The organism is Arthrobacter sp. U41 (assembly GCF_007679325.1).
Lineage (GTDB): Bacteria > Actinomycetota > Actinomycetes > Actinomycetales > Micrococcaceae > Arthrobacter.
The window spans coordinates 227,672-283,441 of sequence record NZ_VEGI01000002.1; the positions used below are offsets into that span (position 1 = coordinate 227,672).

52 protein-coding genes and 1 pseudogene (2 of these 53 only partly in view) are annotated in these 55,770 nt (G+C 66.6%); 20 read left to right on the forward strand and 33 right to left on the reverse strand.

Translation table 11 applies throughout. The features are described from left to right. From FS787_RS09820 to FS787_RS09845, 6 genes are all read left to right on the forward strand, one after another. Positions 1–100: the 3' portion of a phosphotriesterase gene (locus FS787_RS09820; RefSeq protein ID WP_144672248.1), read on the forward strand. It extends 911 nt beyond the left edge of the window; only the last 100 of its 1,011 coding nucleotides appear in the window; the start codon falls outside the window, past its left edge; the stop codon is at positions 98–100. 50 nt (positions 101–150) lie between these two features. Next, entirely contained in the window at positions 151–1,104 is a 954-nt protein-coding gene (locus FS787_RS09825; protein WP_144672249.1) for a phosphotriesterase, read from the forward strand. An 81-nt stretch (positions 1,105–1,185) separates the two neighbouring features. Further along, complete coding sequence (locus FS787_RS09830; protein ID WP_144672250.1) at positions 1,186–2,328, forward strand: NAD(P)/FAD-dependent oxidoreductase; 1,143 nt, start codon at positions 1,186–1,188, stop codon at positions 2,326–2,328. Between the two features lie 5 nt (positions 2,329–2,333). After that, complete coding sequence (locus FS787_RS09835) at positions 2,334–3,266, forward strand: alpha/beta hydrolase (RefSeq protein ID WP_144672251.1); 933 nt, start codon at positions 2,334–2,336, stop codon at positions 3,264–3,266. Then, on the forward strand, positions 3,263–4,204 hold the full coding sequence (locus FS787_RS09840; protein ID WP_144672252.1) for an MBL fold metallo-hydrolase: 942 nt from the start codon (positions 3,263–3,265) through the stop codon (positions 4,202–4,204). The genes FS787_RS09835 and FS787_RS09840 overlap by 4 nt, the downstream gene beginning before the upstream one ends. Positions 4,205–4,222: 18 nt before the next feature. Next, on the forward strand, positions 4,223–5,962 hold the full coding sequence (locus FS787_RS09845; RefSeq protein ID WP_144672253.1) for a CocE/NonD family hydrolase: 1,740 nt from the start codon (positions 4,223–4,225) through the stop codon (positions 5,960–5,962). Between the two features lie 33 nt (positions 5,963–5,995). Here the strand turns inward: FS787_RS09845 and FS787_RS09850 are convergent, their stop codons facing one another. From FS787_RS09850 to FS787_RS09860, 3 genes are all read right to left on the reverse strand, one after another. After that, entirely contained in the window at positions 5,996–6,583 is a 588-nt protein-coding gene (locus FS787_RS09850) for a TetR/AcrR family transcriptional regulator (protein WP_144672254.1), read from the reverse strand. A 136-nt stretch (positions 6,584–6,719) separates the two neighbouring features. Next, complete coding sequence (locus FS787_RS09855; RefSeq protein ID WP_144672255.1) at positions 6,720–7,523, reverse strand: creatininase; 804 nt, start codon at positions 7,521–7,523, stop codon at positions 6,720–6,722. A gap of 79 nt (positions 7,524–7,602) precedes the next feature. Continuing rightward, on the reverse strand, positions 7,603–9,111 hold the full coding sequence (locus FS787_RS09860; RefSeq protein WP_144672256.1) for a cytosine permease: 1,509 nt from the start codon (positions 9,109–9,111) through the stop codon (positions 7,603–7,605). 106 nt (positions 9,112–9,217) lie between these two features. On the opposite strand from FS787_RS09860, the gene FS787_RS09865 reads away from it, so the two are divergent. Further along, positions 9,218–10,807 carry a PucR family transcriptional regulator gene (locus FS787_RS09865; RefSeq protein WP_144672257.1) on the forward strand — a complete coding sequence of 530 codons (1,590 nt, stop codon included), beginning with the start codon at positions 9,218–9,220 and terminating at the stop codon, positions 10,805–10,807. Between the two features lie 20 nt (positions 10,808–10,827). On the opposite strand, the gene FS787_RS09870 is transcribed toward FS787_RS09865, so the two are convergent. From FS787_RS09870 to FS787_RS09895, 6 genes and pseudogenes are all read right to left on the reverse strand, one after another. After that, on the reverse strand, positions 10,828–11,652 hold the full coding sequence (locus FS787_RS09870) for an IclR family transcriptional regulator (protein ID WP_144672258.1): 825 nt from the start codon (positions 11,650–11,652) through the stop codon (positions 10,828–10,830). An 80-nt stretch (positions 11,653–11,732) separates the two neighbouring features. Next, complete coding sequence (locus FS787_RS09875; RefSeq protein ID WP_144672259.1) at positions 11,733–12,989, reverse strand: aminopeptidase P family protein; 1,257 nt, start codon at positions 12,987–12,989, stop codon at positions 11,733–11,735. 56 nt (positions 12,990–13,045) lie between these two features. Further along, on the reverse strand, positions 13,046–14,446 hold the full coding sequence (locus tag FS787_RS09880) for an MFS transporter (RefSeq protein WP_144672260.1): 1,401 nt from the start codon (positions 14,444–14,446) through the stop codon (positions 13,046–13,048). A gap of 261 nt (positions 14,447–14,707) precedes the next feature. After that, positions 14,708–15,280, reverse strand: coding sequence for a GNAT family N-acetyltransferase (locus tag FS787_RS09885; protein ID WP_144672261.1), 573 nt, complete (start codon positions 15,278–15,280; stop codon positions 14,708–14,710). 56 nt (positions 15,281–15,336) lie between these two features. Next, a pseudogene (locus tag FS787_RS18250) lies at positions 15,337–15,420 on the reverse strand (GntR family transcriptional regulator); the annotation flags it as partial. Between the two features lie 323 nt (positions 15,421–15,743). Next, positions 15,744–16,778: an Lrp/AsnC family transcriptional regulator gene (locus FS787_RS09895; protein ID WP_144672262.1), complete on the reverse strand. Its 1,035-nt coding sequence runs from the start codon at positions 16,776–16,778 to the stop codon at positions 15,744–15,746. 139 nt (positions 16,779–16,917) lie between these two features. On the opposite strand from FS787_RS09895, the gene FS787_RS09900 reads away from it, so the two are divergent. Beyond that, the gene (locus FS787_RS09900; RefSeq protein WP_144672263.1) at positions 16,918–18,156 is read left to right on the forward strand and encodes a M20 family metallopeptidase; all 1,239 of its coding nucleotides are present in this window, start codon (positions 16,918–16,920) and stop codon (positions 18,154–18,156) included. A 22-nt stretch (positions 18,157–18,178) separates the two neighbouring features. Further along, complete coding sequence (locus FS787_RS09905) at positions 18,179–19,465, forward strand: MFS transporter (protein ID WP_144672264.1); 1,287 nt, start codon at positions 18,179–18,181, stop codon at positions 19,463–19,465. 103 nt (positions 19,466–19,568) lie between these two features. On the opposite strand, the gene FS787_RS09910 is transcribed toward FS787_RS09905, so the two are convergent. After that, complete coding sequence (locus tag FS787_RS09910) at positions 19,569–19,805, reverse strand: hypothetical protein (protein ID WP_144672265.1); 237 nt, start codon at positions 19,803–19,805, stop codon at positions 19,569–19,571. A 462-nt stretch (positions 19,806–20,267) separates the two neighbouring features. Between FS787_RS09910 and FS787_RS09915 the strand changes: the two genes are divergently transcribed. The 3 genes from FS787_RS09915 to FS787_RS18140 are packed head-to-tail and all read left to right on the forward strand — an operon-like array spanning position 20,268 to position 22,107. Then, positions 20,268–21,251, forward strand: a complete 984-nt coding sequence (locus FS787_RS09915; RefSeq protein WP_144672266.1) for a helix-turn-helix transcriptional regulator — start codon at positions 20,268–20,270, stop codon at positions 21,249–21,251. Next, complete coding sequence (locus FS787_RS09920; protein WP_260982491.1) at positions 21,244–21,870, forward strand: SDR family NAD(P)-dependent oxidoreductase; 627 nt, start codon at positions 21,244–21,246, stop codon at positions 21,868–21,870. The genes FS787_RS09915 and FS787_RS09920 overlap by 8 nt, the downstream gene beginning before the upstream one ends. Positions 21,871–21,909: 39 nt before the next feature. Further along, complete coding sequence (locus FS787_RS18140) at positions 21,910–22,107, forward strand: hypothetical protein (protein WP_260982492.1); 198 nt, start codon at positions 21,910–21,912, stop codon at positions 22,105–22,107. A gap of 39 nt (positions 22,108–22,146) precedes the next feature. Here FS787_RS18140 and FS787_RS09925 read toward each other — a convergent pair whose 3' ends face one another. Beyond that, the gene (locus tag FS787_RS09925) at positions 22,147–22,782 is read right to left on the reverse strand and encodes a class I SAM-dependent methyltransferase (protein WP_144672267.1); all 636 of its coding nucleotides are present in this window, start codon (positions 22,780–22,782) and stop codon (positions 22,147–22,149) included. Between the two features lie 140 nt (positions 22,783–22,922). Next, entirely contained in the window at positions 22,923–23,969 is a 1,047-nt protein-coding gene (locus tag FS787_RS09930; protein ID WP_260982493.1) for an NAD(P)-dependent alcohol dehydrogenase, read from the reverse strand. Positions 23,970–24,060: 91 nt separating this feature from the next. Between FS787_RS09930 and FS787_RS09935 the strand changes: the two genes are divergently transcribed. Beyond that, complete coding sequence (locus FS787_RS09935; RefSeq protein ID WP_144672268.1) at positions 24,061–24,744, forward strand: TetR/AcrR family transcriptional regulator; 684 nt, start codon at positions 24,061–24,063, stop codon at positions 24,742–24,744. 95 nt (positions 24,745–24,839) lie between these two features. Here the strand turns inward: FS787_RS09935 and FS787_RS09940 are convergent, their stop codons facing one another. From FS787_RS09940 to FS787_RS09950, 3 genes are all read right to left on the reverse strand, one after another. Then, positions 24,840–25,094 (reverse strand): CDGSH iron-sulfur domain-containing protein, encoded by a 255-nt coding sequence (locus FS787_RS09940; RefSeq protein WP_144672269.1) that lies wholly within the window; start codon positions 25,092–25,094, stop codon positions 24,840–24,842. Positions 25,095–25,137: 43 nt separating this feature from the next. Continuing rightward, positions 25,138–26,187, reverse strand: coding sequence for an iron-containing redox enzyme family protein (locus FS787_RS09945; RefSeq protein WP_144672270.1), 1,050 nt, complete (start codon positions 26,185–26,187; stop codon positions 25,138–25,140). A 510-nt stretch (positions 26,188–26,697) separates the two neighbouring features. Next, the gene (locus tag FS787_RS09950) at positions 26,698–26,955 is read right to left on the reverse strand and encodes a hypothetical protein (RefSeq protein ID WP_144672271.1); all 258 of its coding nucleotides are present in this window, start codon (positions 26,953–26,955) and stop codon (positions 26,698–26,700) included. A 263-nt stretch (positions 26,956–27,218) separates the two neighbouring features. Between FS787_RS09950 and FS787_RS09955 the strand changes: the two genes are divergently transcribed. Then, complete coding sequence (locus FS787_RS09955; RefSeq protein ID WP_144672272.1) at positions 27,219–27,917, forward strand: TetR/AcrR family transcriptional regulator C-terminal domain-containing protein; 699 nt, start codon at positions 27,219–27,221, stop codon at positions 27,915–27,917. Between the two features lie 58 nt (positions 27,918–27,975). Next, positions 27,976–28,176 carry a zinc-ribbon domain-containing protein gene (locus tag FS787_RS09960; protein WP_260982509.1) on the forward strand — a complete coding sequence of 67 codons (201 nt, stop codon included), beginning with the start codon at positions 27,976–27,978 and terminating at the stop codon, positions 28,174–28,176. A gap of 45 nt (positions 28,177–28,221) precedes the next feature. Here FS787_RS09960 and FS787_RS09965 read toward each other — a convergent pair whose 3' ends face one another. From FS787_RS09965 to FS787_RS09980, 4 genes are all read right to left on the reverse strand, one after another. Then, complete coding sequence (locus FS787_RS09965) at positions 28,222–28,848, reverse strand: dihydrofolate reductase family protein (protein ID WP_144672274.1); 627 nt, start codon at positions 28,846–28,848, stop codon at positions 28,222–28,224. A 33-nt stretch (positions 28,849–28,881) separates the two neighbouring features. Then, positions 28,882–31,287, reverse strand: coding sequence for an excinuclease ABC subunit UvrA (locus tag FS787_RS09970; RefSeq protein ID WP_144672513.1), 2,406 nt, complete (start codon positions 31,285–31,287; stop codon positions 28,882–28,884). A gap of 74 nt (positions 31,288–31,361) precedes the next feature. Beyond that, entirely contained in the window at positions 31,362–31,751 is a 390-nt protein-coding gene (locus FS787_RS09975) for an STAS/SEC14 domain-containing protein (protein WP_260982494.1), read from the reverse strand. Positions 31,752–31,862: 111 nt separating this feature from the next. Next, positions 31,863–32,903, reverse strand: coding sequence for an NAD(P)-dependent alcohol dehydrogenase (locus tag FS787_RS09980; protein WP_144672275.1), 1,041 nt, complete (start codon positions 32,901–32,903; stop codon positions 31,863–31,865). A gap of 189 nt (positions 32,904–33,092) precedes the next feature. Between FS787_RS09980 and FS787_RS09985 the strand changes: the two genes are divergently transcribed. Further along, the gene (locus FS787_RS09985) at positions 33,093–34,007 is read left to right on the forward strand and encodes a helix-turn-helix transcriptional regulator (protein ID WP_144672276.1); all 915 of its coding nucleotides are present in this window, start codon (positions 33,093–33,095) and stop codon (positions 34,005–34,007) included. Here the strand turns inward: FS787_RS09985 and FS787_RS09990 are convergent. The 3 genes from FS787_RS09990 to FS787_RS10000 are packed head-to-tail and all read right to left on the reverse strand — an operon-like array spanning position 33,973 to position 38,224. Further along, positions 33,973–35,742, reverse strand: a complete 1,770-nt coding sequence (locus tag FS787_RS09990) for a biotin carboxylase N-terminal domain-containing protein (protein WP_144672277.1) — start codon at positions 35,740–35,742, stop codon at positions 33,973–33,975. The genes FS787_RS09985 and FS787_RS09990 overlap by 35 nt on opposite strands. Next, complete coding sequence (locus FS787_RS09995) at positions 35,742–37,412, reverse strand: 5-oxoprolinase/urea amidolyase family protein (protein WP_144672278.1); 1,671 nt, start codon at positions 37,410–37,412, stop codon at positions 35,742–35,744. Before FS787_RS09995 ends, FS787_RS09990 begins: the two co-directional genes overlap by 1 nt. Before the next feature lie 47 nt (positions 37,413–37,459). Next, positions 37,460–38,224 carry a LamB/YcsF family protein gene (locus FS787_RS10000; protein ID WP_144672279.1) on the reverse strand — a complete coding sequence of 255 codons (765 nt, stop codon included), beginning with the start codon at positions 38,222–38,224 and terminating at the stop codon, positions 37,460–37,462. 106 nt (positions 38,225–38,330) lie between these two features. On the opposite strand from FS787_RS10000, the gene FS787_RS10005 reads away from it, so the two are divergent. The 3 genes from FS787_RS10005 (at position 38,331) to FS787_RS10015 (ending at position 41,287) form a co-directional block, all read left to right on the forward strand. Beyond that, positions 38,331–39,074: a GntR family transcriptional regulator gene (locus FS787_RS10005; protein WP_144672280.1), complete on the forward strand. Its 744-nt coding sequence runs from the start codon at positions 38,331–38,333 to the stop codon at positions 39,072–39,074. Positions 39,075–39,236: 162 nt separating this feature from the next. Beyond that, on the forward strand, positions 39,237–40,454 hold the full coding sequence (locus FS787_RS10010) for an NRAMP family divalent metal transporter (protein WP_260982495.1): 1,218 nt from the start codon (positions 39,237–39,239) through the stop codon (positions 40,452–40,454). A gap of 5 nt (positions 40,455–40,459) precedes the next feature. Then, on the forward strand, positions 40,460–41,287 hold the full coding sequence (locus FS787_RS10015; protein ID WP_144672281.1) for a putative hydro-lyase: 828 nt from the start codon (positions 40,460–40,462) through the stop codon (positions 41,285–41,287). A gap of 2 nt (positions 41,288–41,289) precedes the next feature. Here FS787_RS10015 and FS787_RS10020 read toward each other — a convergent pair whose 3' ends face one another. The 6 genes from FS787_RS10020 to FS787_RS10045 all read right to left on the reverse strand — a co-directional run bounded on the left by FS787_RS10020 (position 41,290) and on the right by FS787_RS10045 (position 47,821). Continuing rightward, positions 41,290–41,982 carry a GntR family transcriptional regulator gene (locus FS787_RS10020; RefSeq protein ID WP_144672282.1) on the reverse strand — a complete coding sequence of 231 codons (693 nt, stop codon included), beginning with the start codon at positions 41,980–41,982 and terminating at the stop codon, positions 41,290–41,292. Positions 41,983–42,056: 74 nt separating this feature from the next. Continuing rightward, entirely contained in the window at positions 42,057–43,115 is a 1,059-nt protein-coding gene (locus tag FS787_RS10025; protein ID WP_144672283.1) for a LacI family DNA-binding transcriptional regulator, read from the reverse strand. 25 nt (positions 43,116–43,140) lie between these two features. Beyond that, positions 43,141–44,616 carry a glycoside hydrolase family 1 protein gene (locus FS787_RS10030; RefSeq protein ID WP_144672284.1) on the reverse strand — a complete coding sequence of 492 codons (1,476 nt, stop codon included), beginning with the start codon at positions 44,614–44,616 and terminating at the stop codon, positions 43,141–43,143. Further along, positions 44,613–45,539 carry a carbohydrate ABC transporter permease gene (locus tag FS787_RS10035; protein WP_144672285.1) on the reverse strand — a complete coding sequence of 309 codons (927 nt, stop codon included), beginning with the start codon at positions 45,537–45,539 and terminating at the stop codon, positions 44,613–44,615. Before FS787_RS10035 ends, FS787_RS10030 begins: the two co-directional genes overlap by 4 nt. Beyond that, positions 45,536–46,525, reverse strand: a complete 990-nt coding sequence (locus FS787_RS10040; RefSeq protein WP_144672286.1) for a carbohydrate ABC transporter permease — start codon at positions 46,523–46,525, stop codon at positions 45,536–45,538. The genes FS787_RS10035 and FS787_RS10040 overlap by 4 nt, the downstream gene beginning before the upstream one ends. Positions 46,526–46,528: 3 nt before the next feature. After that, positions 46,529–47,821, reverse strand: a complete 1,293-nt coding sequence (locus FS787_RS10045) for an ABC transporter substrate-binding protein (RefSeq protein ID WP_144672287.1) — start codon at positions 47,819–47,821, stop codon at positions 46,529–46,531. A gap of 309 nt (positions 47,822–48,130) precedes the next feature. Between FS787_RS10045 and FS787_RS10050 the strand changes: the two genes are divergently transcribed. Next, complete coding sequence (locus tag FS787_RS10050) at positions 48,131–50,062, forward strand: adenylyl cyclase (protein ID WP_260982496.1); 1,932 nt, start codon at positions 48,131–48,133, stop codon at positions 50,060–50,062. A gap of 145 nt (positions 50,063–50,207) precedes the next feature. Here the strand turns inward: FS787_RS10050 and mmsB are convergent, their stop codons facing one another. The 5 genes from mmsB to araA form a co-directional block, all read right to left on the reverse strand. Then, entirely contained in the window at positions 50,208–51,494 is a 1,287-nt protein-coding gene (gene mmsB / locus FS787_RS10055; protein ID WP_144672288.1) for a multiple monosaccharide ABC transporter permease, read from the reverse strand. A gap of 5 nt (positions 51,495–51,499) precedes the next feature. Beyond that, a complete protein-coding gene (gene mmsA, locus FS787_RS10060; RefSeq protein WP_144672289.1) occupies positions 51,500–53,029 on the reverse strand; it encodes a multiple monosaccharide ABC transporter ATP-binding protein in 1,530 nt (509 codons plus the stop codon). A gap of 109 nt (positions 53,030–53,138) precedes the next feature. After that, positions 53,139–54,263 carry a multiple monosaccharide ABC transporter substrate-binding protein gene (gene chvE, locus FS787_RS10065; RefSeq protein WP_144672290.1) on the reverse strand — a complete coding sequence of 375 codons (1,125 nt, stop codon included), beginning with the start codon at positions 54,261–54,263 and terminating at the stop codon, positions 53,139–53,141. A 256-nt stretch (positions 54,264–54,519) separates the two neighbouring features. Next, complete coding sequence (locus FS787_RS10070; protein WP_144672291.1) at positions 54,520–55,422, reverse strand: aldose 1-epimerase family protein; 903 nt, start codon at positions 55,420–55,422, stop codon at positions 54,520–54,522. Beyond that, positions 55,419–55,770, reverse strand: the 3' portion of a protein-coding gene (gene araA / locus FS787_RS10075) for an L-arabinose isomerase (protein ID WP_144672292.1). 1,169 nt of this gene lie beyond the right edge of the window; 352 of the gene's 1,521 nt are visible here — the last part of the coding sequence; its start codon lies beyond the right edge, outside the window — the gene reads right to left on this strand; it ends in the stop codon at positions 55,419–55,421. Before araA ends, FS787_RS10070 begins: the two co-directional genes overlap by 4 nt.

Consider the following 55,770-nt stretch of genomic DNA (forward strand, 5'->3'; position numbering starts at 1 on the left):
GTCCACGTTCGTGCCTTTCCTCAAGGCGCACGGCCTGAGCGACGAGGACGCCCGGCGCATCCTCGTGGACAACCCGCGCAACCTGCTGACCGTTCGCTAGGAACGCGCCGGCCCCCGCTCAACAAACTTTCAAACCCCTGAGGTGAACGAATGACAAAGGTTAACACCGTGCTGGGAACCATCCCGGCCGAAGAATTGGAAATCGTGGCGGTCCACGAACACATCGGGTACGGCATGCCCGGCTCCGAATTGGACACCACATGGTGGAAGTCGCCTGAGCAGGCCTACGAGGAGACCGTGCCGAAGCTGCGGAAATTCCGCGAAAACGGCGGCGGGACCTTTGTGGACGCCACGGGCATCTGCAACGGCCGCGACGTGGACTACTACAAGTCCCTGTCCGCCAAGACGGGCGTGCACATCGTGGCCTGCACCGGCTTCGTCGGCGGCGACACAGCCCTGCCGCACTTCTCCCGCGCCACCGTGGACTACCTCGCCAAGGTGTTCATCCATGAGATCACCGTCGGCATCGGCAACACAGGTGCGAAGGCCGGCGTCATCAAGGTCGGCGTAAGCCGGGGCGGACGCATGACGGACCTCGACAGGCGGATCTACCGCGCTGCGGCCCGCGCCGCCGTCGTCACCGGCGCGCCGATCCTGACCCACCTGGCCATTGATCCCGAACCGGCCGTGACCATCTTCAACGAAGAGGGCCTTTCGCTGGACCGCGTGCTCTTCGGCCACGCCGACGACGGCCTCAACGCTCCGATCACCCCGCACGATTGGATCTACGAGCAGGGCGGCCGCATCGGCTTCGACACCTTCGGCTACGACCTCGAGCTGCCGGATCCGCCGTTTTGGGGCCGCAAGCGCGCCGAACGCATGGAGCACTTCGTCAACCTGGTGAACAAGGGCTATGCGGACAAGCTCCTCGTCTCGGCCGACGCCAATTGCAGCCCGCTGGGCTGGCCGGGCGTCAAGGGCCACACCATCAACTACATCTTCGAGGACATGATCCCCGACATGCGCACCGCCGGTATCGACGACGCCACCATCAAACTGCTGCTAGAGGACAATCCGGCCGAATTCCTGTCCCTCCAGGCCTGACCTGCGGACAAGCCACCCACAACTTACCCGTTCCGCCAGACATGGCCCGGGCCACGAAAGAGTCAAGAGAGAGATGAAACCATGAAGGCTGAAGACATCAAGAACCTCAAGATCGCCGTCGTCGGCGCAGGTTACGGCGGCGCTGCGGCGGCCAAGGCCCTGAGCCTGCCCGGTGCGGACGTCACGGTCTACGAGCAGGCTCCCCAGATGGGCGAGGTCGGCGCCGGCATCGGCCTGCGTCCTGCCACCATGGCCCGGTTCCGCCAGTGGGGGATCTTCGACGCGGTCGCCAAGGTGAGCTCGGCGAGCGACTACTTTGAGATCCTCACGGCCACCGGCGAGCCGATCATGAAGGACACGTGGCCGGAGTTCGGCGACGAGAAGCAGACGTACCTCATCCACCGCCGCGACTTCATCGAGGCCCTGCTCGGCGTGCTTCCCGAGGGAATGGTGCAGCTGGGCCACAGGCTGGAGACCATCGAGGACAAGGGCGGCCACTCCGTCCTGACCTTCGCCAACGGCAAGACGGTCGAAGCCGACCTGGTGGTCGGTGCCGACGGCATCAAGTCCGCGGTGCGCGAGCAGCTCTTTAGCGGCAAGGGCCCGGTGTTCTCCGGCGAGCACGCCTACCGGGTGGTGATCTCCGCCGACGACGCCTACGGGATGGTGGTCGACGACAACCTGCGGATGTACATGGGCAGGGGCACAAAGGTCTACCTGCTGCCGCTGCGGCACCGCAACCAGATGTCCTTCGACATCACCGCCCTGAGTCCGGACGGGACCTGGGCGCCGGTCATTACGAAGGACGAACTCCTGAAGACGGTGGAAGGTTTCGATGAGCGGATCGTGGCGATTGCCCGCGGCCTGGACATGGACACCGTCAACATCCGCGCGGTCTACGACATCGACCCTGTGGACAGCTGGCACACCGACTCCGTTGTCCTGATGGGCGATGCGGCGCACTCCATGCTGCACCATCAGGGCCAGGGCGCGAACTCCGCCATCGAGGACGCCGGAGCGCTGGCCGACGCACTGGCCCAGGCCGGCTCGGTCAAGGAGGCGCTGGCCCTGTTCCAGGCAACCCGCAAGCCGGTGACCGACGAGTTGCAGCGCATCTCACGCCAGGGGTGGAGCGAGGAAGAGGTCAACGACGTATTCCCGGGGCAGAAACCCGCGTCCCAGAAGCCTGCCGGCGTCAGCGCAGCAGCTCCGGCGAAGGCCTGAACGCCATGACAATTCATCCCGAAATCGCAAAAATCCTCAGCACCCTGCCGGCACCCGATGGTTCGCCGCTGAATCCGGCGGCCATGCGCACCGGCGAGGCTGCGCAGGTCGCCCCGCTCGAGGGCCGGCTGCCGCAGCACGCAGTGGAGGACCTCACAGCGGAGACGCCCTCCGGCGAGGTGCCTGTGCGGATCTACACCCCGGCTGAGGCCGATGCCTACGGCCTGCTGGTGTACGTCCACGGCGGCGCGTTCTTCCTGGGCAGCCTGGACACCCACGATCACGTCGCGCGGTCCCTGGCCAAGGAAACCGGCTACAAGGTCGTCTCCGTCGGCTATCGCCTGGCCCCCGAGGCCGCCTTTCCGGCCGGCCTGGACGACTGCTACGGGGTGCTCCGCTGGGCGGCGGAGCACGGCGGGTCGCTGAAATGGGACGGGAAGAACCTCGCCATCGCCGGCGACAGCTCGGGCGGCAACTTCGTCGCGGCCGTCGCCGCGAAGGCGCACGACGACGGGTTCCCCCATCTCACGCACCAGGTCCTGTTCTACCCGTCGCTGGACCTCGACTTCGACGTCGATCGCTACGCCTCGCTGCGGGAGAACGCCGAGGGGTACGGGCTGGAGACGGCGGGCCTGTTGCCGTTCAACTCCTCCTACCTTGAGAGCGGGGCGGATCCGGCGGATCCCCTCGTCTCACCCATCAAGAGGGCAGACCTCGCCGGCCTGCCGCCTGCACTCATCATCACCGCCGAGTTTGACCCCCTGCGGGACGAAGGTGAGCTTTATGGCCAGCGCCTGGCGGATGCCGGCGTGAACACGACCGTCAGCCGCTATGCAGGGGCCAACCACGGCTTCGTCCAGAACTTCTCCTGGATCCCGGAGTTCTACCGGGCCTTCCAGGAGACGGGTGACTTCCTGAACGGGAGAGCTGCACAATGACTGGACCAGTCGCTGTCCATCCGCTGGTCTCGCCCTGGGGCCGCTTCGGTCTCTACAGCTTCTTCATCGACGCCCCGGAACCGGCCATTGTGGACACCGGCATCGCCTCGTCGCCCGCCGAAGGCATGGTCCCCTCGCTCGAGAAGCTGGGCCGCAGCATCGAGGACGTGCGCTGGATCCTGCTGACCCACGGACACATCGACCACCTCGGCGGTGCGCACGCCCTGTGGGAGCTCACGGGCCGCCGCGCCAACGTCGTGATCCATGAGGCCGACGCGCACCTGCTGCGGTCCCGTCGTGCACACGTCGACCAGTACGTGGACGTGCGCCAGCAGTACATCCACAATCCGCACGCCGTGGCGGAGCAGACGAAGGCAGCAAGCCATGTCATCTCCGGCGAGATGGAGCCCAGCATGCTGGTGAAGGGCGGCGAGACCATCTCCCTGGGCGGGGACGTCACCGTCTCCGTGCACCACATCCCGGGCCACACTCCCGGGTCCGTGGCCTACGTCGTGGACGGGCAGCAGTCGGTCTTCGTCGGCGACGCCGTGCAGATCCACGGGGCGGCCAACGGCTTCCCCGGCTACGAGGATCCGGCCGCCTACCGCGCGAGCCTCCGGTACCTGCGCGACGAGGTCCGCCCGCAGCACCTGTACCTCGGCCACCCCTACCGGGGCGCGGACGGCGTCCCGTTCGGCGTCGAACTGGACCGTGAGGCGGCCCGCAATGCCCTGCAGGGCAGCCTGGACCTTGGGGCCAGGATCGACGACGCCGCCCGCCGGTACCTGCGCGGGGGCCTGCAGGAGACCGAGTCGGTGTATTCCCCGTTTGCCCCGGTGGCCGAAGAGCTCGGCTACACGGGGGACCCCACGCTGGAACCGTCCCCCTTCTTCAGCACGATGCACGGCCATCTCACGCAGTTCAACCAGACGTCTTAACTGAGGAGCTTCGCAATCATGAATGAGTATCAGACAATCGACGCCGGCGGGGCAAAGATCGCCATCCGCAAGGACCTCCGCGTCCCGATGCGGGACAGCGTCGAGCTCGCCGCGGACGCCTACCAGGGTGTTGATGACAAGCCGCGCCCGGCGCTGGTGGCGCTGAGCCCCTACGGCAAGGAACTGCAGGCGCTGGCCCTCACCACCCCGCCGCAGCGGCGCCCCAGCCCAATGTGGGACGGCTGCATCGAGGCTGGCGACATCGCCCGCATCGTCAAGGAGGACTACGTCCACGTCATCGGCGACCTGCGCGGCTCCGGCCACTCCGGCGGCGAGCACATCGGCAACTACAACGCCGGCGGCGTCTCGCTGGGCCAGGACGCGTACGACTTCATCGAGTGGGTGGCCGAGCAGCCGTGGTGCGACGGCAATGTCGGCATGGTCGGCATCTCCTACTTCGGCTCCATGCAGGTGCTGGCCGCGGCCGAGCGCCCGCCGTCCCTGAAGGCGATCTTCGTCAGCGGCGGCCACTACGACTTCTACGAAACCACCTATCACGGCGGCATCATGTGGTTCATGCCCCGTGCCGCCCGCGAGGGCCGCGGCGGCGACTCCGGCTGGGCGTTCACCGACGGCGTCAAGTCCCGCATGATCGAGAAGTACTCCCCCGAGGAGCTGAAGAAGCTCGTGGCCAAGCGCCTTGAGGATCCCGACGTCGCCGCCTGGCCGAACCTGGTGCACGTGCTGAACTACCCCAAGAACCATGAGGCCTGGTTCGACATTGTGATGAACCAGCTGGACGGGGACTGGTACGAGGAGCGTAATCCCATCACGCTGGCCCCGAACATTGACATCCCGGTGTGGCTGCAGCTCGACCAGGGCCGCGGCTGGACCCTGGACGGCACCATCGAGCTGTTCAACGAGCTGAAGGGCCCCAAAAAGCTCGACATCGGCCCGTACCCGCCGATGCAGTCCCGCCCCTTCATCGAGGAGCACGACAAGATGTTCCGGTGGTACGACTACTGGATCAAGGGCATCGACAACGGCGTCATGGACGAGCCTGCCGTCAGCGTCTTCGTGGAGGGCTCCCGCGAGGTGGTGACCGCTGACCAGTGGCCGCCGAAGGACATTGAGTACACGAACCTCTACCTGCGTCCACGCCGCCTGCTGTCCACCGAGCCCGAGCTGATGGGGGCCGAGTACGCCGCCCCGGACGGCTTCTACCAGGCGCCGCTGACGGTCACCGACAAGGTGGAGATCATCAGCTGGTCCACCCCCGTCTTCGAGGAGGACACGGAGATGATCGGCACCGGCGCCGCGCACATCTTCGCCGAAATCGACCAGCCGGACACCAACTTCATCCTGCGCCTCTGGGACTACGCCCCGAACGGCAAGCGCCAGCTCATCACCAGCGGCTACCTCAAGGCCTCACACCGCGAGCTCGACGAGCGGACCACCGAAGGCAACCCGGTCCACCCGCACACCCGCGCCGTTCCGGTGGAGCCCGGGCAGATCGAGGAATACGTGCTGCGCCTCTACCCGTTCGCGAATACGTTCCGGCCTGGGCACAAGCTGACGGTGGAACTGTCCAACGACGAGCCGCTGGCCGATGAGCACAACGCGTTGCTCCCTCCTGATGCCTTCCACCTGCCGGTGGGCCGGCCCGTCACCCATAAGATCTACCGCGACGCCGCCCACCCGTCCCGGCTCGTCCTGCCGTTCACCACGCGCAAGACGGCGGAACGCCATACGGACTGACCCCGCGGCGGCCTGCGCTCTGGTGCTTCCTGCTTAATCAGCCAGCAGGAAGCACCAGTTGTCGACCATCAGGTCCAGTGAAACTTCGCGGTCCACGGTCCAGCCGAGCCGCATCCAGCGCCGGGAAAAGAACTCCAGTTCGCCGAAGGCCAGCGCGCACCGCACCCGGCGGCCGGCCGGGTCAAACCGTCCGGCCCGGTCAAGGCCCGCCTGCATGTCGTCGATCGCCGTGTCGAACCACTGGTCCAAGGCCGCCTGGATATCCGGTTCACTGGCCGCGGCCTGGTGCGCCGCGACCACGTACGGGCGGATTTCGGCCCACTGGTCAAACTTCCGGGCGAGCCAGACCCTGATCAGCTCACGGTCCCCGGATTCCACCACGGCATGCAACGGCGGGACGTCCGCCTCGGTCAGCATCTCGTTGGACCGCTCCACCAGCGACCGCATCAGCTGGGCTTTGGACGGGTAATGGGCATAAAAGGTGGCCCGGGTGGTGCCGACGGCGGCGGCGATGTCGTCCACCGTCGTGGCGGCGTACCCCTTCTCCTCGAAGAGCTCCAGCCCTTTCTCGAGCAACAATCGGCGGGTCATCTGCTTTTGCGCTTCTCGAATGCTGGCCACTCCCCCAGATTAGTGCAGCCGGGCCGCCTCCGAAGAGGTAACTGGGCAGGAGCGCAAATTCACCGTGACAGCAAAGGTGCCGCGGGGAAGTCTCCCCGCGGCACCTGAGTTCGCACTGCCCTGTGGATCGTTGTGCCTACACCGGAACAGCTGCGGGCGCGGGTTCACGGACCAGTTCGCTTGCGAGGTCGACGGCCAGATCTCCGACCACCTGCCCGTACAGCAGCCCGCCCTTGGCTGCACTGGACCCAGCGGCCGATGACAGGCAACCGGTGGCGGGTGTCCGCTCCGGCACCACCGGGAGCCTGTCGAAACGCGGAAGGACCGCGGCAGGACCGTCGACCAGGCGGTCCATGGCAACCCGGGCCGGTTCGAGGTGGAGCATGAGTGAGGTTTCCAGGACCCCGCCGTGCTCGATGTCCCAGCCCGGGAAACCGTCGGGGTAGACCTGCGTCAGCGTGTCCTGGCTGACAAAGTCCCAGTACGACAGCAGAAGCACGCTCTGCTGTGCCCCGGGCTCAATCCCAAGCTCGTCCAGGGCCAGGTCAATTCCCTCGTACAGGAACTGGTAGTTCTCGAAGTGGCCGTTGATGAAGACCACGTGCCGGACGCCCTGGTTGAAGAAGGACTTGACCAGGTTGCGCGCCACGCCGATCAGGGTGGCGCCATCAAGGCTGACGGTACCCGAGAGGTGGTTGCCGCCGCCGGACTTCTGCTGCGACTTGTACCCGTAGGCGATCGGCTGGGCAACCATTGCACCCAGCCGCCGGGCGACGCCTTCCGCGAAGTGGGAGGACAGGATGGTGTCCGTTCCCAGCGGAAGGTGGGGGCCGTGCTGCTCCAGGGACCCGACGGGAATGAGGACGATCGCCTCCCCGGATGCCAAGGCTTCACGGTAGGCAAAGGCATCCAGGTCTTCCAGAAATACTGACTTGTCCATGCTGATGGTGCTCCTCGATGAGTGCTGGTCAGAGGCCGGCGGGGGCGGTGGTGGTGGCGGGGAGGTCGGTGATGCGGGGCTAAACGGAGACCGGCGTGGCCTCGGCGCTGGGTACCTGCAGGTACTTGCGGTGGTAGCGCGGGCCCGTCAGGGCGTAGGCCGTGGCGCTGGTGAGGCCGCCGGCCAGCCAGGACAGGTCCCATCCGCCGAGGGCGACGGCGACGGGGCCCTGCATGGCCGGTACCAGCCCGTACATGAACAGCCAGGTGGCGAAGATGCCGATGAGCAGGGAAGCGATGCCGGCGGGGTTCACGCCCGGGAGGCGTTTGGTGCCGACGGCGTCGAAGAGCCGGGCCGGGTCGCTGGGCCAGCGCTTCTCAATCCAGAAGTAGTGCACCAGCATGACCCCGCCCCAGGCGGCAACCCACGCGACGAGTCCGATCAGCCACGCGTCCAGGACGGCGGCGAAATCCTCCTGGAAGATGAAGAAAACGACGGCGGCGAGCGAGAACACGCCGACGAACAGGTTGAGCTTGCGGCGGCTGATGGTGATGTCCAAGGCCTGCGTCGCGACGGAGAAGGTGTAGATGTTCAGGATGTTGGTGGCGATCGGCCCGTGCAGGACCATCAGGAGTACCGGGAGCGCCAGGACACCGAAGTTCTGGACGATCAGTTTGCCGGGGTCGATCTCGCCGCTGTTGGTAGCCAGGCTGGCGCCCAGGATGCCGAGCCAGACGACCGGGATGAACTGGCCCAGGACCGAGGCGAGGTAGAGCTTGCGCTTGGGCACTTCGGTGCTGACGAAGCGGGAGTAGTCGGCGGCGTAGGTGAACCAGGTGATGCCCCAGCCGATACCGATCGCCGTCATGACCGCGCTCATCGCGGCGATGCGCTCGGAACCTTCGAGGATGTTGCCGGCCGGTCCGGCGTAGGACCAGTTGATCTTCATCCCGAACCAGGCGACGGCGGACATCACCGCGAGGATGATGATGGTCGGCGGAACGGTCCACTTCTCGAACGCGGCAATGGCCTTGTAGCCGAACCAGGCAATGGCGACCTGCGCGGCCATGATGGCCGTGGCGACGCCGATCTTCCAGCCGTAGTTCTGGGCCGTCGGGTCCACCCATCCCAGGGTGCCGAACAGCGCCATCACCAGGTCCAGGATGATCCAGGTGTTGACCGCGCACCAGCCGATGACCAGCAGCGCCTGGATGGCCGCCGGAAGGTAGTTTCCGCGCCGGCCGAATGCCGCCCGGGCCAGGACCATGCCGGTCGCCCCCGTCTTCTGGCCCAGCAGTACAAAGCATCCGAAGAGCAGCATGCCGATCAGGTTCCCCAAAACCAGAACGATGACAGTATCGGCGAATCCGAGGCCGAGATGGATGCCAAGGGCGCCGAGCACCCAGTTAATCGGGGCGAGATTGGCGCCGGCCCAGATCCAGAACTGACCGGAAACCTTCCGCGTCCGCTGGGACTCAGGAATGGGCTGAAGCCAGGCCTCATGGTCTACGTGGTCCTCGTTGACCACTGGACCGGCGGGAACCGCTGGAGCGGGGCTGACCGAAATCTTGGGGGGGTTTTCACGCATTGGAGCCTCCGTGAGTAAGTGGGGTCCTTCAAGATTATGTGGCACATGCCACATGCGCCTATATATGATGTGTCTAATTAATACCTGCCTTACGCGACGGAGTGTCATGCCAATACGGCTTCAAGATGTTCTCAACCACCCGACCCTCACGGCCGCTGATCCCCTCATCCGGGCGGGGGCGGGCAACGCTGCCAGAACCCAGCTCCGGTGGATCCACTCAAGTGAGATTCTGGACATCGCGCCGTTACTTGACGGCGGGGAGCTTCTGCTGACGGGAGGCGAAGCCCTCGCTCTCGCCTCCGAGGAGCGGCGCGTCACCTACATCCGCCAGCTGGCAGAGCGGGGCGTGGCCGCCCTGGCCATCGAAACCGGCGTCGCCCTCCCTTCGCTCCCGTCCTCGATGGTGTCGGCTGCCGAAGCTGCTGGCCTTCCCCTGATCGAGCTTCGCAAGGTGGTGCCGTTTGTCAGTGTTATGCAGGCGATCAACTCGTCGCTGGTCAGCGAGTCGGTCTCCCAGTTGCGGCAGGCAGATGAGGCAAGCCACGCGATGGCAGTGGAACTGGCGCACGGAGGCAGCCTGGACCGGATCCTGGCCGTGCTCGCCGGCATCACCCACGCTGAGGTGACCCTGGCTTCGCTCACGGGTGCGACCCTGGCCAGCGCAGCGCCGGCGCACGACGCCGCCGACGCGGCCGGCGCCGCCGGCGTTACCGGCGTTACCGGCGTTACCGGCCCGACGGCGGAGTCCGCGCCCACGCCGGAGGACCATGCACGTCTGATCCACATCGACGTTCCGGTCCGCGGAATCCTGGCGGCGCAACTGCTGCTCCGGGTTCCGCCGGGCGAGGACGAGAACCTGGCCCGGACAGCGGGGAAACGCTCCGTGGACATTCTGGCGCTGGCCATGCTGCAGCGGATGTCGCCCGGACTGCGGGAGGTGGCAGGAGCTGCGCTGATCCGCGCGATTGATTCCGGCAGCCAGCCCTGGCGGCTTCAGCAGCTGGCCTCAGCGGCCGGAATTCCGGTCTCCGCCCCACTCGTCGCCGTGGTGGTGAGGTCGGAGATCTCACAACAGCTGCGGGCGTCGGTGGAACAGCATCTGGCCCGGGTAGCGCGGTCCCACGCAACATATGTCGACAACGCCGAGCTCCTGGCAGTGGCCAGCCTGGCCGGAGAAGCTACGGAGGCGAGCCGGCAGGTACTCCTGGCCGGCCTGATGGAGCTGCCCGCCATGGCCGGGACGCTGGCCGCGGTAGGTCCGGTGGTGGCCGGGATTGCGGATGCTCCCTGGTCAGTGTCCGAAGCCAAGCTCACCCTGGAATTGGCGGACTCTCCCCGGCACTCCGGGCCGGGATCCGACGGCGGGCACGGTCCCGTCATCGACGCCGAGGTGTTCGCCGTCGAACGTCTCGCCGTTCAGGCGCTGGACCCGGACCAGCGACGGAACTTCGTGCGCCGGCAGCTGGGTGCGCTCCTGGACCATGACGCACAACGCAATTCGCGGCTGCTCGACACCCTGGCCGCATGGCTGGACTGCGGGTGCAATACCGCCCACGCCGCCCGCGAGCTTCACCTGGAGCGGCAGTCCATGCATCAACGGCTGCGGCGGATCTTCGAGCTGTGCGGCGGTGACCCGCGGGACACGGGACGGCTCGCGGCCTTGCATTTGGCCACGCGGCTGGCGAGGCTCGCCTGACGCTCCCGCCCGGCCGGCTGTCAGTGCGGCCCGCGCTCCGGGCTCCCGGGCGGACGTCCGCCCAGGCGCGTGGTGACCTGGTGCGCAGCCGTGGCACACGCCTCGCCCAGGCTTTGGAGTCGTTCGCGGGACACGCGGAACCGGGGGGCCGGGATGAGGACAGCGGCCACAACGTCGCCGCGGTGGTCGTACACGGGCGCGGCCACGCCCACTTCGTCGATGGATGATTCCCCGTAGTTGATGGCCCAGCCCCGGCGGGCTACGTCGGCGAGTTTGGCCTGGTAGTTGTCCAGGCCGGCATCATCCAGCCCCGGATAGGTGATGGTTCCGCTGCGGAGCAGGGCGCGGGCCCGCTCCGCCGGTTCGGCCGACAGGAAGACCTGGACGGACGCACTCATGGCGTCCCGGTACCGGGCTCCCAGCGGAGTGGTGTGCTTGATCTGGTGGTGGCTGGCGATTTGCTCCACGCACATCGATTCGTTGCCGTTCCAGACCATCAGGGCGCTGGTTTCGCCGGTCTGTTCGGCGAGTTCACGCAGCACCGGGTAGGCCACACGACGTTCCTCGAGTTCCGCGAGCAACGGGCCGGCAACGGCGATCAGGCCCAGGCCCAGGCGGAACCGACGCGTTTCCGGGTCCCGTTCCACCAGGTGCTCCTGCTCGAAGGTGGACAGGATCCGGGACACCGTGCTCTTGTGCAGGCCGACCCGGTTGGCGATCTCGGTGACGCCAAGCAGCGGTTCATCGGCGGTGAAAGACCGCAGCACGGCGATGGCGTTGACGATGACGGAGGCGCCCTTGGTGTCGCCGTTTCCGTTGGTGTCAGGGGATTCTTCTGGACTCATGGTGATCCCATCATTCCGTACAGGGGACGAAAGCGGCGCCACGTGGGACGTGGCGCCGCTTCCTTGCCGGTCGGGGATGGTCAGGCGCCCACGATGTTGTGTTCCGGGCCGAAGGGGAACTTGGTGATGTTCTCGGCCCCGTCCTCGCCGACCACCAGAATGTCGTGCTCGCGGTAGCCGCCGGCGCCTGGCTGTCCGTCCAGCACGGTGATCATCGGTTCCATGGAGACCACCATGCCCGGTTCCAGCACGGTGTCGATGTCCTCGCGGAGCTCCAGTCCGGCCTCCCGGCCGTAGTAGTGGCTGAGGACGCCGAAGGAGTGCCCGTATCCGAAGGTCCTGTTGGCCAACAGTCCGTGGCCCACGTAGATCTCATTCAGTTCAGCGGCGATGTCCTTGCAGACCGCACCCGGCTTGATGAGTTCAAGGCCGCGCTTGTGGACTTCGACGTTGATGTTCCACAGCTCGAGGGAGCGTGCGTCGGGCTCGCCGTAGAACAGGGTGCGCTCCAGGGCCGTGTAGTAGCCGGAGGTCATGGGGAAGCAGTTCAGGGACAGGATGTCGTGTTCCTGGATCTTGCGGGTGGTGGCCCAGTTGTGGGCGCCGTCGGTGTTGATGCCGGACTGGAACCAGACCCAGGTGTCCCGGATTTCCGAGTTCGGGAAGGTCCGGGCAATCTCGTGGACCATCGCTTCGGTGCCGATCAGGGCGACCTCGTATTCGGTGATCCCGGCGGTGATGGCGTTGCGGATGGCCTCGCCGCCCAGGTCCCCGATGCGGGCCCCGTGCTTGATGACCTCGATCTCTTCGGCCGACTTGATCATCCGCTGGCGCATGGCGGCCTGGGCGACGTCCACCAGGGTGGCCGACTCAAACGCCGCCTGGATCTTGTTGCGGTTGTCCAGCGGAAGCGAATCATCTTCGACGCCGATCCGGCGCGGGTTGATGCCGCGGGTGCGCAGCACCTCCTGGATGGCGAAGATGAAGTTGTCCCGGCGCCAGTCCGTGTAGACCACGTTGTCGCCGTAACTGCGGCGCCACGGCATGCCGGCGTCGATGTTGGCCGTGACGGTCACGGTGTCATCCTTGGTGACCACCATGGCGTAGGAGCGTCCGAAGTAGGTGAAGAGGAAGTCGGAGTAGTACTTGATGGAGTGGTAGCTCGTCAGGACGACGGCGTCCAGGCTCTTCTCCGCCATGATCCGGCGCAGGCCGGACAGCCGGCGCTCAAACTCGGCATCGGAGAACGTGAGGCTGACCTTCTTGCCGTTGTTCAGGACCTTGAGGCGCTCCAGCTCGGCGATGGACGAAGCGTTGTCGGATGTAGTGATGGTCATTTTGGTGGTGCCTTTCTTCGATGATTTCTTCAGGGGGAAAGTTGGAACGGGTTGGTTTACCCGTGGGTCAGTGGTTCCTTGCTGGTCTCGCGGGAAAGTGCCACTGCAATCAGGGAAATGATTGCCGCTGCGACCAGGTACCAGGCCGGAGCAAGGTCGTTGCCCGTGGCTGCGATCAGGAGGGTGGCCATGAAGGGCGCGGTGCCGCCGAAAAGCGCGTTGGAGAGGTTGAAGCTGACCGCGAAGCCGCTGTAGCGGACACGGGTGGGGAACATTTCCGCGAGGAAGCTGGGCAGGGTGCCGTCATTGAGGGTGAGCATGGCGCCCAGCAGGATCTGGACCAGGACGATGACGAGGAAGTTTCCAGTTCCCAGCAGGGCGAAGGCGGGCACGGTCAGCACGATGAAGCTGATGGATGCGGCGATGAGCACCTTCTTGCGGCCGTAGCGGTCTGAGAGCATTCCGGTGAGGAAAATGAATCCGATGTACGTCAGCAGCGCGATGGTGGTTGCGAGGAAGGATTCGGTTGCCCCGAGGCCAAGCTCGGAGGACAGGTAGGTCGGCATGTAGCTGAGGATCACGTAGAAGCCGACGGCGTTGAGCAGCACCGCGCCGACGGCCTTCAGCAGCAACCGCCAGTGATTGCGGAAGAGCCCGAAGACGGGGGCCTTGATGGTCTGGTCCTCTGCTGCGAGCTCTCGGAATACAGGAGTGTCTTCGAGCTTGGTGCGGATGTAGCGCCCGATCAGGCCCATCGGGGCCGCAAGGAGGAAAGGCAGACGCCACCCCCAGCTCTGCATTGCCTCGGAGCTGAGCAGAGTGGTCAGCAGGCCCGCGAGCAGGGAGCCCAGAAGCAGGCCCGCTGCGGTGCTTGCCGGCACGACGGCGGCGTAGAGGCCGCGCTTGTTGGCGGGGGCGTACTCCACGAGGAATGCGGAGGCGCCGGCGTATTCACCGGAGGCTGAGAAGCCCTGGGCGACGCGGATGATCAGGAGCAGGATCGGAGCCCAGATGCCGATCGTGTCGTAGCCCGGAATCAGCGCGATGCAGAACGTCGCTCCGGACATGATCAGGATGGACAGGGAAAGGGCAGTCCGGCGCCCGACGCGGTCTCCGATGTGGCCCCACACGAAGCCTCCGAGGGGCCGGACCAGGAACGAGATCGCAAACAGGGCGAAGGTGAGCAGAAGCCCGGTCTGGGGATCTGACTCGGGGAAGAATACCGCCGCGATAGTAACGGCCAGGTAGCCGTACACGGCGTAGTCAAACCACTCCACAAAATTTCCGATAAAGCTCGCCGCGACCACCCGGCGGCGCGTTTCCTTGCTGACGCCGCCGCCAGGGTCTGCTGAGCCGCTCAACGTTGATTGGGCGGACGAACTACCGCCATGCCCGCTATTCGACTCCGGGCCGCTCGGTCCCGCAAGTGTGGCGGGGGAGGAAGTTTCGTTACTCATGTATCCACCAAAGGTTTTGGGGTTGCATTCAGTGCAACGCTGTTGCACCAGATTAGGCGTGACATGAGACACAGTCAATGCTTTTGTGTTTCCGGTCCGCAAATATAAACGCAAGGGCGGCGGCTCCCCAGGGGTGACGAGCGAGTCGATAAGAAAACCGTTGCACTGAACGAAATATCGTTGCAGCATCGAGGGAAGGTGCCTACGGGAGTGTCATGTCCGCCTTGGCCTCGTACACGGGGAGTGTGGCTCGGCCGTGCCTCACGGAAAGTCCAAGCGCATCAGCACGCGGGGAAAGCCGTTGAGCACGGAGTCGGTGCCGGAAACCATGGTGAACCCAGCCTCTTCGAAGAGCTTCCGGGTGCCCACGTAGGCCATGGTGAGGTCCACGTGGTGGCCCTGATTGTCCACCGGGTAGCCTTCGATGGCCGGCGCGCCGTAGCTGCGGGCGAAGTCGACGGCGCCCTTCAACAGCTGATGGGAGATTCCCCTGCCGCGATGACCGGGCCGCACCCTGATGCACCACACCGACCACACGTCGAGGTCGTCCACGTGGGGGATCTTGCGGTTGCGGGCAAAGCTGGTGTCGGCGCGCGGATGGACAGCCGCCCAGCCCACCACCTCGCCGCCGTCGTACGCGAGCACTCCGGGCTGCGGGTCCTGGCCCGTCAACTGCTTGACCAGTTCCCCGCGCTCCGGGCCGCGCAACTTCAGGTTCTGTTTGGAGGGGATGCGGTAGCTCAGGCACCAGCACACGTTGGCATCGGGCCGCTTGGGGCCCACTACTGCCTTTACATCCTCGAACTGAGTCGCCGGACGGACTTCGATGGCCATTGCGCAGAGTCCTCTCGTTTCCGATTCCGATTCTGCGCCTGACACAGGCCTCGCGCCTAGAGCACCTTCCGGATGGTCTCTTCGAAGCTCGTGACGTGGTGCAGAGCCAGCTCGGCCGCCTTGTCGGCGTCCCCCGCGGCCAGTTCCGTGAAATCCACATTGGTGGCGGCACGCGCCGTTCCATCCGGGGCGTCGCCGTGGCACACTGGGAAAACTATCGAGTGGCCGGGGGGAATCCGAGTCAGGAGATTGTCATGGGCATTCTGATGCACCCCCACACTTCGTGCCGCCGATCGGCGGTGAGCACCACATGATGATCGGCTGGGCCTACCTCATGGCCGCGATCATGACCGTTGACGCGCTCCTGCTGGGGCTCCTGCTGTTCAACGCGAAGTGGCCGAAGCGCTGGAAGAAGAACAGCTAGGCCACGTACGCCTCCGCGAAGGCCCGGCTCCCCCGCGCCTTAGGTGGTCGGGGCCAGCTCGGCGGCCGGCACCACCACGGCGCCGGTGGCGGTGGAATCCGGGTTCAGCATCCAGCCGACCCGCTTGGCAGTGTTGAGCACCACCACGCTTTCCACGAGCTCGATTCCGGGGATTCGCTGCTGAAGCGCCTGTTCGGCGTTGAGGACCTCCGCCAGGGAATGCAGCCACATCAGGATCACGAAGTTGGTGCGGCCGGTGGTGGAAGCAGTGAGCCTCACGTTGCGGAAGCTGCGCAGCTCGGCGGCCGCAGCCTCGTGCTGTCCCGGCGGAACGTTGGCGAACCACTGGCAGCTGACCGGAAACCCCGAATACTTCTGCGCAATTTCACACCGGAACGAAAGAACCCGACTGGCCAGAACACGGTTCAGCTGGCGTTGGACCGTGGCCGGACTGCGCCCAAGGGCGCGGGCGATGTCCGCAGCCGCCGCACGCCCGTCCCTGGCCAGGAACGGGATCAGGTCCAGGTGGCTCTGCGGCAGCGGCGCGCCCTGGTGTGCAGGGGTTGCCGGGCCGGCCGCTTCAGGCCCGGCCAAGGCCTGGAGGGCGGCCAGCTGCGATTTGTCCAGGACGTTGAGCCGCCACGCGTACCCGCCGGAGTGCAGGCGGGTGCACAACGCCGTCTGGTACTTGGTCAGGCCCGGGATCTCCTTGAGCTGCTCCACCACGATGTCGCTGAACCGTGCCAGCGTGGGCGTGATGACGGTCAGCATGAGGTCGCGGTTGCTGGCCGCTTCCTCCACCGTGACCACTTCCGGGATGGCTGCCAGCGCGGCCGTCACCTCGGCCCGCAGCCCCATCTCGCAGTCCACATCAACCAGCGCCAGGCACATCTGCTTCGGATCGCCCATCAGGTGTGCGGTGCTCCAGGCCGCGCCGGATGCCCTGAGCCGTTCCCAGCGGGCGGCCAGGGTGGTCGCGTGGACGCCCAGGATGCCGGCGGCATCCGACCAGCTGATCCGCGGCGCGATCTGAAGGGCGTTGATGAGCTTGAGGTCTTCCTCGCTGATCTCCACCGGGCCACCGCTCTCTCTGAATGATTCCTGCCCTATCCATCCTACTTTTGCATTTTTCCAGTCATTCCTCCAGCTGTGACTCTAGTCACTCCACAATGGTTGTAAGGCACCTACCAACCGTTCGGAAAGAGGGAAACATATGTCGGTCACCGCCGATGCCAAGGAACTCCAGAGCCACATCACCCGGCTGCGCCACGAGTTGCATCAGGAACCGGAGATCGGCCTTCACCTCCCGCGCACCCAGGAGAAAGTTCTCAAAGCCCTCGACGGCCTGCCGTACGAAATCACCCTCGGCGAAACCACGACGTCGGTCACCGCAGTCCTGCGCGGCGGCGCACCCCACACTTCCGTAGACAAACCCGTGGTCCTGCTGCGCGCGGACATGGACGGCCTCCCCGTCCAGGAGCGCACCGGCGTCGACTTCACCTCAAGGATCGACGGCGCCATGCACGCCTGCGGCCATGATCTCCACACCTCGATGCTGGCCGGGGCGGCCACCTTGCTGGCCGAACGCCGCGGGCAGCTGGCCGGCGACGTCGTGCTGATGTTCCAGCCCGGCGAGGAAGGCCACGACGGCGCGGGCCACATGATCCGCGAGGGTGTCCTGGATGCCGCGGGCCGCCGCGCGGACGCCGCCTATGGCATGCACGTGTTCTCCTCGCTGGAGCCGTACGGCCAGTTTGCCACCAAGCCCGGCGTGATGCTCAGTGCCTCGGACGGGCTGTTCGTCACCATCCTGGGCGCCGGCGGCCACGGCTCCGCTCCGCACACGGCCAAGGACCCCGTCACCGCAGCCGCCGAAATGGTGACCGCCCTGCAGGTCATGATCACGCGGCAGTTCAACATGTTCGACCCCGTCGTCCTGACCGTCGGAGTCCTGCAGGCCGGCACCGCACGCAACGTCATCCCTGAATCGGCACGCATCGAAGCGACAGTCCGAACGTTCTCCCACGCCTCCCGCGAACGGATGATGACCGCCGTTCCCACCCTCCTGAAAGGCATCGCCCACGCCCACGGCCTGGAGGTGGACGTGGAATACCGTCCCGAATATCCGCTGAGCATCACGGACGAAAACGAGACCCTCACCGCGGAAAAAACCATCCAGGATCTGTTCGGCGAGTCCAGGCTGACGCGATGGGCCACGCCGCTCAGCGGATCCGAGGACTTTTCCCGGGTGATGGACGAGGTGCCCGGTACCTTCATCGGCCTCAGCGCCGTCGCCCCGGGAGCGGACCACACCGCCACCGCGTTCAACCACTCCCCCTACGCCACGTTCGACGACGGCGTCCTCACCGACGGTGCGGCGCTGTACGCGGAGCTCGCCATTGCCCGGATCGCAGCACTGGCGGCCGGCACCCCCTCGTCCCTCGCTTCTTAGCCCTAGATCTTTCGGAGAAATCATGACCACCATCGTTGACCCGCAGCTCGCCGACCGGGCGGCCACCCGGAAGACGCTCCTCGGTACCGGCATCGGGAACGCCGTCGAATGGTACGACTGGGCCATTTACGCCACGTTCACGCCGTTCATCGCCAGCCAGCTGTTCAGCAAGGCGGATCCCGCCTCGGCGGTACTGGCGACGCTGGCGATCTTCGCCGTCGGCTTTGTGGCACGTCCGGTCGGAGGCTTCCTCTTCGGCTGGATCGGCGACCGGGTGGGCCGCAAGACCTCCATGACACTCGCCGTCGGCCTCGCGTCGCTAGGCAGCCTCATGATCGGCGTCGCGCCGTCCTTCGCCGCCATCGGCGTCTGGGCGTCACTGATGCTCCTGGTCGCCCGGCTGATCCAGGGCCTGGCCCACGGCGGCGAGCTGCCGTCGTCGCAGACGTACCTCTCCGAGGTGGCCCCGAAAGAGAAGCGCGGCCTGTGGGCCACCCTGATCTACACCTCCGGCACGGTGGGAATCCTCGCCGGCACCCTGCTGGGCGCCATCCTCAACATGACGCTGAGCACCGAGGCCATGAATGACTGGGGCTGGCGTGTGCCCTTCCTGGTTGGCGCCGTCATGGGCCTGTACGCGTTGATCATGCGCTCCAAGCTGCACGAGACCGAGGCCTTCGAAGGCGAAACGGCCTCCGAGAAGCGCGCGCCGATCTGGCCGCAGATCGTGAAGCACCGCAAGCAGGCCCTCCAGGTCATCGGGCTGACGGTGGGCCTGACGGTGATCTACTACATCTGGGGTGTTGTGGCCCCGAGCTACGCCGCCACCACCCTGAAGATCGATCGCGGGGAAACCCTCTGGGCCAGCGTGATCGCCAACATCGTGTTCATTGCGGCCCTGCCGTTCTGGGGCAAGCTGTCCGACCGGATCGGCCGCAAGAAGGTGCTTTGGGCCGGCGCGGCCGGCAGCGCTGTTATGCACTTCCCCATGACCTGGCTGCTGAAGGATTCGGCCTGGCAGCTGGCCGTAAGCATGTCGGTCATGCTGATCTTCATTGCCGCCAGCGCCGCGATCGTTCCGGCCGTCTACGCGGAACTGTTCCCCACCAGCATCCGGACCATCGGCGTCGGCGTCCCGTACTCCATCTGCGTGGCCGTGTTCGGCGGGACCGCCCCGTACCTGCAGACCTGGCTCGGCACCATCGGCCTCGCCAACGTGTTCAACGTCTACGCCGTGGTGCTGCTGCTGGTCAGCGTCATGTTCGTCTTCACCATCCCGGAGACGAAGGGCAAGGACCTGACGCACTAGTTGAAACCGCTAGTCCGGGCCGTTCTGGCCTCCACGAAGTGCCCCCTACCTTTGCCGGCCAGGGGGCACTTCGCGGGTTGTAGGCCAATTCTCCTGGAGACTTTCAGCGACGGCGGGGTGTCTCTCCGTTGCCCACGGCTTCTATCCAGTCGACGGCTTCGTCCGAGAAATAGAACCCTGACGGCCCGTTCTCGCCCACCCACCAGTCGCCGGACGCGACAGACCCGCCGGCATCCGCAATCTCAACGAGCGTCTCGGCCGGGACTGCGTCGCCGTTGTTGTCGATCAACCATTCCCGCGTCGACGGCTTCAGCTTCGGCCACCATTGCTCAATGCTCATGGCCGCAGTCTGTCACGACGCGGGAGCCGCTGATAGTCCGGCCGGCCGAACCAGCTACCGCGCGGCACCACGCGGCCGGCTGCTGGGCTATGGCTTGGCCCAGGACTTCGGGCCGGGCCTGCGAGCTACTTTCACCACAGGTCGCGTGCATGACCTCTTTGTGGATCCTGACGCGCGCCGGACCGGCAGGCAAGCCCCTCCGCGGTTGCCTTCTACGAAGCGCTGGGCTTCCCGGCCGATCGCGTTGGGGACTTCCCCGACTATCCGTGTTTCACGCTGGACCTGCGCACGTAGCGCAATGCAAGCGCGCCGGGTGAGCTGGCGCCTCGTCATCAACCGAGCACCAACAACGTACGGGCCGCCCTCGGCGTCGGGTCCTGAGCAGACGCTCGACGGCGGCCGGCGTTGGGGGTGTCTGATAGACACTGCCACCGGAACCTTGGGCTGCGTAGCGTGGTGGATGTGGACAAAAGAGACGACATCCGTGAGTTCCTGATCTCGCGTCGAGCGAAAATCAGCCCCGAGCAGGCCGGCATCCCCAGCTACGGGGACCTGCGCCGCGTGCCGGGCCTGCGCCGGGAGGAAGTGGCGCAGATCGCCGGAGTGAGCACGGACTACTACACCCGGCTGGAACGCGGCAGTATCCGCGGCGTCTCGGACGCGGTGCTCGAGGCTGTGGCCACCGCGCTGCAGCTGGATGATGCCGAGCGGGCGCACCTGATGGACCTGGCGCGGACAGCCAACACGCCGTCGGCCCGGGGCCCGCGCCGCCCGCCGCAGCAGCGGGTCCGTCCCGGGGTGCTCCGCCTGCTGGACGGCATGAGCGGAGTGGTCGCGACGGTGCAAAACGGCCGCTCGGACATCCTGGCCGCAAACTCGCTGGGCAGGGCGCTCTACGCGCCAGTGCTCCAATCCCAGGCACCATCAGGCCCTGACACGAAGCGCCAGCTGCCGAACCAGGCCCGCTACCTCTTCCTCGATCCGGGCGCAGCCGACTTCTACCCCGATTGGCGCGCGATCGCGGCGACCACGGTCGCGATGCTGCGCTCGGAAGCGGGGCGGAACCCCCACGATCGGGCCCTGAACGAACTGGTCGGGGAACTGACCACGCGCAGCGGACTGTTCGCCGCGCTATGGGCCGGGCACGATGTGCGGATCCACACCACGGGAACCAAACGTTTCCACCACCCGATCGCGGGGGATTTGTCCCTGCAGTACGAGACCCTGGATCTTCCCGGCGACGAGGGACAAACGCTGTTCACCTTCACGGCGGAGCCCGGCTCCGCATCCGAAAATGCGCTGGCGTTCCTCGCCAGCTGGGCCGCATCGCCGCCCGAAGCACCCCCCGCCGGCGGTCCCGCCGGCGAATCCAATGTCCCGGACACGCGCTCCTCCGCGCAGCCGGGAACACACAACGCAGCAAAGACGGAGACATCACATGACTGAGGATAAGGAAAACATGACCGAGAAGAAGGTCTGGTTCATCACCGGCGCCGGCCGCGGCATGGGCACCGACATCGCCAAGGCCGCCCTGGCAGCCGGCCACGCAGTGGTCGCCACCGGCCGCAACCCGGAGAAGGTCACGCGGGCCGTCGGCGGGAACAAGGACCTGCTGGCGGTGAAGCTGGACGTTACGGAACCCGCCGACGCCGCGGCCGCCGTCCAGGCCGCCGTGGACCGGTTCGGCCGGATCGACGTCCTCGTGAACAACGCCGGCAACTTCTACGCAGGGTTCTTTGAGGAAATCACCCCGGAGGACTTCCGGCGCCAGATCGAAACCACCATGTTCGGGCCCATAAACGTCACCCGCGCGGCCTTGCCGATCATGCGTGCCCAGCGCTCGGGGCTGGTTGTCACGATTTCCTCGACCGCAGGAATAGCAGGCGGGGAGTTCCTCACCGCCTATGCTGCGTCAAAGTTCGGCGTCGAGGGCTGGGCCGAATCCCTGGCCCCTGAGATCGCGCCGTTCGGCATCCGCAGCATGATCGTCGAGCCGGGGTTCTTCCGCACCGAGCTGCTGACCCCGGAATCCACCAGCTACGCCGAATCCACCATTGACGACTAGGCGGAGCGCACCGAGCAGACGGTCGCCGCGTGGCAGGGCATGGACGGTTTGCAGGGCGGGGATCCGGCAAAACTCGCCAATGCCTTGATCCGGCTCGCCGAATCTGACGAACCACCGCTGCGCTTCGCCGCCGGTGCCGACGCCGTCGGCACCTTCGAAGCGCGGGCCAAGGCGCTTCAGGACCAGGCCAACGCCCACCGCGAGCTCTCAAGCAACCTCGCCCACGCGGACGCCTAGCTGCTGCGCCGGTCGACCACCCAGGGTACGGGGTTCACGTCAGCCGTGCCGCGTGGCCTGCACAACGGCGTCGTGCAGGGTGACAGCCCGGCCGCCGGGTCCGGCGAGTGTGCGCGTCCGCTCCTCCGCGCGGTTGATGCTCCATGCGTCAGAGCCGAGGCCACGGGTGATGTCCGCGAGGGTAACCGTGGCCTCGGCGGGAGGGTGATGCCCGTGACTGGTCGCGGCGGCGTCGTGCAGGTGCCCGACGATCAGCAATGTGCCGCCGGGGGCGACCCAATCGGCGATTCGTTCGTAGAAGGCCAACTGCGGCATCGCGGGGTGCGCGTAGTTGGTGGTCACCAGGTCGAACCGGCGCCCCGGCTCCCACGTGGTCAGGTCCGCCTCGACCCAGGCCAGTCTGCCGGACACTGACTGCGAGGTCGCGCGCCCGGCTGCCTGCGCCAGAGCGGCGGCCGAGATGTCGGCACCGGTGACGTGCCAGCCGCGGGCGGCCAGCCATGCTGCCTCTGCGCCCGTCCCGCAGCCGGCATCCAGCGCGGTGCCGGGGGCGAGACCGCTGATTCCACTCGCGAGATAGGGGTTTGGGCCGCTCCCTGCCAAATCAGCCGGGGCAGCGTCGTGAGCCTGTTCCCAGTGCCCGTCCCAGTAATCCCTGTCGAAGCTGTGCGTCATCGCGCCACCACCACATCAGCCAACGCCCCTGCCATGTTGTACCCCTTCCGTTCGGAACTCACTCTCTACAGTCGATCGTGCCGAAGGGGCGGGCGAAGATGCAAGCAGCGTTGCCGAACTGGCAAAATCTGGGGGTGTGATCACGAGCCTCCATCGTTGCTGAAAACAGTGATGGCGAGCTTGCCGCGCACGTTTCCGGCGTCGAGATGGCGCATGGCATCCCGTACCTCGTCGAGCGGGTAGGTCATCTCAACACTCGGCGTCACCTGGCCGGCCTCGAGGAGGGGCGTGAGACGTTCGAGGTCGCTTGCGCGCTCCTTGGAGGCGAGCATGGCGAGGCGCTGACGCACGAACAGCGACACAAGGGGGGCCCGCAGACTCCGGCCGAAGCCTCCTGTCCACCTGCCGCCTTCCTCGCCTCCGACGATCACGGCCGTGCCGGTGGGGGTGAGGGCGCGGCGCAGTCGTGACAGCGTCGGGTTCCCTCCGATGTCGAGGATCAGATCGAACTGACGTGCCCCGTCGGCGAAGTCATCCTGCGTGTAGTCGAGGACGTGATCAACCCCGAGGGAGCGCACAAGATCGGTCTTCCCGGTGCTGCTCACGCCGGTGACCTCCGCTCCAAAGGACTTGGCCAGTTGCACAGCGTAGGAGCCGACGCCACCTGAGGCACCCAGGATCAGCACCTTCTGCCCGCGCTCCACCCGTCCGGCGTCAAGGGCCTGGAGGGCTGTGCCCGCCGAGATCGGAACCACCGCGGCCTGCTCGAAGGACAGGCTCGAGGGTTTGCGGGCCAGCTTGTCCTCAAGTGCGGCGGCGTAGTCGGCGAAGGCCCCCCGGGACATCCCGTACACCTCGTCCCCCACCACGAACCGCGTAACAGCGGAACCGACCGCAGCGACCGTGCCGGCGACGTCGATGCCCGGCACCGGGTTCTTCGGCCTGCGGAACCCGAATCCCAGGACACGCAGGAGATAGGGGCGGCCCGTCATCATGTGCCACGTTCCGCGGTCCATGCCCGCGGCGTGCACACGGATCAGCACCTCGTTCTCCGCGATGCGCGGCAGCGCGGCCCGGCCGGGTTGAAGGACATCGACGGAACCGTACCCGTCCTGCACGATGGCGCGCATCGTCCCGTCAGTGGTTCCGGAATTGTCCCCCGCCATCGCGCTGATGTGGTTCGTCATGTCGTGACCTTTCAGAGGTTTCGTACTTAGTACGGTTAATGTATCGTACTAAGTACGAATGGTCTATGGCCTGAGGAAACGTGGAGTGTAAATGCCTGCAGGAATGTCCCCGAGCCGCCCGCGGCTCAGCCGGGAATCGGTGCTGCGCGGCGCCGTCGCGGTGGCCGATGCCGGCGGCATTGGGTCCTTGACGATGCGCTCACTCGCGGACGCGCTCAAGGTCAAGCCGATGTCGATTTACCACCACGTCGCCAACAAGGATGACGTCCTTGACGGCATCGTTGACATCGTCTTCAGCGAGATAGACCTGCCCGCCATCGGCGGCGACTGGCACGCCGAGATGCGGCGGCGGGCCTCCTCCGCCCGTGCGGCGATGCGGCGCCATCCCTGGGCGATCGGGCTCGTGGAGACGCGGACGAGCCCCGGCCCGGCGACGCTGAAGCACCACAACGCCGTCCTTGGCACCCTGCGTCAGGCGGGCTTCTCGGTGGAAATGACCGCCCACGCCTTCGCATTGATCGACGCCTACGTTTACGGATTCGCCCTCTCGGAGGCGACGCTGCCCGTCAACGGCCCCGAATCCGTTACCGAGGTTGCCGGGCGCATGATGGATCAGTATTCCCCGGAGGACTATCCCCACCTTGTCGAGTTCACGGTCGAACACGTAATGAAGCCCGGCTACGACTATGGCGCGGAGTTCGAGTTTGGGCTGGACCTGGTCCTCGACGGCCTCGCGAGGTCGCTGCAGCGCGCCGCCGGGGCCCGCAACACCTGAACCGACTAGGCTGGAAGCGGCTCTCCAGTCCCCCCAGCTTGGAGAGCCAGGGAGTCTCCGCGCTTGAGTCCTCAGGATTCGCGCGGAGACTTTCCTTAATTCGGACGCTCGGACGTTCCGCGACCCTGCACGTCGGGGGGTTCGGTGCGGAAGTTGATCATTTTGTGCGTGCCGTCGCAGTAGGGCTTGATGGCGGATGCTCCGCATCTGCACAGGGCGACGGTCTTTCGCTGCCGTGGCGCGGGTTCCCCGGAGGGCATAACGACGTCGAAGTCGCCGCGGACCAGAATGGGGCCGTCGGGGCAGAGGACAAGCGAGGCGTTGGCGGGATGCAGGGGGATCTCGTTCATGGGTGGTTCCGATCTCGGCGCGGGAAGGGCAGGATCCGGGGCGTTATGTCGTGGCGGGTACAAGCGGCCGCAGCGAGGACCGGCCGTTTTCCCAGGCCTCCAGGAGGAGGGCGGCGAAGCGCGCGTCAATGCAGGAGGCCGCCGCCGCGCCGAAGAGAACGTCCTCCAGGAGATCCGGTTCCGCCTCGACGAGTCCCCCGGCAAGGTCCCTGCCGGCTATCTGCTCGTGGACAGCGTCCGCCTCGACGTGCTCGTCGAAGTAGCCGGTGACGGCCGCGTCAAAACCGAGACGCCGGAATCCGTTTCCGTACAGCTGGTTGGGGCGTGAGGAAGTCATCTCGTACATCGCCAGATGCCCTGCGATGGCTCCGCGGAGCCTCCGGTTCAACCCAAACAAGGACATCATGTTCACCGACGCCAGAGTGATGGCCGGTACGACGTCGACGTAGCCGCCGTAGCTGTCCTTGAGTCCCAGGCCCCTCATGGTGCGGGCGAACATTGCACTGTGCATGCGCTCCGGGCGACCGCCGCCGTACTCGTCGGCCTGGATTTCAACGAGGGCAGCCTTGGCCGGCCCGGCGAGGCGCGGAATGGCCCAGGTATGCGGGTCTGCTTCCTTGAGTTGATACAAGGACTTGTGGATCAGGAATTCGCTGAGCTGTTCGGCATTTGCCTTCTTCGCCACGTGGCGGGAGACGCTGGGCCCGCCGTCACGGGCCGCCAGTTCAAACAGGAGGGCCGCGGTGGCATCGCTGCCTGGGGTTCCCGCCGGCCGTCGGACGGAATCCGTCAATACGCCGGCCTCGGAGCGAAGCCACGCCTCGAATGGTTCCTCCAGCAGTTGCCGGATTCCGATCAGCCCGGGGTGCCATTCCCAGCGGTCATCGACGCCGGCCAGCCCGCCATAATGCAGCTCATAGAGGCAGAACAAGGCGAGCTGCACGTCGTCGTCGATCAGATCCTCGACCACAGCCACGCGCTCCGTGACGCGTGCGTGCAAGGCGACGAGGGCGGACGGATCGGCCCCGGGGTCTCCGGTCAGGAGGGCACACACTCCGGCGCTGATTGGTCCCCGTGGTTCGGGGATGTTCATTCGTTCTCCTTGGCGACGGCGGGGGCGGCCGGTCCGGTGTGGCCCGTCATGGCGTCTGAGTCCTTCGTCGTCCGACCGGCAGGATGCGTCGGCGGCCGGTAGGGGCATCCATCTGAAATCCGCATCGGCACTTCAGCATGTGGGCAGGGACGAATCCCCTCGGTGCGTTCGGCCGAACGGCCTGTCCGGCAGCGGAATTTTTGGCTAATGCCACCCGAGACATCGGTTCCCTGCAGTGGACGGCGGCCGACGCCGGATCGGAGGTGCCGGCCTTACCGGCCCTGCCCAAAACGTCAGCGGCCAGCGTTGCGGTGGTTGCCAGAACCCGGGAGCCTCCGCAACGCGTGCAGGTGACGGCAAGGGCGAGGGTATCCTCCCGGGAGTTCAGGTCGGTGACCGAGTCGGCGAGAAGGTGCCGGTCCGTGCGGCAGGTGGAGCACCAGGGGCGCCCGCCACGGGGCTGGTGGGCCTCACGGGGCAGATACGTGTTGGATGTGCTGCTCACCCGGGTCAGACCAGGCCCGGGTAGCTGGCCAGGATGTAGTCCGCAGCGGCAGGGCCTTTCATGCGCAGGCCGGACCCCTTGGGGTGGATCTGCTTCTTTTTCATGGCCGCCCAGAAGGCCACTTCAGGCTGGGGCGCGGCCTGGTTAAGGAAGCACCAGCTGGTGTAGAGGCCGTACAGGCGGCTCCGGCCCAGGGCGCGGTCGGATGCAGGGTCAGCTGTGGTGGATTCCTGCAGGAATTTTTCGTACTGAGAATTTGCCATGAGTGGCTCGTTTCCTCGCGGTGCATTTGGTGCCGCCGTGTGGCTACAGCAGCTAAAGCCTCAAGGTCCTGCACGGGAGCATCGAAGCGTCATACCGGGCTGCATGACGGCAGTCCCGGGGTAGAAAAGTCGCCGCGGGTTATCCAGGTGCGGACACCGGCTAAACGTCTCTACAATGTAGACTTTAGGCGTAGACTACGGAATAAGCAACTTGTATATTCCTGACTCGTTGCGGCCCACAGCACCGACCCGAACGGAACATCATGTCACCCGAAGAGAATCCGGTACCGCCGGCGGCTCCCGGCGCGAAGAAGCGGCTCAGCAGGGAGATTGTCCTCTCCGCGGCACTGGCATTGGTGGACTCGGAAGGCCTGGACGCACTCACCATGCGCAGGTTGGGCCAGCAACTCGGGCGGGATCCCATGGGCCTGTACCGCTACGCGGAAAACCGGGCAGCACTGCTGGACGGAGTCTCCGAACTGGTCCTCAATGAACTGGCCATCTTTCCCGATGACCCCGACTGGCAGGCACAGCTGCGCCGCATTGCCCACGATCTGCGCGACCTGGCACTCCGCCACCCCAACGTTGTGCCACTCCTCGTGACCCGCCCACTGTCCACCCCTCTGGGCCTGCGGCCGCTGGGGACGCTGCGGCCGCTGGAACAGATCCTGTCCCTGCTGATCGACGCCGGGTTCGCTCCCGCAGACGCCCTGCACGTCTACCGCGCCTACTACGGCTACCTCTACGGTCACATCCTCAACGAGCTGCAGGAGTTCATCGTCGACCCCGACGAAAATGAGGCCCTCCTCCGCCTGGGTCTTCATCGCTTGCCGCCGAAAGACTTCCCCCGCCTTCGCGCCCTCGCACCCGTTCTCGCCGACTACGACGGGATGGCCGAACTGGACGAAGGAATCACCATCCTCCTCTCAGGCCTCGCCGCCCGGCTCTCGCCGGAAGCATAATCCGCGACCCTTTCGAAAGGCGCCACCGATGCTCCTCCTGTTCGGCCTCAAGACCTCCATGAAGGACCAACCCGGGCGGGCCGCGACGTGCCAGTACTGCCGGCAGCTCGCTCACCATCATCTGCAGGAACGCGCTACAAAGTTCACACTGTTTTTTGTCCCCGTCTTCACCGCGTCCAGGGCATACCAGATCACGTGTTCGAACTGCGGTCAGACCTCGGCCATCAAATCGCGACGGAAAGAAGCCCTCACCTGGTGAGGCAGTAACACCCGGAAGGCGGTAGGTCGTACGGGGAACAGAAACTTAGCCCAGGTCTGAGACGCCCGTGTAGGTCGCGTAGGTGGCGGGACCAGTTCGTTCGTAAACCTGGAGGGCGAGTCCGCCAGGGGTGGTCTGACTGCTGATGAGTCGCAGTCCCGCTGACGCGCCGCCGTCGGGGAAAAGGCGGCGGCCGCGGCCGACGATGACCGGAGCGACCACGAGCCGGAACTCGTCGATCAGCCCTGCGGCCAGCAGCGATTGCGCCAGCCGGGCGCTTCCGTGGATCTGGAGCTCCCGTCCGGGTTGCTGTTTGAGTTCTGCGACCTGCGCTGCGACGTCGCCCGAGAGGATGGTGGTCGGATTCCAGCTGCCCGCCGTAAGAGTGTGCGAGGCGACGTATTTCGGCAGGCCGTTCATGAGCACGGTGAAGGGATCGTCCGAATCTGTGATCTGCGGCCAGTCCCTCGCGAACGCGTCGTAGGTGCGGCGGCCGAGCAGGAGCGCGTCGGCCTGGCCGAGCCATTCCGCGGCCTGTCGGATGAATGCGCCGTCTATAAAAGGGACAAGCCATCCACCCTGAGTGAACCCGTCACTGGTGTCTTCCTCGGGCGAACCCGGGCCCTGTGATACGCCGTCAACACTCACGAATTCGAATACTGTCAGCTTCATGGTCTCTCCTTTGAAAAATCAGACCGGGAAGAATCAGCCGCCAACGTAGGCCGCGAGGTGCTCGCCGGTAAGGGTGGAGCGGGCGGCGACCAGCTCGGCCGGGGTGCCCTCGAAAACCACCCGGCCGCCGTCGTGACCGGCGCCGGGACCCAGGTCGATGAGCCAGTCGGCGTGCGCCATGACCGCCTGGTGGTGCTCGATCACAATGACCGACTTGCCGGACTCGACCAGACGGTCGAGAAGGCCCAGCAGGTTCTGGACGTCGGCGAGGTGCAGGCCGGTGGTGGGTTCATCGAGAACGTAGACATCACCCTTCTCCGCCATCTGGGTGGCCAGCTTGACGCGCTGCCGCTCGCCGCCGGACAGCGTGGTGAGCGGCTGCCCGAGGGTGAGGTAGCCGAGCCCGACGTCAACCAGCCGGTCGAGGATCTTGTGCGCCGCCGGAGTCTTCGCCTCGCCGGCACCAAAGAACGCCTCGGCCTCGGTCATGGACATGGCCAGCACTTCGGCGATGTTGCGGCCGGCCAGCCGATATTCCAGGACCGACGCCTGGAACCTCCGGCCCTCGCACTCCTCGCAAATGGATTCGACGGTGGCCATCACACCCAGTTCGGTGAAGATGACGCCCGCGCCGTTGCAGCTGGGGCAGGCCCCCTCCGAGTTCGAGCTGAACAGCGCGGGCTTGACGCCGTTGGCTTTGGCGAAGGCCTTGCGGATCGGCTCGAGCAGGCCCGTGTACGTGGCCGGGTTGCTGCGCCGCGAGCCCTTGATGGCCCCCTGGTCAATCACCACCACACCCTCGCGGCCGGCCACCGAGCCCTGGATCAGCGAGCTCTTGCCCGAACCCGCGACCCCCGTGACGACGCACAGCACGCCGAGCGGAACGTCGACGTCGACGTCCTTGAGGTTGTGCGTCGACGCTCCCCGCACCTCAAGCGCGCCGGACGGCGTCCGCACCGATTCCTTGACCTTTGCCCGGTCGTCGAGGTGGCGACCGGTGATGGTGTCACTCCCCCGCAGCCCCTCCACACTTCCCTCGAAGCAGACGCTGCCGCCGCCGGTGCCCGCGCCGGGACCGAGGTCAACCACGTGGTCGGCGATGGCGATGGTCTCCGGTTTGTGCTCGACGACGAGCACGGTGTTGCCCTTGTCCCGCAGCTGCAGCAGCAGCTGGTTCATCCGCTGGATGTCGTGCGGGTGCAGGCCGATCGTCGGTTCGTCGAAGACGTAGGTGATGTCGGTGAGCGACGAGCCCAGGTGCCGGATCATCTTGGTACGCTGCGCCTCTCCGCCGGAGAGTGTGCCCGCGGGCCGGTCCAGGGAAAGGTAGCCCAGCCCGATTTCGGCGAAGGAGTCGAGCAGGTGCTGCAGGCCCTTGAGCAGCGGCGCGACCGACGGCTCGTCGAGCCCGCGGACCCAGTCGGCGAGGTCGCTGATCTGCATCCCGCACAGCTCGGCGATGTTCCTGCCGTGGATCTTCGCGGACCTGGCTTCCGGGCTGAGCCGTGTGCCCTCGCACTCGGGGCAGGCCTGGAACGTGATGGCGCGCTCCACAAAAGCCCGGATGTGGGGCTGCATCGCGTCGACGTCCTTGGAGAGCATCGATTTCTGGATCTTCGGGATCAGGCCCTCATAGGTGAGATTGATGCCCTCGACCTTGATCTTGGTCGGTTCCTTGTAGAGGAGGTCGTGCATTTCCTTTTTGGTGAACTTCGCGATCGGCTTGTCCATGTCGAAGCCGGCGCCGCTGAAGATGCGGCCGTACCAGCCGTCCATGCTGTAGCCGGGCACGGTCAGCGCACCCTCGCCGAGCGACTTGGACTCGTCGTAGAGCGCGGTGAGGTCGAAGTCGGACACCGAGCCCATGCCCTCGCAGCGCGGACACATGCCGCCCAGGTAGACCGCGTTCTGGACCACACTCTTCTCGACCCTGCCGCCGGCTTTTTCGGTGCTCATCACGCCGCTGGCTTTCCGCGTCGGGACGTTGAAGGAGAACGCGGTGGGGGGCCCCACGTGCGGCGTCCCCAGCCGGCTGAAGAGGATGCGGAGCATGGCGTTGGCGTCGGTGGCAGTGCCCACCGTGGAGCGGGGGTTCGCGCCCATCCGCTCCTGGTCGACGATGATCGCCGTCGTCAATCCCTCGAGGTGGTCGACGTCGGGCCGCGCCAGGGTGGGCATGAATCCCTGCACAAAGGCGCTGTAGGTCTCGTTGATCATGCGCTGCGACTCGGCCGCGATGGTGGCGAACACGAGCGAGCTCTTGCCCGAGCCGGAGACGCCGGTGAACACCGTCAGGCGGCGTTTCGGGATCTCAATGCTGATGTCCTTGAGGTTGTTCTCCCGCGCGCCCTGCACGCGGATCAGATCGTGGCTGTCCGCTTCGTGCAGTGCTGCCGACTGCTGGTCCGACTGTGCATCCGTCTGCGTTTCCGATGTCATAGCCATGCTCATCGTGTCTCCATCTCTTGGAAGGGCTGCCTGCCGATGCCCCTGACGGTCATGCTAGCAGCGGCTCATTGACCCCGCGGCTCCAGATTGGTGACGTCCGTCAGCCAGATCATGGCGGCGCTCCTGGAGGTGAAGAAGGCGTGCGGGTAATGGGTGTGCCGGCTCATGGCTGCCGCGATGACCCGGTCCACGGCGTTGGATCCGAGCACGGCGATGGCGAGCACGCCCGTCGTCCGCGCGAACTCGTACCGCGCTGCCGCCGTGATCTCCACGTCGGACATTTCCGAGAGCATCGGCATCGGGATTCCGCCACTGATCCGCTCCACCGCCAGCATGGCGTCCCTGGCGTCCTCGACGCCGACCAACGAGCCGGGACGCCAGACAGATTCGATGATCCCGGCGCGCACGCGCAAGGAATTCTTCCCTTCAGCGGCGACAGCTCGATCAGGCATCATTGACTTCATTCTAGGCCTGAGCAGGGACGATGCTCTGCAGCCGGTTCCCGCCCGGCCGAAACAAAAAGTGCCCGGCCGGTTCTCTCACCGGCCGGGCCCTTGTCGCCGGAATTACAGCGTGGACGTGTCAATCACGAAGCGGTACCGCACGTCGGAGGCGAGCACGCGCTCGTAGGCGTCGTTGATCTTCCCGGCCGGGATGACCTCGATCTCGGCGCCGAGCTGGTGCTCGGCGCAGAAGTCGAGCATTTCCTGCGTTTCCCGGATGCCGCCGATCATGGATCCGGCGAAGGACCGGCGTCCCATGATCAGGGCGAACGCGTTCACGGGCAGCGGTTCCGCCGGGGCGCCCACGTTCACCAGTGCGCCGTCGAGGGTCAGCAGCTGCAGGTAGGAGCTGATGTCGATCGAGGCGCTGACGGTGTTGATGATCAGGTCGAAGGAGCCCGCGAGGTCCGCGAAGGTGTTCTCGTCGCTGGTGGCGTAGTAGTGGTCCGCGCCAAGTTTCAGGCCGTCTTCCTGCTTCTTCAGTGACTGCGAAAGGACGGTGACCTCGGCGCCCATGGCGTGCGCGATCTTGACGGCCATGTGTCCCAGCCCGCCGAGCCCGACGACAGCGACCTTCTTGCCGGGTCCTGCGCCCCAGTGGCGCAGCGGCGAGTAGGTGGTGATGCCGGCGCAGAGCAGCGGCGCGGCGACGTCGAGCTCGATGCCCTCCGGGATCCGGACGACGAAGTCCTCGGTCACCACCACATGGGTGGTGTAGCCGCCCTGGGTGATGGTCCCGTCGCGGTCCAAGGCGCCGTAGGTGCCCGTGTTCCCTGCGAGGCAGTACTGCTCCTCGCCCTTCAGGCAGTTGGCGCACTCGCGGCAGGAGTTGACCATGCAGCCGACGCCGACGCGGTCGCCGACGGCGTGCTTGGTGACGGCCGAACCGACCTCGGTGACGATCCCGGCGATTTCGTGGCCCGGTGCCAGGGGGTACTGCTGCGGGCCCCAGTCGCCCCGGACGGTGTGGATGTCCGAGTGGCAGATGCCGGCGAACTTGATGTCGATCAGGACGTCGTGCGGGCCGACGTCCCGGCGCTCGATGGTGGTGGGAACGAGGGGTTCCGTCGCGGAAGTGGCGGCGTAAGCGTTAACGGTCAGCATGGATCTCCTGCTTGTGGATGGTTTGGGGGGTCCCCGGCGTCCGGCACGGGTCAGGTGCGGCCTTTCGGCCCGGACGTCTTCGGGGGGCACTATCCATCAAACACCACCGGGCTGCCGGGAGGGAGGCCCTGCTGTGAGGGGTACTGGCAGGGACTCCCTTACGGCGCCGCACGCTCTACCGTTGAAGGCATGGACAATCAGAGTGAGACGCGGGACTTCCTGGCTACGCGGCGGGCGAAAATCACCCCGGAGCAGGCGGGTCTGCCGGTTTACGGCGGCAACCGCCGCGTCCCCGGACTGCGGCGCGGGGAAGTGGCCATGCTGGCCGGGGTCAGTGTCGAGTATTACACCCGGCTGGAACGCGGAAACCTCTCCGGAGTGTCCGAGGGAGTCCTGGAAGCCCTCGCGCAGGCGCTGCAGCTGGACGAGGCGGAGCGGGCGCACCTGTTCGACCTGGCCCGGGCCGCCAGCACCACCCGCAAGCCGCAGCGCCGCCGCCCCGCTGTCCAGCCCGTCCGGGCGAGCGTGCAGCTGATGCTCGACGCGATCACCAACGCCCCGGCGTTCGTGCGCAACGGGCGCCTGGACGTCCTCGCCGCCAACCAGCTCGGCCGCGCCATGTACTCCGAGATGTACGGAGGCCCCGCCCGGCCGGCCAACTTTGCGCGGTTCCTCTTCCTGGACGACCGTTCCCGCGGCTTCTACCCGGACTGGGAGCGCGCCGCGAATGACACGGTGGCGATCCTGCGCACCGAGGCCGGCCGTGATCCCTACGACCGCGGCCTCACCGACCTTGTGGGGGAACTGTCCACCCGCAGTGAGGAGTTCCGGACCCGGTGGGCGGCCCACAACGTGCGCCTGCACCACACCGGCCGCAAGCACTTTCGGCACCCCGTGGTGGGGGACCTCCACCTCATGTACGAATCCCTGGACCTTTCGGCCGACGCCGGGCTGTCACTGCTGGTCTATACGGCCGAGCCCGGTTCGCCCACCGGCGACGCCTTGCGGCTGCTGGCCAGCTGGGCCGCGACCCACGAGTCGGAGTCGCAGCCGGCCCAGCCGTCAGCGGCTACCCAATCAGGGCCAGCACCGCTCCAGCAGTAACAACACCGCCGGCCTCCGCGCGGAGGCCCGTCACGGTCCCGTCGCGGTGGGCGGAGACCTGAGTTTCCATTTTCATCGCTTCCAGCACGACGACGGGATCCCCCGCGGAGACTGCGGCTCCCGGTGTGACGAGCCACTTCACCACGGTTCCGGCCATGCCGGCGCGCAGCTCCCCCGGATCCGCGGCGGCGGCACCGCCGTCGGACGCTGCACCATCAAGGGATCCGTCCACGGAGACTCCCGCGGGGACGGGACCGCCGGAGCGGGCCCAGCCGTCCAGCAGGTCCGCGGGCAGCCCGACGGCCATCCGGCGGCCGTCCACCTCGACGGTGATGGTGCGCCGTTCGCCGTCGGGCGCGGTGGTGCTGAAGTCCGGGTCGGCGGAGATGGTGTCGGCGAAGTCGGTTTCGATCCAGCGGGTGTGGATGCCGAGGCCGGCTTCGGAGGTGAAGTCCGGGGATTCGAGCACGGCGCGGTGGAACGGGAGCACGGTGGCCACGCCGGTGATGCTGATTTCGGCGAGGGCGCGGCGGGCGCGGCGCAGGGCCTGCTGCCGGTCCGCGCCGGTGACGATCAGTTTCGCCAGCAGGGAATCGAACTGCGGCGGAACGAAGGACCCGGAGCGGACGCCGGTGTCCAGCCGGATGCCGGGGCCGGTTGGGCCGTGGAACTCGTCAACCGTGCCCGGCGAGGGCAGGAAGCCGCGCCCCACGTCCTCGGCGTTGAGCCGGAATTCGAAGGAGTGCCCGCGCGGCGCCGGGTCCGCCGTGATGCGCAGCGGCTCCCCCGCGGCGATGCGGAATTGTTCCTGCACGAGGTCGATCCCGGTGGTTTCCTCGGTGATGGGGTGCTCCACCTGCAGCCGGGTGTTGACCTCAAGGAACGCCACGGTGCCGTCCGCGGCGACCAGGAATTCCACCGTTCCGGCGCCGGAGTAGCCGGCTTCGCGGCAGACGGCCTTGGCGGCGTCGTAGATCTGGCGGGTCTGGTCGTCGCTGAGGAACGGCGCGGGTGCCTCCTCCACGAGTTTCTGGTGCCGGCGCTGGAGCGAGCAGTCGCGGGTTCCGACGACGACGACGTTGCCGTGTGTGTCCGCGAGGACCTGCGCTTCGACGTGCCGCGGCCGGTCGAGGTAGCGCTCCACGAAGCATTCACCGCGGCCGAAGGCGGCGACGGCCTCGCGGACGGCGGAGTCGAAGGCTTCCTCGACCTCGTCCAGGGCCCGGACCACCTTCATGCCGCGGCCGCCGCCGCCGAAGGCCGCCTTGATGGCGATCGGCAGACCGTGCTGTTCGGCGAAGGCGCGGGCCTCGGCGGCGGATTCCACCGGGCCGTCACTGCCGGCGACCAGCGGGGCGCCGGCCCGGACGGCGGTCTCGCGGGCGGTGATTTTGTTGCCGAGCAGCCGGATGGCGTCGGGGGTGGGGCCGATCCAGGTGAGTCCGGCGTCGAGGACGGCCTGGGCGAATTCGGCGTTCTCGGACAGGAAGCCGTAGCCGGGGTGGAGGGCGTCGGCGCCGGAGCCGGCCGCGGCGGCGAGCAGCTTGGGGATGTTCAGGTAGGTGTCCGCGGGCGCGTTGCCGCCCAGGGCGTAGGCCTCGTCCGCGGCGGAGACGTGCAGGGCGTCGGCGTCGATGTCCGCGTAGACGGCGACGGAGGCCAGCTGCGCGTCGTCGCAGGCCTGGGCGATCCGGACGGCGATTTCTCCGCGGTTGGCGATCAGGACCTTGCGCATCAGTTACTCGCTTCTTGTTCGGGGGTGGTGTTCTCGGTGATGGGGCTTGCGGCCCAGCGGAAGCGGATTTTGCCGCCGATCGGGACCTGGGCGGCGCGGTCCAGCTGGGAGTCGACCACGACGGCGATCACCGGGTAGCCGCCGGTGATCGGGTGGTCGGCCAGGAACAGCACGGGAAGTCCTTCCGGCGGAACCTGCAGGGCGCCGGCGACGGTGCCTTCGCTGGCGAGTTCGCCCTGGCGGGTGCGCTGCAGCGGGGTTCCCTGCAGGCGCATCCCCACGCGGTTGGACTGCGGTTTCACTTCCCAGTCCTGGCCGCAGAAGGACGCCAGCGCCCCGGCATCGAACCAGTCGGCGCGGGGTCCGGGGACGACGTCGAGCACGGTGACGCCGGTGTCCGGGAAGTCCGGCTGGAGTTCGGGGTGTCCCACGACGCCGGACTCGGCTTCCCCGCCGGCGGCGAGGAGCTGGCCGCCGGCCAGCGGAGCGGGGCCGATCCCGGACATGGTGTCCGTGGAGCGGCTGCCGAGCACCGGGGCGGTGTCCACGCCGCCGCGGACGGCGAGGTAGCTGCGGAAGCCGCTCTGCGGTGCCCCGATGGCGAGGGTTTCGCCGTCGAGCAGCGCGAAGGGGGTGGCCATGGGAACGGTGCGCCATGCTGGTTCGAAGTCGTCCTCGGACGGCGTCTCGATGGTCAGCTCTGCGGGAGCCCCGGTGACGGCGAGGACCTGGTCCCCGACGGCCTGCACCGACAGGCCGCCGGCGACGGTTTCCACCGCGGCGGCCGACGGCGCGTTCCCGACCAGGCGGTTGGCGCGGCGCAGCGAGGCGCGGTCCAGAGCGCCGGCCGCGGAGACGCCCAGGCCGGAGTGGCCGTAGCGGCCCAGGTCCTGGATCAGGCTCTGCAGGCCGGGGGAAACGATCCGCAGGCCGGACGCCACCTCCGTAGCAGGTGGCGGGGCAGTGCGGTCCTGGGCAGGGCTCTCCGGCGTCAGCGTGACAAGCTCCCGGACGGCGCGGAACCGGACCCGGTGGCCGGGGGCGGCCAGGGCGGGCTGTTCCCGGTCCAGGTCCCACATCCTGGCTCCGGTGCGGCCGATCAGCTGCCATCCGCCGGGCGAGCGGCGCGGGTACACGGCCGAGTAGTTTCCGGCCAGCGCCACCGAACCGGCGGGGACCGCGGTGCGCGGGGAGCTGCGCCGCGGCACCTCAAGGTCCTGGTTCTCCCCCAGCATGTAGCCGAATCCGGGGGCGAAGCCGGCGAAGGCAACGGTCCAGATCTGGCCGGTGTGGGCGGCGATCACGCCGTCGGGTCCCAGGCCGGTCAGCTGCCCCACCTCGGCCAGGTCCTCGCCGTCGTACACGGTGTCGATGAGCACCAGTTCGCCGTCCCGCTGCACGGGGGCGGTGAGGTCGAGCTGGAGCAGACGGGCGGCCATCCGCCGGGCGGCAGCCGGTGAGTCGGCCGTGATCAGCACCGTCTCGGCCGCGGCGAGGACGTCCAGCTGCCCCGGCAGGGGGTGTTCCAGGAGCAGCGCCTGGAGGGCCAGCACGTCCTGGGTTCCGGAGAGCTCGGCGAGCACCGCCCGGGTTCCCACCGCCCGCACGGAGCCCACCTTGGAAACTGCCGCGTTCTGTAGTGCCAGGGTGTCCCCCGCTGTCTCAATCATCAGCTGCCTTCATCGTTGCCGGTGCCTTTGGTCTGGATCCGCGCCGCTTAGTCGTGGGCGAATGCGGCCATGCCGATGCCGGCGGCCGTCAGGGCCTCCCGGACTGCCGCGGCCATGGTCACGGCCCCCGGGGAGTCGCCGTGCACGCAGATGCTCTCTGCACGGATCTTCAGGATGGAGCCGTCAATCGTGCGGACAGCGGAATCGGAGGCCATCCGGAGGACATGCTCAGTGACCTCCGCATGGTCGTGCAAGACGGCTCCGGGCAGCGTGCGGGACACCAGGGTGCCGTCCGGGTTGTAGGCCCGGTCCGCGAAGGCTTCGGTCACGGCACGAAGGCCCGCGGCCTCGGCCAGGCGGAGCACCTCGGAGCCCGGCAGGCCCAGGATGGGAAGGTTCGGGTCGACGGATTTTACGGCGTCGACCACGGCTTTCGCCTGCGCGGTGTGCGCCACAATCGCGTTGTACAGGCCGCCGTGCGGCTTGACGTAGGTGACCTTTCCGCCTTCCGCGGCGGCGAGGGCCTGCAGCGCGCCGATCTGGTAGACGACGTCGTCCGCGAGTTCGATCGGGTCGATGTCCAGGAAGCGGCGGCCGAAACCTGCGAGGTCGCGGTAGCCCACATGGGCGCCGATCACGACGCCGGCGGCCACCGCCTCGCGGCAGGTCCTCCGGATCACGCTGGGGTCGCCGGCATGGAACCCGCAGGCGACATTCGCGCTTGAAACCGAACGGAACATCGCCGTGTCGTCGCCCAGGCTCCAGCGTCCGTAGGACTCGCCGACGTCGCTGTTTAGGTCGATGGTTGCCATCTGTGATCCTCGTCTCATTGATTCCCTCTATCAAGGATGCATCAAATCCTCGGATTGTTCAACAATTCCTAGATTCCACGATGTGGCGGTCGTGTAAATTTCACGTATGACGAGCGCTGAATCAGGATTCCGTGGCATTCCCGGCTCGGCCCCCACGGGGGGCAGGCAGCCTGCCGGCGAAGCTGGTGCGGCCCTGGGACCGGCGGCCAGGCTGCGGGTGGCCGTCCCCTCGGTGGCGGACCGGGTGGCGGCGGAACTGCGGCTTCAACTGGCGGAAGGGCTGCTGCTGCCGGGCGCACGGCTGACCGAGTCAACCATCTCCGAGGAGCTGGGCGTTTCCCGCAACACCGTCCGCGAGGCCTTTGCCGAACTCGCCGCCGAGCGGCTGGTGGTCCGGCATCCCAACCGGGGCGTATTCGTGGCGAGCCTGGGGCCCGGTGACATCCATGACGTCTACACCGTGCGCCGGTTCATCGAGGTGAGCGCCCTTCGGGGCGGCGGAAGCCCGGAGCGCGTGGCGGCGGTCCGCGCGGCCGTGGAGGAGGGCAGGGCCGCGGCGGCCGCCGACGACGAGGAGGCGCTGGGCACCGCCAACCAGCATTTCCATGGGGCGATCGTGGCGCTGGCCGAGAGCCGGCGCCTCAACACAATCATGGGCCAGGTGCTGGCGGAGATGCGGCTGTTTTTCCATAAGGCCACCGTGGATGCCCACTTCTACCGCGGCTACCTCGACGACAACGAGGCAATCTGCGAAGCCCTGGAGGCCGGGCAGCTGGAGCGCGCCGCTGATCTGCTGCTGGCCTACCTGAACCGCTCGGAGCAGAAGCAGAGCGCCGTCCACGGGGACTGAGCGAAGCGCAGCATTTCGGCGCCGCAGCGTCCGCCGGCGTCGACGGGAGCGGCCGCAACCCTCACCGATTGTTGAACAATTCCTTGCGCAGATTGTTCAACAGTCTGTACAGTGGGTGGAAACAATCGTTGTGACGCAAGTCACCCAACTGTTGGGACCCCCATGGAAACCACCACCGTCAAGGCCGGCCTCAAGCCGGCTGCCCGGCGTTCCGCCCTGCTGGGCGCCATGTTCCTCATGGCCACCAGCGCCATCGGCCCGGGGTTCATCACCCAGACAACGGCCTTCACCGTCCAGCTCGGCGCCGCCTTCGCGTTCGCGATCCTGGTCTCCATCCTGGTCGACATCGCCGTGCAGGCCAACGTCTGGCGGATCATCGGCGTCTCCGGCCTGCGGGCCCAGGAGCTCGGCAACAAGGTCCTCCCCGGCGTCGGCTGGTTCCTTGCCGGGCTCGTTTTCCTGGGTGGCATCGTCTTCAACATTGGCAATGTCGCCGGAACCGGGCTCGGCACCAACGCCATGATGGGGATGGATCCCAAACTCGGCGGGGCCATCTCCGCCGTCCTGGCCATCCTCATCTTCCTCAGCAAGCGGGCGGGGGTGGCCCTCGACCGGATCGTGGTGATCCTCGGTGCCCTGATGATCCTGATGACGCTCTACGTTGCTGTGGTTTCCGCCCCGCCGCTGGGTGAGGCCCTCAAGAACACGGTGATGCCGGAGGAGATTGACTTCCTGGTCATCACCACCCTCATCGGCGGAACGATCGGCGGTTACATCACGTACGCGGGTGCCCACCGCATGCTGGACACCGGCGTCACCGGCGTGGAAAACGTCAAACAGATCACGCAGAGCTCCATAGTGGGGATCCTGGTCACCTGCGTCATGCGCATCCTGCTGTTCCTGGCCATCTTTGGTGTCGTCGCCGGCGGCGTGGCCCTGACCGGCGATAACCTGGCCGCGTCGGCATTCCAGGCTGCGGCGGGAGATATCGGCATGCGGGTCTTCGGGGTCATCCTGTGGGCTGCTTCCATCACCTCCGTGATCGGCGCGGCGTATACCTCGGTTTCCTTCGTGACGAAGTCCAGCACCAAAGACCGCACCCGCAACCTGATCACCGTCGGCTTCATCGCGTTCTGCACAACGGCCTACCTGCTGATCGGCCAGGCCCCGCAGCAACTCCTCATCTTCGCGGGCGCCTTCAACGGCCTCATCCTCCCTGTTGGGTTCGGTGTGCTGCTGTGGGTGGCCTGGCGCCGCCGGGACCTCATGCAGGGCTACGTCTACCCCAAGGGCCTGCTCGTCATTGGCATTGTGGCCTGGCTGCTGACCTTGTTCCTCGGGTACAGCTCGCTGACCAGCCTGGCCAAACTGTGGGCCTAGAACCGATGACTTTGCCCCAGGAGAACCTGCCGTCCGCCGACGGCCGTCCCGCAAACCCGGCAGGGCTTCTGCCAGCCGAGGCGAGGGCCCTGTTCCGCGGTGGTCTTGCAACGCCCACCTCCGGCTGGAGCAGCGGCTACGCGCAGGCCAACCTGATCATCGTGCCCAAGGCGCAGGCCTTCGACGTTCTGCTGTTCGCGCAGCGCAACCCCAAGTCCTGCCCTGTCCTGGGCGTGCTGGATGCCGGGGAAACCTCCGGGCCATTACTGGCCGGAGGCGATATCCGCACCGACGTGCCGAAGTACGTTGTGTACCGGGACGGCGGGAAAGTGGACGAACCAACCGACATTTCGGACCACTGGCGCGATGACCTCGTGACGTTCATTGTGGGCTGCAGCTTCACCTTCGAGTCCGCCCTCCAGGACAACGGCATCCGGGTGGCCCATATCGACCAGGGAGTGAACGTTCCCATGTACCGTACGTCCGTCCGCTGCGAACCGGCGGGGCAAATGGCGGGCCCCCTGGTGGTCTCCATGCGCCCCATTCCGGCCTCCCGGGTGGCCGACGCCGTCCGCATCACCTCCCGCTATCCGGCCGTGCACGGCGCCCCGGTCCACGTGGGCAACCCCGCCGAGCTGGGCATCGCGGATCTGGGCCGGCCGGACTTCGGCGACCCGGTCCGGATCCCGGACGGGCACATCCCTGTCTTCTGGGCGTGCGGGGTGACACCGCAGGCGGCCGTCATGGAGTCAAGGCCGGCGCTGGCCATCGGTCACGCCCCGGGGCACATGCTCATCACGGATGCGCGCGATACGTCCTACCAGGTTCCGTAGCTTCAGATCCGCGGTAGCGCACCGATGTGCACCAGCAGTTCGTGCTCTGCGGCGTCCAGGTACCGGCGCAACTCTGCCGCGGCCTCTTCCCTGTGGCCGGCCCTCAGCTGTTCCACCAGGGCGGCGTTGCGTTCCACGTAGTGGCTGTGGAAGTCGGATGTTGTTGCCATGGCATGGAAGACCAGCCGCATCTGGGCGAGGACCTTGCCCATCAGGGTGGCCACTGACGCGCTGCCGGAGAGCGCCACGAGCGCTTTGTGCAGGTCTTGATTGGCGTCGGCCATATCCGTCACGGACCCCACCTCCAGGGCGGCGCGTGCCCGGTCGATAATGGCGTCCAGCGCGTCCAGGTTCTCAGCCCGGTAGTCCCCCCACAGCACGGCCGCCGGCTCGATCAGCCGGCGGACCCGGTAGATTTCACGGACATCCTCGGCCTGGGGCGCCGAGACGAACACGCCGCGGTTGGGAATGCGCTGCACCACGGACTCACCGGCGAGGACCGTGAATGCCTCCCGCAGCGTATTCCGTGAGACGCCCAGGACCTCGGAGAGTTTCTGCTCGGAGAGTTTCGTTCCCGGGGCGAGCTGGCCCGCCGAGATGCGCGAACGCAACACAGTGGCCACCCACGATCCGGTGTGGGCGTGGGTGGCCTGGACCTCGTCGGAGATCCCTTCAAGCGCGGCATTCATCGGCATGGATCCCAATCTACAGAAGAAGCGTGCGCTCCCGGCGCCGTGTCCGACGCGCGTGCTCCGAGGGAAGCGCTGGCCTATTCTGCTTTCGGGGCGCTGCTGGCCCGCACCACAAGCCGCGCGGGGTAGATCACGGGATCCCGGCCTGCACCCGGGTTCTCGATGTCAGCAAGGAGGAGACGCCCCGCCTGGGTGGCCATTTCCACCATGGGCTGGTTGATTGTGGTCAGGGGCAGCTCGCCCGGAGCCGACACATGGTCGTCAAAACCGACGACGGCGACGTCACCGGGGACCGACCGCCCCGAGGCCCGGACGGCCGTGATCGCACCGCGGGCCATCAGGTCTGAGGCGGCGAAAATGCCGTCGAGTCCGCTGTCCTCGGCCAGGAGTCGTTCGGCTGCCTCGGTGCCTCCGGCGGGGGTGAAGTCACCGTGGGCAACCGGCCCCGGCGGAAGCCCGGCCTCCCGGAGACCCGCGTGCCAGCCGGCGAGCCGGTCCGCCGAGGCCGTCATGTCCAGCGGCCCGGTGACGGTTCCGAGGCGCGTGCGCCCGGTGGCCGCAAGGTGAAGCGCCGCAAGCCGGGCGCCCTGGAAGCTGTCCACGTCGACGTAGTGGATGCCGAGGTCGGCATCCCACGGCCGTCCGATGAAAACGGTGGGCAGGCCCGAGGCGGCGAGTTCTTCGGTCCAGCCGTCCGCCTTGTGGTGCGACACCACGATGGCGCCGTCCACATGGCCTCCGCGCAGGTAGCGGACCGTCCGGGAGGGATCGCCGCCGGCGCGGGACATCAGCAGGACCAGCTGCATGTCAGTCTCGCGCAGTGCCTCCGTCACCCCGGTGATGACGGCGGCGAAGAAGGGATCCATCATGACCCGGGCGTCGGGTTCGTTGATCACCAAAGCTATGGACGAGGTCCGCCGGGTGACGAGGCTGCGCGCGGCCCGGTTCGGCGTGTAGCCGAGGGACAGCACCGCCGCGTCAACCGCCGCCTGGGCCTCCGGGCTGACCCGGGACCCGCCGTTGATGGCCCGCGAGGCAGTGGAGCGGGACACTCCAGCCGCCGTCGCGAGGTCTTCAAGGGTGGGGGTGGGTCTGGCCGGTGCGGCCCGGAGACCCCGGTGGATCTGTTCGTTCATCACTTTGAGAATACGACATCACCGGTCATGCCACGTGCGCAACCGCCCGGCTGGACGGCAGGGCGTTCGACGCCGCCACCTTCGCGTACCAGAGGCCGCTCGCCTTGGGGATGCGTTCCAGCGTTTCGTAGTCCACCCGGACCAGTCCGAAGCGCTGGTGGTAGCCGTAGGCCCACTCGAAATTGTCCAGCAGCGACCAGGCGAGGTAGCCGCGGACGTCCGCTCCGGCGTCGATCGCGTCCCGCACCGCGCGCAGGTGCACGTCGAAGAAGGCGAGCCGGTCCTGGTCGTTGACGAACCCGTCGGCGTCCGGAACGTCGGGGTAGGCGGCGCCGTTTTCCGTCATGTAGAGCGGGATGCCGGCCGGGCCCGTGTACTCCCGCTGGAGCCTTGTCAGCAGGCGTAACAGGCCCTCGGGCTGAACCTCCCAGCCCATGCCGGTCACCGGGAGCCCGCGCGGCACCGAGTGCACGCCGTCAGCGGAGACAAACGGGGTGGGCGCCGGCCGCTCGGCCGATTCAGGCGCCGCCTGCGCCGTGGTGGTCACGGTCTCCGGCTGGTCCGCCTTTTCCGCCCGGGCCGCCGTCTTGGTCAGGGCCTCGCCCTGGTAGTAGTTGACGCCGAGCAGGTCCAAGGGCGTCGAGATGATGGCAAGGTCACCGTCGTGGACCACAGTCTCGAAGCCGAGGCCGGCAATGTCGGCCAGCACGTCCGCGGGGTACTCGCCGCGGAAGAGCGGGTCGAGGAAGATGCGGTTGTGCATCCCGTCGATCCGCCGGGCCGCGTCCTGGTCCTCCGCCGAGTTGGGGTCGGCCGGATCGGCAACGGTGAGGTTCAGGGTGATGCCGAGGCTTGCCTGCGGGTCCAGCCGGCGCAGTTCCGCGGCAGCCAGTCCATGGCCCAGGAGGAGGTGGTGGGCGGCCGCGAGGGCGGCCGCCGGTTCCTGCCGGCCGGGGGCGTGGACGCCCGCGGCGTAGCCGAGGAACGCCGAGCACCAGGGTTCATTGAGGGTGGTCCAGATGCGGACCCGGTCGCCGAGGGCCTCGTGCATGACGGCTGCATAGGCCGCGAACAGGGTGGCCGTCTCGCGGTTGGCCCAGCCGCCCTCATCCTCCAGCGCCTGCGGCAGGTCCCAGTGGTACAGCGTCAGCCAGGGGGTAATGCCCGCAGCAAGGAGCTCATCCACCAGACGGGAGTAAAAGGCGATCCCCTCGGGGTTGGGCGTCCTGCCGTCGGGCATGCAGCGCGCCCACGACGTCGAGAAACGGTACGCCTTGAGGTTCAGCGATTTCATCAGCTCGACGTCCTGGCCCGAGCGGTGGTAGTGGTCGCAGGCCACGTCGCCGTTGTGGGCATCGGCTACGGCGCCCGGGACCCGGGCGAAGGTGTCCCAGATCGAGTCCTTCCGCCCGCCGGTGTGTGCTGCTCCCTCGATCTGGTAGGCAGCGGTGGCCGCGCCCCACAGAAAACCTTCGGGGAATGTAATCGGGGTGGTGCTCATCCTTTGACTGCTCCTTGCATAATTCCTGAAACGAGTTGGCGCCCTGCCGCGATGAAGAGCAGCAGCAGCGGGATGGTGGCCAGTACGGCACCGGCCAGCACCACCGAGTAGTCCACAAAGTGTGCGGCCTGCAGCAGCTGAAGCGCTACTGGCAGGGTCGGATTTGAGGGGTCCAGCACAATGAAGGGCCAGAAAAAGTTGGTCCAGGTGGCGACAAACGTGAAGAGCGCCAGCATGGCCGCGGCCGGCCGCGCCGCGGGGAATCCCACGTACCAGAAAGCCTGGATCATGGAGGCACCGTCCATCCGGACAGCCTCGATGAGTTCATCCGGGAGGGCGTCGCGGAGGTACTGGGTCATCCAGAACACGCCGAAGGCCGTGACAATCCCGGGGATGATGACGGCCCAGAGGGTGCCCGTCCAGCCCAGCTTGGCCATGACAATGAACAGCGGCACCACGCCGAGCTGCGTGGGTACCGCCATAGTGGCGATCACGAAGACCAGCAATCCCTTGCTCCCGCGGAAGCGGAGTTTGGCGAACGCGAATCCGGCGAGGGTCGAGAATATCACCACGGAGGCGGACGTGACGGTGGAGACCAGGATGCTGTTGCCCATGGCCTTCCAGAAAGGAATGCTGTCAAAGACCTTGGCGGCGTTGGCCAGGAAGTTCCCGCCCGGAAGGAGCGGGATGCCCCGGCTCAGCGCAGTGCTGTCGTGGCTGCCCACCAGGAAGGACCAGTACAGCGGGAACAGGGAGGCCAGCAGGACGGCTCCCAGGGCACCGTAGGTCAGGGGTCCGGGACGCCGGATGTCCCCGGCGCCGCCGCGGTTCCGGGGCCGCCCCGCCCGCGGGTTGGGGCGGTTGGCGGCTGCCTTCGCGGCCCCCTTCCCGGCGGTCTGTCGGATCATGGGGATGGAGCTCATTTGCGGCCTCCCTGGTTGGCGATGCGCCGGGTCAGAAGGAAATTCACGAGGGCGATCAGCACAATCATCAGGAACAGCAGCCACGCCACCGCGGATGCCCTGCCAAAGTTGCGCTGGCCCCAGCCAAGCTCCCAGATGTACATGGTCAGTGTCTGCCACTGCCGGTCGGCGCCGCCGAGGCCGGACTGGTCAAACACTCGCGGCTCATCGAAGATCTGCAGCCCGCCGATGGTGGACGTAATGGCCACGAAAATCACGGTGGGCCGGAGCATCGGAACCGTCACCGACAGGAACTGGCGGACGCGGCCGGCGCCGTCGATGGTGGCCGCCTCGAAGACATCGCGCGGGATGGCCTGCATGGCCGCCAGGAAGATCAGTGCGTTGTAGCCGATCCAGCGGAAGTTCACCATCGTGGCGATGGCGAGGTGGCTGGCGAGCTGGTCGGAATGCCAGCGGACCGGGTCGAGGCCCAGGAGGCCAAGGAATTCATTGACGAGGCCGAACTGGTCGGCAAACAGGTTGTTGAAGATGAGTCCAACCGCCACCGGAGCCACGACGAAGGGCACCAGCACCCCCATCCGCCAGAACGTCTTGGCCCGCAGGTTGGCGTCCAGCACCGCTGCAATCAGCAGCGCCAGCACCACCTGCGGCACGGAGGAGAGCAGGAAGATGCTCAGCGTGTTGCCCACCGCGTTCCAGAAGTACGGCTGCCCGAGGACAAAACCGAAGTTCTCGAAACCGATGAACTTGCCCTGGCCGCCGATCAGGTTCCAGTTGTGCAGTGACACCCAGCCTGTGTAGAGCAGCGGAAACAGTCCCGTGAGTGCAAACAGCAGGAAGAACGGCGAGATGTAGAGGTAGGGCGACAGCTTGACGTCCCACTTCGACACCTGCTGCGAAAACGCGAGCCGCCGGACGTCCCTGTTGCCGGGTTTTTCCTCGTCAAGTGATGGGCCTTGGGGCCTGACCCGGTCCGTTACTGACATGGCCTAGAGCGACTTCACAGCCGTGAGGAACTTCGCCCAGGAGGCCTCGGCGTCGTCCGACTTGTCCACGTCAACGCGGGTAAGAGCCTGCTGCATGGCGTCATTGATGGCGAAGAACTTCGGTCCCTTGAACGGGGAGTCGCCGACTGCCTTGGCACGCTCCGCGAAGATCTTGCCGGTGGGGGCGTTGTTGAAGAACGCGTTGGTCTGGCCCAGCAGCTCCTCACTGGTCAGTGCCTCGACCTGGCTCGGGAACGTGCCCTTGGCGGTGAACGCCTTGATCTGCTGCTCCGGGGCGGTCAGCCAGGCTGCGAGCTTCTTGGCCTCAGCCTGGTTCTTGCCCTGCGACGGGACAGTCAGGTAGGAACCGCCCCAGTTGCCGCCGCCACCGGGGAAGACATTGGCGACGTCCCAGCCCTTGACACCGGCGGCATTGCCTTCAATGACACCGAGCATCCAGCCGGGGCAGAGGGTCGTGGCGAACTTCTGGGACTGGAAACCGGCCACCCAGTCATTGCTCCACTGGCCCAGGTGCGCCGAGAGGTTGTCCTTCGTCGAGGCGTTGAGGACCTTGGTGTAGACCTCCTTGACCTCCGGGTTGTCGGCGGCGATGACCGTGCCGTCCTCGTTCTCGTAGGCCTTCGACATCTGGTTGCTCATGCCCTGGTAGATGGCTCCGGCGGAGTCGAACCATGCCGGGCCCGTCCCTGCGGCGACGAACTTCTTGCCGGCGTCGAAGTAGCTGTCCCAGGTAGTGCCGAGCATCTTGGCGACAGATTCGCGGTCCGATGGCATGCCTGCGGCTTCAAGCAGTGCCGCGTTGTAGCAGACGGCCTCGGGTCCGGAGTCTGTGCCGTAGCCGATAAGGTGCCCGTCCTGGGTGGTGGCTGCCTCCGTCTTCCATTCCAGCCAGCGGCCTTCCACGGCAGGATCCTTCAGATCCACGAACTGGTCCGGGTACTCCTTGAGCTCGGACAGCCAGTCGACCTCGATGGCCTCGATGTCCGAAAGGCCTGATCCCGCCGCCAGGCGCGTGGTCAGGTTGTCGCGCGCTTCGTTCGTGGTGGCGGCCTTTTTGTGCTGGATCGTCACGTTGGGGTTGAGGGTCTGGTATTCCTTGAGCAGGTCCTCGTAGCCGAACTCGTTGAAAGTCGCGAGGCTGAGGGTGACCGGCTCCTTGCCCGTTTCGCCAGTGGGCCCGGCGCTCGTGGGGGCATCCGCACCGCAGCCACTCAGGGCGAGTGCGAGGCAGGCGGCAGACGCCGACAGGGCGGCAAGTTTGCGGGGGAATTTCACGCGGGGACTCCTTTGTCAGGGTGTGGGGACCGGAAGGTTGAGGCGCTGGCCGACCCGAATCGATATATGAGAGCGCTCCCAGATCGATCATGGGAGCGCTCTCACAAGCATGGTGTCCTACATCACGTCGGATTGTCAACAGCGGCAAACGGGCCCATCTCGAGCCCTTGCCCGCCGCTGTATGCGGTGTTACGCTTCCCGGCGGGAGCGCTCCCACACCTCGCGGTCACAGGGAGCAGGGCTCCAGTTCCCCGGCAGCCCCGTGTGCAGCCGGAGGGAAATCCGCCCCAACAGAGAGCAGGACCAGCAATGCCGCTAGCCCCCTTCCGCCTCCGACCAGGGGCACCGCAGCCCCGTCTCCGGAGGCCTCTGCGTCTCCACAGCCGACTGTTCGCAGGCAGCGTCGCCGTCCTGCTGGGCGTGCTGGCCACCGGCGCCGGTGCCGCATCCGCGGCCGATACCACCGCACCGGCCAAGCCGGCCCCGGCCCAGCCGCAGCCCGCGAAAGCGAACACGGCGCCGGACTTCGGTCCCAACGTCCGGATCTTCGACCCCAGCATGCCGGTGGCCGAGATCCAGGCCACCGTCGACGCCATTCACGCCGAACAGGTCGACGACGAGATGGGCTCCAAGCGGTACTCCCTGCTGTTCAAGCCCGGCACCTACGGCAGTGCCGAGGAGCCCCTCATCGTCCAAGTGGGCTACTCAACGGAGGTCGCCGGCCTCGGCGCTTCGCCCACGGATGTCACCATCAACGGGCACGTGGACGTCTACAACCGGTGCCTGACCGCGGACAACTGCATCGCGCTGAACAACTTCTGGCGCTCGTTGTCCAACCTCACCATCAACGTCACGGGCCTCGATGGATGCCGCGGTACGGCCAACTTCTGGGCCGCCTCCCAGGCCTCCCCCATGCGGCGCGTCAACATCACCGGCGGCAACCTCTCCCTGATGGACTACTGCACCGCCGGACCGCAGTACGCCAGCGGCGGGTTCATCTCCGACTCGAAGACCGGCAACGTCATCAACGGCTCCCAGCAGCAGTACTTCGTGCGTGACAGCAGCATCGGCGACTGGTCCAATGGGGTCTGGAACCAGGTCTTCTCAGGTGTGGATGGTGCCCCGGCGCAGTCCTTCCCGAACCCTCCGTACACCAACCTGGCGAGCACCCCGGTCAGCCGGGAGAAGCCGTACCTCACGCTCGACGCCGCTGGCCAGTACAACGTCTTCGTTCCCGCGGTCCGCAAGGACTCCGCCGGAACCACATGGGAAAACGGCCCGACGGCGGGCCGCAGCATCCCGCTGTCCGACTTCTTCGTGGCCAGGCCCGGCGATTCGGTCAAGACCATCAATTCCCAGCTGGCTCGCGGCAAGAACCTGCTGCTGACCCCGGGGGTCTACGACATCGATCAAAGCATCGAGGTCAAGCGGGCGAACACCGTCGTGCTCGGGCTGGGCATGGCCACCCTGACCGCCGTCAATGGCGCCGTGCCGCTGACGGTCGCGGATGTTCCCGGCGTCGACATTGCCGCCGTCACGGTGGATGCCGGCGAGGTGAACTCGCCCGTGCTGATGCGGATCGGGAAGGCCACGAAGCCCGGAGCCGGCGGAGTCTCGAACTCGCTGAAGCACAGCGACCCGGCCAATCCCACCACGCTCCACGACGTGTTTTTCCGGATCGGCGGCCCGCACGTTGGCAAGGCCTCGCTCAGCCTCGAAGTCAACAGCGACAACGTGCTCCTGGACCACATCTGGGCCTGGCGGGCGGACCACGGTAACGGCGTGGGCTGGACCACCAACACCGGTAAGAACGGCGTCATCATCAACGGCGACCATGTCACCGCCACCGGCCTGTTCGTGGAGCACTACCAGGAGTACAACGTCATCTGGAACGGCGAACACGGCAAGACGGTGTTCTTCCAGAACGAACTCCCCTACGACGCGCCCAACCAGGCAGCCTGGCAGCATGACGGGGTCCTGGGCTGGGCCGGCTACAAGATCGCCGATTCCGTCAAGACCCACGAACTCTGGGGCGGGGGAAGCTACGTCTACAACAACGTCGACCCCACCATCCACGCCACCCGGGGTTTCGAAGTTCCGGTCACGCCCGGAGTGAAGCTTCACGGCCTGCTGACCGTCAACCTCGGCGCAGGGACCCTGGACCACGTCGTCAACGACACCGGCGCGCCGGTCTCGACGGACGCCGTCGGGGTGCCCAGCTACGTCGCCGACTTCGGCTAAGACGCCGCCTGCGGGCGGGATCCCACGTCCCGCCCGCCGGGCTGCCGTCACAGCCTTCGACGCAACTTCCGAACAGCAGTGAGCGACCCGGGTTGGCTATAGAGGGAGGCCAACCCGGGTCGCAACAGGCTGCGGGTATTCTGCGCTAGTTACCGGCCGCTACCGGGACCGGGCGCTCATCCGCCGGCTTCCCGGCGTCGTCGCCCGCCGCGGGCGGGGATTTCAGCTTGAGACGCTTGATGATCGAGTCCCCGCCCTTGCCACTGCGGTTTTTGTTGAAGATGTCGAAGCCGACGGCGAGAAGCAGCACCAGTCCCTTGATGAGCTGCTGGTAGTCGGTGCCGAGGCCCAGGATCGACATGCCGTTGTTGAGGACACCCATGATGAGACCGCCGATCATGGCCCCTGCCACCGTCCCGATGCCGCCCGTGACTGCGGCGCCGCCGATAAATGCAGCCGCTATGGCGTCCAGTTCGAAGCCCGTGCCGCCGGCCGGCTGAGCGGAGTTAAGCCGGGCCGTGAACACAAGGCCGGCCAGTGCGGCAAGGACGCCCATGTTCACGAACAGCCGGAAGGTGACGACCTTGGTTTTGATGCCGGACAGCTCAGCTGCGTGGAGATTGCCCCCGAGTGCGTAGGTGTGCCGGCCGAAGACGCTGTTATTCATCAGTGCCGTGTAGACAATCACCAGGACCGCCAGCACGATCAGGACGATCGGGGTCCCGCGGTAGCTGGCGAGGAGGAAGGTGATGGTCAGCATGAGCAGGGCGATGAACGCGGTCTTGGTGGCGAACCAGGCCATCGGTTCGTTCTCGAGTTCAAACTTCTTGCGGATCCGGCGCTCCTTGACGGCCTGGATTACCAACGCCAAAGTGGCGCCGACTCCGAGGATGACCGTCAGCCACTCCAGGACCGAGGTGCCGCCGGAAATGTCCGGCAGGAAGCCGCCGCCCAGCGCCCGCAGTTCGCCCGGGAATGGCGTGATCTGCTGGTTCTGGAGGACGATCAGAGTCAGGCCGCGGAAAATCAGCATCCCGGCAAGGGTGACGATGAAGGCGGGGATTCCGACGTACGCAATCCAGTAGCCCTGCCAGGCACCCACGAGTGCACCGACCAGCAGGCAGGCGGGGATGGCGAGCCACCAGTCCCAGCCCCAATGCACGATCATGACCCCGGCGACGGCGCCGATGAACCCGGCGACCGATCCGACTGACAGGTCAATGTGGCCTGCGATGATGACCATGACCATGCCGATGGCGAGGATCAGGATGTAGCTGTTCTGGACCACCAGGTTGGTGACGTTCTGCGGTTGCAGCAGGATTCCGTCAGTCAGGATCTGGAACAGTAGGACGATCAGGATCAGGGCGACAAAGATGCCGACCTGGCGTAGGCGGCTTGTCAGGAAGCCCAGGGATTCTCGGAGGGCGGACATGTTCGCTATTCCTTCTCTTTGGTCATGTAGTGCATGAGGGTTTCCTGCGACGCTTCGGCGATCGGGACCTCGCCGGTGACGTGCCCCGCGGACAGGGTGTAGATCCTGTCGCAGATGCCCAGCAGCTCGGGCAGTTCGGAGGAGATCACAATGACCGCCTTTCCTTCCGCGGCCAGCTTGGCGATGATCGTGTAAATCTCAAACTTCGCGCCGACGTCGATCCCGCGGGTGGGTTCGTCGAGGATCAGCACATCCGGATCGGAGAACATCCATTTGCTCAGCACCACTTTCTGCTGGTTGCCGCCGGACAGTTTGCCCGTGATGGCGGCGACGGAGGGTGCCTTGATGTTCATGTCCTTCCGGTAGCTGTTGGCGACGAGGGTTTCCTGGTTCTTGTCCACCCAGCCGCCCTTGACCAGCTTGCGGAGCGCGGCCATGGAGACGTTCCGCTTGATGTCCTCAATGAGGTTCAAGCCGTAGAGCTTGCGGTCCTCGGTGGCGTAGGCGATACCGTGCTTGATGGCGGCGGAGACGGTGCCGGTGTTGATTTCCGTGCCGTGCTTGAACACCTTTCCCGAGGTTGCCGTGCCGTAGCTGCGCCCGAAGACGCTCATGGCCAGCTCCGTCCTGCCGGCACCCATGAGTCCGGCCAGTCCCACCACTTCCCCCTTGCGGACGTTAAGGCTGGCGTTGTTGACCACCATCCGGCTGTGGTCCTGCGGGTGCCGGACGGACCAGTCCTCGATCCGCAGGACTTCCTCGCCGATCTGCGGATCCCGGTCCGGATACAGGCTTTCCAGGTCCCGGCCCACCATGCCGCGGATAATGCGCTCCTGGGTGATCTCCCCGTCGCCCAGGCGAAGCGTTTCGATGGTCTTACCGTCGCGGATGATGGTGACGGCGTCCGCGATCTTGCGTATTTCGTTGAGCTTGTGGCTGATGATGATGCAGGTTACGCCCTGGCCCTTGAGGTGCAGGATCAGGTCCAGCAGGTGGCCCGAGTCCTCGTCGTTGAGGGCCGCCGTCGGTTCGTCGAGGATGAGGAGCTTGACCTCCTTCGAGAGCGCCTTGGCGATCTCCACGAGCTGCTGCTTGCCCACGCTGATCTGCTGGACAGGGGTTACCGGGTTTTCGCTCAGGCCCACCCGGGCAAGGAGTTTCGCGGCCTCCAGGTTGGTCTTACGCCAGTCCACCCAGCCGCGGTGGGCTTGTTCGTTGCCGAGGTAGATGTTCTCGGCGATGGAAAGGTACGGGCTCAGGGCCAGCTCCTGGTGGATAATCACGATCCCGCGCTTCTCGCTGTCGCTGATGCTGGAGAACTCACAGGGTTCGGTTTCGAAGAGGATCTGGCCGTCGAAGGAGCTGTGTGGGTAGACGCCGGACAGCACCTTCATCAGGGTGGACTTCCCGGCGCCGTTTTCCCCGCAGATGGCGTGGACTTCGCCGCGGTTCACCTGCAGGGTGACGTCCTGGAGGGCCTTCACGCCCGGGAAAGTCTTAGTGATTCCTCGCATTTGAAGAATGGGTGTGTTCATCGCCAATTCTCACTGACTGGTAGTACCTGAGACGTCCTGCGGCTGCAGGGGTCTACGGGAAGGGTGGCGGCCCGGGCTCGACGGCGGCCCGCCACCCTTCAACGTGGGGCTACTTGACGTCGGCCTCGGTGTAGTAGCCGGAGTCGATGAGTTCTTTCTTGTAGTTCTCATTCGTGACGATGACGGACTTGAGCAGGTACGCCGGAACCACCTTGACCTTGTTGTTGTAGGTCTCGGTGTCGTTGACCTCGGGCTCCTGGCCCTTCAGGAGGGCGTCGACCATCTTCACGGCCTGGGCACCCAGCAGGCGGGTGTCCTTGAAGATCGTGGAGTACTGCTCGCCGGCGGTGATGGACTTCACCGAGCCCTTTTCGGCGTCCTGGCCCGTAACGACCGGCAGGCTTCCCTTGGCGTAGCCGCCGGTGCTGGTCAGGGCAGAGATGATGCCGATGGACAGTCCGTCATACGGGGAGAGAACGCCGTCGAGCTTGGTGCCGGAGCTGTAGGCGGCGGTGAGGATGTCCTCCATACGCTTCTGGGCCACGGGGGCCTGCCAGCGCAGGATGGCGGCCTGCTCAAACTTGGTCTGGCCGCTGGGTACCTTCAGGGTTCCGGCGTCCAGGTACGGCTTGAGGGTGTCCATGGCGCCGGTCCAGAAGAAGTTGGCGTTGTTGTCATCCGGGCTGCCGGCGAAGAGCTCGACATTGAAGGGGCCCTTGCCTTCCACCTTGGCGCCGCTGGCGTCAATGAGGCCTAGGCCGGTCAGGAGCGATGTGGCCTGCTGCACGCCCACCGTGTAGTTGTCGAAGGTGGTGTAAAAATCGACGTTCGGTGTGCCGTTGATGAGCCGGTCATAGGCGATGACTTTGACGTTCTGTTCTTTCGCCTTGGCGAGGACATCGGTCAGCGTGGTGCCGTCGATGGCGGCAATGATGAGGGCCTTGGCGCCCTTGGTGAGCATGTTCTCGATCTGTGCCACCTGCGTGGGGATGTCGTCATTGGCGTACTGCAGGTCGGCCTTGTAGCCTAGCTTCGTCACGGAATCCGAGACGTTCTTGCCGTCGGCGATCCACCGTTCCGACGTCTGCGTCGGCATCGAGATGCCGACGAGGGAGCCGGCAGCATCGGCGCTGGCGGAAGGGGCGGCCGTGCCGGGCCGGCTGCCGCAGCCGGTGGCCCCGGCGGTCACAGCGAGGACAACCGCAATGGCGCCCAGGAGTTTCCTGATCTTCACAATTTTCTCCTTCCGCGGACCCGTGGTCCGCGAAGTTGCTCCTGATCGCAGTCCTGCACGTCATTGTGCCCCCTGCGGGGCGGTAACAGCGGGAGGATTGCGGAGGTCTGAATGGAACGGGGATTCGGCCGGCAAGGGAACTGCCACCGATTGTTATCGCTAACAATATGGTCAAAGATAGCTTCTTGAAACATGTGAGTCAACGCACATTCGGCGTATATTCTCCACCGGGGTTCGACGGCGGGCAGTCCGGGGCTCAGCAGGCAAAGATGCTCCAGGCCGCGTCGTGCGAGGCCGCGGGGTCGAGGCACACCAGGTCCGTGCCCGTGTTGAAGGCGTCCGGCGGGCAGGTCATCGGTTCGACGGCGAGCCCCAGCCGGCTGCGCAGCGGCGGTTCCGCATCCCCGGTGTAGAGCTGCACCCAGGCACAGCTGCGGGCCCAGGCCATGCCGACGCCAGTCCCGCTCGGATCCCGGACCACGACGCATGCCCGCCCGTCGCCGTCGTAAACAATGTCAGTGAAGGCATGGTCGATTTCCGTGGAACCGATCACGCGGGCGGCCCGGAAGTCGTACGCGTGTCCCGCAACGGGCCGGGTGGCGAGCGGCAGCAGCCGCTCCGGTGCCACCTCAAGGAACGTCGCGGCGGGGACTTCCAGAGTCCATTCGTCCAGTGGTCCAGGTCCTGCCAGAAGGTAGGGATGCGGACAGACGCCGTAGGGCGCCGTCCGCTCCCCCGTATTCGCTGCGGTGACGGCTACGTGCAGACCGTCACCGTCTAGCCGGTAGCTGGCGGTGATTGACAGGGCGAAGGGGTAGCCCGGTGTCGGCTCGATGACGCAGGAGAGCTCCACGGAGTCATCCGTCCTCGCCCCCAGCGCCCAGTCCATCTCCGGGGTGAAGCCGTGCAGGGCGCACTTCCGGCCGGGCTCGTTGACCGGCAAGTGGTAGTCCGCTCCGTTGAAGGTGTACTTCCCCTCGGGAATCCGGTTCGGCCAGGGCGCGACGATGACGCCGCGATAGTCGGGGTTCGGCCCGCCGGCCGGGAACGGGACGATCAGGTCCCGTCCCCGGAATTGCAGCTCCCGCACAGCCGCTCCCCGCACCGCGACGACGGCCGTGTACTCCTCGTGCCGGAGCCCAAATTCGGCCCCGGTCACAGCCCGCTTGCCAGCTTGTAGTAGGCGGCGTTCCAGGCCAGTTCCTTCTTGAAGCTGCGGATGGTGGTGCCTTCGTCGATAGTCAGCAGCTCTGTGCGGGCGATCTCGGCGAAGTCCTCGAAGACGTCCATGCCCACGGCGGTGGTCAGGACCGTGTGATGCGCGGCCCCGGCGGTCAGCCAGGCGGCCGCGGAGGTGGTGAAGTCCGGCTTGGGCGACCAGAGTGCGCGGGCCACCGGCAGGTTGGGAAGCGGCTCGTCCAGGTCCACGACGTCGACGGCGTTCGCCACGAGGCGGAAGCGGTCGCGCATGTCGGACAGGGCCACCACGACGCCGTGCCCGGCGTCG

What these genes read in the sequence shown, in the direction of transcription:
- FS787_RS09825 (WP_144672249.1), top strand. Translation starts at nt 151, where the DNA reads ATGACAAAGGTTAACACCGTGCTGGGAACCATCCCGGCCGAAGAATTG.
- FS787_RS09830 (WP_144672250.1), top strand. Translation starts at nt 1,186, where the DNA reads ATGAAGGCTGAAGACATCAAGAACCTCAAGATCGCCGTCGTCGGCGCA.
- FS787_RS09835 (WP_144672251.1), top strand. Translation starts at nt 2,334, where the DNA reads ATGACAATTCATCCCGAAATCGCAAAAATCCTCAGCACCCTGCCGGCA.
- FS787_RS09840 (WP_144672252.1), top strand. Translation starts at nt 3,263, where the DNA reads ATGACTGGACCAGTCGCTGTCCATCCGCTGGTCTCGCCCTGGGGCCGC.
- FS787_RS09845 (WP_144672253.1), top strand. Translation starts at nt 4,223, where the DNA reads ATGAATGAGTATCAGACAATCGACGCCGGCGGGGCAAAGATCGCCATC.
- FS787_RS09855 (WP_144672255.1), bottom strand. Translation starts at nt 7,523, where the DNA reads ATGGACAAGTCAGTATTTCTGGAAGACCTGGATGCCTTTGCCTACCGT.
- FS787_RS09860 (WP_144672256.1), bottom strand. Translation starts at nt 9,111, where the DNA reads ATGCGTGAAAACCCCCCCAAGATTTCGGTCAGCCCCGCTCCAGCGGTT.
- FS787_RS09865 (WP_144672257.1), top strand. Translation starts at nt 9,218, where the DNA reads ATGCCAATACGGCTTCAAGATGTTCTCAACCACCCGACCCTCACGGCC.
- FS787_RS09870 (WP_144672258.1), bottom strand. Translation starts at nt 11,652, where the DNA reads ATGAGTCCAGAAGAATCCCCTGACACCAACGGAAACGGCGACACCAAG.
- FS787_RS09875 (WP_144672259.1), bottom strand. Translation starts at nt 12,989, where the DNA reads ATGACCATCACTACATCCGACAACGCTTCGTCCATCGCCGAGCTGGAG.
- FS787_RS09880 (WP_144672260.1), bottom strand. Translation starts at nt 14,446, where the DNA reads ATGAGTAACGAAACTTCCTCCCCCGCCACACTTGCGGGACCGAGCGGC.
- FS787_RS09885 (WP_144672261.1), bottom strand. Translation starts at nt 15,280, where the DNA reads ATGGCCATCGAAGTCCGTCCGGCGACTCAGTTCGAGGATGTAAAGGCA.
- FS787_RS09900 (WP_144672263.1), top strand. Translation starts at nt 16,918, where the DNA reads ATGTCGGTCACCGCCGATGCCAAGGAACTCCAGAGCCACATCACCCGG.
- FS787_RS09905 (WP_144672264.1), top strand. Translation starts at nt 18,179, where the DNA reads ATGACCACCATCGTTGACCCGCAGCTCGCCGACCGGGCGGCCACCCGG.
- FS787_RS09910 (WP_144672265.1), bottom strand. Translation starts at nt 19,805, where the DNA reads ATGAGCATTGAGCAATGGTGGCCGAAGCTGAAGCCGTCGACGCGGGAA.
- FS787_RS09920 (WP_260982491.1), top strand. Translation starts at nt 21,244, where the DNA reads ATGACTGAGGATAAGGAAAACATGACCGAGAAGAAGGTCTGGTTCATC.
- FS787_RS18140 (WP_260982492.1), top strand. Translation starts at nt 21,910, where the DNA reads ATGGACGGTTTGCAGGGCGGGGATCCGGCAAAACTCGCCAATGCCTTG.
- FS787_RS09925 (WP_144672267.1), bottom strand. Translation starts at nt 22,782, where the DNA reads ATGACGCACAGCTTCGACAGGGATTACTGGGACGGGCACTGGGAACAG.
- FS787_RS09930 (WP_260982493.1), bottom strand. Translation starts at nt 23,969, where the DNA reads ATGACGAACCACATCAGCGCGATGGCGGGGGACAATTCCGGAACCACT.
- FS787_RS09935 (WP_144672268.1), top strand. Translation starts at nt 24,061, where the DNA reads ATGCCTGCAGGAATGTCCCCGAGCCGCCCGCGGCTCAGCCGGGAATCG.
- FS787_RS09940 (WP_144672269.1), bottom strand. Translation starts at nt 25,094, where the DNA reads ATGAACGAGATCCCCCTGCATCCCGCCAACGCCTCGCTTGTCCTCTGC.
- FS787_RS09945 (WP_144672270.1), bottom strand. Translation starts at nt 26,187, where the DNA reads ATGAACATCCCCGAACCACGGGGACCAATCAGCGCCGGAGTGTGTGCC.
- FS787_RS09950 (WP_144672271.1), bottom strand. Translation starts at nt 26,955, where the DNA reads ATGGCAAATTCTCAGTACGAAAAATTCCTGCAGGAATCCACCACAGCT.
- FS787_RS09955 (WP_144672272.1), top strand. Translation starts at nt 27,219, where the DNA reads ATGTCACCCGAAGAGAATCCGGTACCGCCGGCGGCTCCCGGCGCGAAG.
- FS787_RS09960 (WP_260982509.1), top strand. Translation starts at nt 27,976, where the DNA reads ATGAAGGACCAACCCGGGCGGGCCGCGACGTGCCAGTACTGCCGGCAG.
- FS787_RS09965 (WP_144672274.1), bottom strand. Translation starts at nt 28,848, where the DNA reads ATGAAGCTGACAGTATTCGAATTCGTGAGTGTTGACGGCGTATCACAG.
- FS787_RS09970 (WP_144672513.1), bottom strand. Translation starts at nt 31,287, where the DNA reads ATGACATCGGAAACGCAGACGGATGCACAGTCGGACCAGCAGTCGGCA.
- FS787_RS09975 (WP_260982494.1), bottom strand. Translation starts at nt 31,751, where the DNA reads ATGATGCCTGATCGAGCTGTCGCCGCTGAAGGGAAGAATTCCTTGCGC.
- FS787_RS09980 (WP_144672275.1), bottom strand. Translation starts at nt 32,903, where the DNA reads ATGCTGACCGTTAACGCTTACGCCGCCACTTCCGCGACGGAACCCCTC.
- FS787_RS09985 (WP_144672276.1), top strand. Translation starts at nt 33,093, where the DNA reads ATGGACAATCAGAGTGAGACGCGGGACTTCCTGGCTACGCGGCGGGCG.
- FS787_RS09990 (WP_144672277.1), bottom strand. Translation starts at nt 35,742, where the DNA reads ATGCGCAAGGTCCTGATCGCCAACCGCGGAGAAATCGCCGTCCGGATC.
- FS787_RS09995 (WP_144672278.1), bottom strand. Translation starts at nt 37,412, where the DNA reads ATGATTGAGACAGCGGGGGACACCCTGGCACTACAGAACGCGGCAGTT.
- FS787_RS10000 (WP_144672279.1), bottom strand. Translation starts at nt 38,224, where the DNA reads ATGGCAACCATCGACCTAAACAGCGACGTCGGCGAGTCCTACGGACGC.
- FS787_RS10005 (WP_144672280.1), top strand. Translation starts at nt 38,331, where the DNA reads ATGACGAGCGCTGAATCAGGATTCCGTGGCATTCCCGGCTCGGCCCCC.
- FS787_RS10010 (WP_260982495.1), top strand. Translation starts at nt 39,237, where the DNA reads ATGGAAACCACCACCGTCAAGGCCGGCCTCAAGCCGGCTGCCCGGCGT.
- FS787_RS10015 (WP_144672281.1), top strand. Translation starts at nt 40,460, where the DNA reads ATGACTTTGCCCCAGGAGAACCTGCCGTCCGCCGACGGCCGTCCCGCA.
- FS787_RS10020 (WP_144672282.1), bottom strand. Translation starts at nt 41,982, where the DNA reads ATGCCGATGAATGCCGCGCTTGAAGGGATCTCCGACGAGGTCCAGGCC.
- FS787_RS10025 (WP_144672283.1), bottom strand. Translation starts at nt 43,115, where the DNA reads ATGAACGAACAGATCCACCGGGGTCTCCGGGCCGCACCGGCCAGACCC.
- FS787_RS10030 (WP_144672284.1), bottom strand. Translation starts at nt 44,616, where the DNA reads ATGAGCACCACCCCGATTACATTCCCCGAAGGTTTTCTGTGGGGCGCG.
- FS787_RS10035 (WP_144672285.1), bottom strand. Translation starts at nt 45,539, where the DNA reads ATGAGCTCCATCCCCATGATCCGACAGACCGCCGGGAAGGGGGCCGCG.
- FS787_RS10040 (WP_144672286.1), bottom strand. Translation starts at nt 46,525, where the DNA reads ATGTCAGTAACGGACCGGGTCAGGCCCCAAGGCCCATCACTTGACGAG.
- FS787_RS10050 (WP_260982496.1), top strand. Translation starts at nt 48,131, where the DNA reads ATGCCGCTAGCCCCCTTCCGCCTCCGACCAGGGGCACCGCAGCCCCGT.
- mmsB (WP_144672288.1), bottom strand. Translation starts at nt 51,494, where the DNA reads ATGTCCGCCCTCCGAGAATCCCTGGGCTTCCTGACAAGCCGCCTACGC.
- mmsA (WP_144672289.1), bottom strand. Translation starts at nt 53,029, where the DNA reads ATGAACACACCCATTCTTCAAATGCGAGGAATCACTAAGACTTTCCCG.